General features: G+C 70.8%; 49 protein-coding genes (1 of these 49 only partly in view). 24 read left to right on the top strand and 25 right to left on the bottom strand.

Annotated elements, in window-relative coordinates:
• Positions 1–909, bottom strand: the 5' portion of a protein-coding gene (locus AC07DI_RS00245) for an LLM class flavin-dependent oxidoreductase (protein ID WP_478901215.1). 126 nt of this gene lie to the left of the window's left edge; 909 of the gene's 1,035 nt are visible here — the first part of the coding sequence; its start codon is at positions 907–909; the stop codon falls past the left edge of the window.
• 219 nt (positions 910–1,128) lie between these two features.
• Between AC07DI_RS00245 and AC07DI_RS00240 the strand changes: the two genes are divergently transcribed.
• Entirely contained in the window at positions 1,129–1,461 is a 333-nt protein-coding gene (locus AC07DI_RS00240; RefSeq protein ID WP_478901213.1) for an ATP/GTP-binding protein, read from the top strand.
• 24 nt (positions 1,462–1,485) lie between these two features.
• On the opposite strand, the gene AC07DI_RS00235 is transcribed toward AC07DI_RS00240, so the two are convergent.
• The 8 genes from AC07DI_RS00235 to mce form a co-directional block, all read right to left on the bottom strand.
• Complete coding sequence (locus AC07DI_RS00235; protein ID WP_384249541.1) at positions 1,486–2,340, bottom strand: ABC transporter permease; 855 nt, start codon at positions 2,338–2,340, stop codon at positions 1,486–1,488.
• A gap of 113 nt (positions 2,341–2,453) precedes the next feature.
• Positions 2,454–3,662: an ABC transporter ATP-binding protein gene (locus tag AC07DI_RS00230; protein ID WP_478901212.1), complete on the bottom strand. Its 1,209-nt coding sequence runs from the start codon at positions 3,660–3,662 to the stop codon at positions 2,454–2,456.
• Positions 3,663–3,785: 123 nt separating this feature from the next.
• Positions 3,786–4,607, bottom strand: a complete 822-nt coding sequence (locus AC07DI_RS00225) for a hypothetical protein (RefSeq protein WP_478901210.1) — start codon at positions 4,605–4,607, stop codon at positions 3,786–3,788.
• A gap of 25 nt (positions 4,608–4,632) precedes the next feature.
• Positions 4,633–5,403 (bottom strand): ABC transporter permease, encoded by a 771-nt coding sequence (locus tag AC07DI_RS00220; protein WP_478901208.1) that lies wholly within the window; start codon positions 5,401–5,403, stop codon positions 4,633–4,635.
• A gap of 3 nt (positions 5,404–5,406) precedes the next feature.
• A complete protein-coding gene (locus tag AC07DI_RS00215) occupies positions 5,407–6,417 on the bottom strand; it encodes an ABC transporter ATP-binding protein (protein ID WP_478901206.1) in 1,011 nt (336 codons plus the stop codon).
• A gap of 78 nt (positions 6,418–6,495) precedes the next feature.
• Positions 6,496–7,431 carry a coiled-coil domain-containing protein gene (locus tag AC07DI_RS00210; RefSeq protein ID WP_384248886.1) on the bottom strand — a complete coding sequence of 312 codons (936 nt, stop codon included), beginning with the start codon at positions 7,429–7,431 and terminating at the stop codon, positions 6,496–6,498.
• A gap of 183 nt (positions 7,432–7,614) precedes the next feature.
• Positions 7,615–11,586 (bottom strand): polarized growth protein Scy, encoded by a 3,972-nt coding sequence (gene scy / locus AC07DI_RS00205; RefSeq protein ID WP_478901205.1) that lies wholly within the window; start codon positions 11,584–11,586, stop codon positions 7,615–7,617.
• 209 nt (positions 11,587–11,795) lie between these two features.
• On the bottom strand, positions 11,796–12,236 hold the full coding sequence (gene mce, locus AC07DI_RS00200; protein ID WP_478901204.1) for a methylmalonyl-CoA epimerase: 441 nt from the start codon (positions 12,234–12,236) through the stop codon (positions 11,796–11,798).
• 138 nt (positions 12,237–12,374) lie between these two features.
• Between mce and AC07DI_RS00195 the strand changes: the two genes are divergently transcribed.
• Together AC07DI_RS00195 and meaB are read left to right on the top strand one after the other, a co-directional pair.
• Positions 12,375–13,577 (top strand): acetyl-CoA C-acetyltransferase, encoded by a 1,203-nt coding sequence (locus AC07DI_RS00195; protein ID WP_384248879.1) that lies wholly within the window; start codon positions 12,375–12,377, stop codon positions 13,575–13,577.
• 52 nt (positions 13,578–13,629) lie between these two features.
• Positions 13,630–14,586 (top strand): methylmalonyl Co-A mutase-associated GTPase MeaB, encoded by a 957-nt coding sequence (gene meaB / locus AC07DI_RS00190; protein WP_384248876.1) that lies wholly within the window; start codon positions 13,630–13,632, stop codon positions 14,584–14,586.
• A 60-nt stretch (positions 14,587–14,646) separates the two neighbouring features.
• Here the strand turns inward: meaB and AC07DI_RS00185 are convergent, their stop codons facing one another.
• Positions 14,647–15,291: a PepSY domain-containing protein gene (locus AC07DI_RS00185; RefSeq protein WP_478901202.1), complete on the bottom strand. Its 645-nt coding sequence runs from the start codon at positions 15,289–15,291 to the stop codon at positions 14,647–14,649.
• A gap of 150 nt (positions 15,292–15,441) precedes the next feature.
• Between AC07DI_RS00185 and AC07DI_RS00180 the strand changes: the two genes are divergently transcribed.
• Together AC07DI_RS00180 and AC07DI_RS00175 are read left to right on the top strand one after the other, a co-directional pair.
• Entirely contained in the window at positions 15,442–16,125 is a 684-nt protein-coding gene (locus tag AC07DI_RS00180) for a response regulator transcription factor (protein ID WP_478901200.1), read from the top strand.
• Entirely contained in the window at positions 16,122–17,606 is a 1,485-nt protein-coding gene (locus AC07DI_RS00175) for a sensor histidine kinase (protein ID WP_478901198.1), read from the top strand. Before AC07DI_RS00180 ends, AC07DI_RS00175 begins: the two co-directional genes overlap by 4 nt.
• Positions 17,607–17,637: 31 nt before the next feature.
• Here AC07DI_RS00175 and AC07DI_RS00170 read toward each other — a convergent pair whose 3' ends face one another.
• From AC07DI_RS00170 to AC07DI_RS00155, 4 genes are all read right to left on the bottom strand, one after another.
• Positions 17,638–18,114 (bottom strand): MarR family winged helix-turn-helix transcriptional regulator, encoded by a 477-nt coding sequence (locus AC07DI_RS00170; protein ID WP_384248866.1) that lies wholly within the window; start codon positions 18,112–18,114, stop codon positions 17,638–17,640.
• 118 nt (positions 18,115–18,232) lie between these two features.
• A complete protein-coding gene (locus AC07DI_RS00165) occupies positions 18,233–18,988 on the bottom strand; it encodes an AIM24 family protein (RefSeq protein ID WP_478901704.1) in 756 nt (251 codons plus the stop codon).
• A 47-nt stretch (positions 18,989–19,035) separates the two neighbouring features.
• Positions 19,036–19,686 carry an AIM24 family protein gene (locus AC07DI_RS00160; protein ID WP_478901197.1) on the bottom strand — a complete coding sequence of 217 codons (651 nt, stop codon included), beginning with the start codon at positions 19,684–19,686 and terminating at the stop codon, positions 19,036–19,038.
• Position 19,687: 1 nt separating this feature from the next.
• On the bottom strand, positions 19,688–20,326 hold the full coding sequence (locus AC07DI_RS00155; protein ID WP_478901196.1) for an AIM24 family protein: 639 nt from the start codon (positions 20,324–20,326) through the stop codon (positions 19,688–19,690).
• A 164-nt stretch (positions 20,327–20,490) separates the two neighbouring features.
• Between AC07DI_RS00155 and AC07DI_RS00150 the strand changes: the two genes are divergently transcribed.
• The 7 genes from AC07DI_RS00150 (at position 20,491) to glxA (ending at position 27,640) form a co-directional block, all read left to right on the top strand.
• Complete coding sequence (locus tag AC07DI_RS00150) at positions 20,491–20,841, top strand: DUF3817 domain-containing protein (RefSeq protein ID WP_384248857.1); 351 nt, start codon at positions 20,491–20,493, stop codon at positions 20,839–20,841.
• Complete coding sequence (locus AC07DI_RS00145) at positions 20,838–21,131, top strand: MTH1187 family thiamine-binding protein (RefSeq protein WP_384248854.1); 294 nt, start codon at positions 20,838–20,840, stop codon at positions 21,129–21,131. Before AC07DI_RS00150 ends, AC07DI_RS00145 begins: the two co-directional genes overlap by 4 nt.
• Before the next feature lie 197 nt (positions 21,132–21,328).
• A complete protein-coding gene (locus AC07DI_RS00140; protein WP_478901193.1) occupies positions 21,329–22,069 on the top strand; it encodes a hypothetical protein in 741 nt (246 codons plus the stop codon).
• 29 nt (positions 22,070–22,098) lie between these two features.
• A complete protein-coding gene (locus AC07DI_RS00135; RefSeq protein ID WP_384249537.1) occupies positions 22,099–22,755 on the top strand; it encodes a DUF4166 domain-containing protein in 657 nt (218 codons plus the stop codon).
• On the top strand, positions 22,752–23,405 hold the full coding sequence (locus tag AC07DI_RS00130; RefSeq protein ID WP_384248851.1) for a TetR/AcrR family transcriptional regulator: 654 nt from the start codon (positions 22,752–22,754) through the stop codon (positions 23,403–23,405). Before AC07DI_RS00135 ends, AC07DI_RS00130 begins: the two co-directional genes overlap by 4 nt.
• Before the next feature lie 452 nt (positions 23,406–23,857).
• Entirely contained in the window at positions 23,858–25,669 is a 1,812-nt protein-coding gene (locus AC07DI_RS00125) for a glycosyltransferase family 2 protein (RefSeq protein WP_478901191.1), read from the top strand.
• 3 nt (positions 25,670–25,672) lie between these two features.
• A complete protein-coding gene (glxA, locus tag AC07DI_RS00120) occupies positions 25,673–27,640 on the top strand; it encodes a radical copper oxidase GlxA (RefSeq protein ID WP_478901190.1) in 1,968 nt (655 codons plus the stop codon).
• Positions 27,641–27,837: 197 nt separating this feature from the next.
• On the opposite strand, the gene AC07DI_RS00115 is transcribed toward glxA, so the two are convergent.
• Together AC07DI_RS00115 and AC07DI_RS00110 are read right to left on the bottom strand one after the other, a co-directional pair.
• The gene (locus tag AC07DI_RS00115) at positions 27,838–28,863 is read right to left on the bottom strand and encodes a glycoside hydrolase family 6 protein (RefSeq protein ID WP_478901188.1); all 1,026 of its coding nucleotides are present in this window, start codon (positions 28,861–28,863) and stop codon (positions 27,838–27,840) included.
• 62 nt (positions 28,864–28,925) lie between these two features.
• Positions 28,926–29,927 (bottom strand): ArsR/SmtB family transcription factor, encoded by a 1,002-nt coding sequence (locus AC07DI_RS00110; protein WP_384248840.1) that lies wholly within the window; start codon positions 29,925–29,927, stop codon positions 28,926–28,928.
• Between the two features lie 83 nt (positions 29,928–30,010).
• Here AC07DI_RS00110 and AC07DI_RS00105 point away from each other — a divergent pair, with 83 nt between their 5' ends.
• The 5 genes from AC07DI_RS00105 to AC07DI_RS00085 all read left to right on the top strand — a co-directional run bounded on the left by AC07DI_RS00105 (position 30,011) and on the right by AC07DI_RS00085 (position 35,477).
• Positions 30,011–31,336 (top strand): MFS transporter, encoded by a 1,326-nt coding sequence (locus AC07DI_RS00105; protein ID WP_478901186.1) that lies wholly within the window; start codon positions 30,011–30,013, stop codon positions 31,334–31,336.
• Between the two features lie 10 nt (positions 31,337–31,346).
• Positions 31,347–31,856, top strand: a complete 510-nt coding sequence (locus AC07DI_RS00100; RefSeq protein ID WP_384248835.1) for a MarR family winged helix-turn-helix transcriptional regulator — start codon at positions 31,347–31,349, stop codon at positions 31,854–31,856.
• 68 nt (positions 31,857–31,924) lie between these two features.
• Positions 31,925–32,257 carry a DUF3817 domain-containing protein gene (locus AC07DI_RS00095; protein ID WP_384248833.1) on the top strand — a complete coding sequence of 111 codons (333 nt, stop codon included), beginning with the start codon at positions 31,925–31,927 and terminating at the stop codon, positions 32,255–32,257.
• An 85-nt stretch (positions 32,258–32,342) separates the two neighbouring features.
• Positions 32,343–34,043 carry an acyl-CoA mutase large subunit family protein gene (locus AC07DI_RS00090; RefSeq protein ID WP_478901184.1) on the top strand — a complete coding sequence of 567 codons (1,701 nt, stop codon included), beginning with the start codon at positions 32,343–32,345 and terminating at the stop codon, positions 34,041–34,043.
• A gap of 342 nt (positions 34,044–34,385) precedes the next feature.
• A complete protein-coding gene (locus AC07DI_RS00085) occupies positions 34,386–35,477 on the top strand; it encodes an alpha/beta fold hydrolase (protein ID WP_384248827.1) in 1,092 nt (363 codons plus the stop codon).
• Positions 35,478–35,487: 10 nt separating this feature from the next.
• Here AC07DI_RS00085 and AC07DI_RS00080 read toward each other — a convergent pair whose 3' ends face one another.
• Together AC07DI_RS00080 and AC07DI_RS00075 are read right to left on the bottom strand one after the other, a co-directional pair.
• On the bottom strand, positions 35,488–36,885 hold the full coding sequence (locus tag AC07DI_RS00080; protein ID WP_478901182.1) for a sensor histidine kinase: 1,398 nt from the start codon (positions 36,883–36,885) through the stop codon (positions 35,488–35,490).
• Entirely contained in the window at positions 36,882–37,625 is a 744-nt protein-coding gene (locus AC07DI_RS00075) for a response regulator transcription factor (RefSeq protein ID WP_478901180.1), read from the bottom strand. Before AC07DI_RS00075 ends, AC07DI_RS00080 begins: the two co-directional genes overlap by 4 nt.
• 64 nt (positions 37,626–37,689) lie before the next feature.
• Here AC07DI_RS00075 and AC07DI_RS00070 point away from each other — a divergent pair, with 64 nt between their 5' ends.
• Together AC07DI_RS00070 and AC07DI_RS00065 are read left to right on the top strand one after the other, a co-directional pair.
• On the top strand, positions 37,690–38,871 hold the full coding sequence (locus AC07DI_RS00070; protein WP_384248820.1) for a UDP-N-acetylglucosamine--N-acetylmuramyl-(pentapeptide) pyrophosphoryl-undecaprenol N-acetylglucosamine transferase: 1,182 nt from the start codon (positions 37,690–37,692) through the stop codon (positions 38,869–38,871).
• Positions 38,868–39,884, top strand: coding sequence for a GDP-mannose 4,6-dehydratase (locus AC07DI_RS00065; protein WP_478901178.1), 1,017 nt, complete (start codon positions 38,868–38,870; stop codon positions 39,882–39,884). Before AC07DI_RS00070 ends, AC07DI_RS00065 begins: the two co-directional genes overlap by 4 nt.
• Here AC07DI_RS00065 and AC07DI_RS00060 read toward each other — a convergent pair.
• On the bottom strand, positions 39,875–40,534 hold the full coding sequence (locus tag AC07DI_RS00060; RefSeq protein ID WP_384248814.1) for a TetR/AcrR family transcriptional regulator: 660 nt from the start codon (positions 40,532–40,534) through the stop codon (positions 39,875–39,877). The two genes, AC07DI_RS00065 and AC07DI_RS00060, sit on opposite strands and share 10 nt — an antisense overlap.
• A 326-nt stretch (positions 40,535–40,860) precedes the next feature.
• Here AC07DI_RS00060 and AC07DI_RS00055 point away from each other — a divergent pair, with 326 nt between their 5' ends.
• From AC07DI_RS00055 to AC07DI_RS00040, 4 genes are all read left to right on the top strand, one after another.
• Entirely contained in the window at positions 40,861–41,847 is a 987-nt protein-coding gene (locus tag AC07DI_RS00055) for a tetratricopeptide repeat protein (RefSeq protein WP_384248812.1), read from the top strand.
• A 689-nt stretch (positions 41,848–42,536) separates the two neighbouring features.
• On the top strand, positions 42,537–43,154 hold the full coding sequence (locus tag AC07DI_RS00050; protein ID WP_384248810.1) for a DUF6230 family protein: 618 nt from the start codon (positions 42,537–42,539) through the stop codon (positions 43,152–43,154).
• Between the two features lie 160 nt (positions 43,155–43,314).
• Positions 43,315–43,878: a DUF6114 domain-containing protein gene (locus tag AC07DI_RS00045; RefSeq protein ID WP_384248807.1), complete on the top strand. Its 564-nt coding sequence runs from the start codon at positions 43,315–43,317 to the stop codon at positions 43,876–43,878.
• Positions 43,868–45,334 carry a hypothetical protein gene (locus AC07DI_RS00040; protein WP_478901175.1) on the top strand — a complete coding sequence of 489 codons (1,467 nt, stop codon included), beginning with the start codon at positions 43,868–43,870 and terminating at the stop codon, positions 45,332–45,334. Before AC07DI_RS00045 ends, AC07DI_RS00040 begins: the two co-directional genes overlap by 11 nt.
• 117 nt (positions 45,335–45,451) lie before the next feature.
• Here AC07DI_RS00040 and pyk read toward each other — a convergent pair whose 3' ends face one another.
• The 3 genes from pyk to pta form a co-directional block, all read right to left on the bottom strand.
• Positions 45,452–46,882 carry a pyruvate kinase gene (pyk, locus tag AC07DI_RS00035; protein WP_478901173.1) on the bottom strand — a complete coding sequence of 477 codons (1,431 nt, stop codon included), beginning with the start codon at positions 46,880–46,882 and terminating at the stop codon, positions 45,452–45,454.
• 73 nt (positions 46,883–46,955) lie between these two features.
• A complete protein-coding gene (locus AC07DI_RS00030) occupies positions 46,956–48,194 on the bottom strand; it encodes an acetate kinase (protein ID WP_384248800.1) in 1,239 nt (412 codons plus the stop codon).
• A gap of 24 nt (positions 48,195–48,218) precedes the next feature.
• The gene (gene pta / locus AC07DI_RS00025) at positions 48,219–50,300 is read right to left on the bottom strand and encodes a phosphate acetyltransferase (protein WP_384248798.1); all 2,082 of its coding nucleotides are present in this window, start codon (positions 50,298–50,300) and stop codon (positions 48,219–48,221) included.
• 371 nt (positions 50,301–50,671) lie between these two features.
• On the opposite strand from pta, the gene AC07DI_RS00020 reads away from it, so the two are divergent.
• Positions 50,672–51,697 (top strand): ATP-dependent 6-phosphofructokinase, encoded by a 1,026-nt coding sequence (locus AC07DI_RS00020; RefSeq protein ID WP_478901170.1) that lies wholly within the window; start codon positions 50,672–50,674, stop codon positions 51,695–51,697.
• A gap of 132 nt (positions 51,698–51,829) precedes the next feature.
• On the opposite strand, the gene AC07DI_RS00015 is transcribed toward AC07DI_RS00020, so the two are convergent.
• From AC07DI_RS00015 to AC07DI_RS00005, 3 genes are all read right to left on the bottom strand, one after another.
• Positions 51,830–52,456 (bottom strand): helix-turn-helix domain-containing protein, encoded by a 627-nt coding sequence (locus AC07DI_RS00015; RefSeq protein ID WP_478901703.1) that lies wholly within the window; start codon positions 52,454–52,456, stop codon positions 51,830–51,832.
• A gap of 175 nt (positions 52,457–52,631) precedes the next feature.
• Complete coding sequence (locus tag AC07DI_RS00010; RefSeq protein WP_478901168.1) at positions 52,632–53,051, bottom strand: DUF5959 family protein; 420 nt, start codon at positions 53,049–53,051, stop codon at positions 52,632–52,634.
• Positions 53,052–53,091: 40 nt separating this feature from the next.
• Entirely contained in the window at positions 53,092–56,889 is a 3,798-nt protein-coding gene (locus AC07DI_RS00005) for a DUF6531 domain-containing protein (protein ID WP_478901166.1), read from the bottom strand.
• Positions 56,890–57,003: the final 114 nt, after the last annotated feature.

Here is a 57,003-nt window from a genome sequence, read left to right as displayed (position 1 = left end):
GAGCCGGTCCGCGCACAGCTGCGGGGTGCCCACCGGGTGCAGCCCGCAGAGCAGTTCGGTGTAGGCCAGCGGATCCCGCATGGCGCGGTGCCGACCGTCCACGGTCACATGTGCGTCCAGGCCCTGCCGCAGCCAGCCCGGCATCGCCTTCTGTAAGGTCTCGGCCGCCTCCAGGCGACGGTCCGCGATCTGGGCGACACCGGCGGAGACGTGGGAGGCCGCACCGACCTTCTCGGGGCTGTGCCCCGCCGCACGGGCGTGGCGGCTCCACAAGGCCACCATTTCGGCCTTCTCGTCGTCGCCCACGTGCATGCCGAGCAGCATCGGCAGGCAGCGCTGCGCGGCGAGCCGCACACTGGACGGCGAGGTGCAGGCGACGACCACCTCGGGGCCGCTGTCGCCCACTCCGTTGAGCGCTTCCTGGGGGCGCGGTACGACGGCCACCTCGCGGAAGGCGAACCGCTCGCCGTGGCCCTCCACCCGCGGCTCGTTCAGCCACCTGAGGAGCAGGTCGAGGGAGTCGGGAAACCCCTTCTCGTACGCCTCGAGACCGGCCCCGAAGACCTCCAGGTCCACCCACGGGCCGCCGCGTCCGACACCGAGCGAGAACCGGCCGCCGGACGTCACGTGCAGCAGCGCGGCCTGCTCGCCGAGCGCCACGGGGTGCGCGGTCGGGAGTACGCTCACGGCTGTGCCGACGTGGACCCGCCGCGTCCGCCCGAGGAGCAGCGCCGCGAGGGTCACCGCCGACGGGCACGTGCCGTACGGCACGAAGTGGTGCTCGGCGAGCCAGACGGAGTCGAGCCCCGCCTCCTCGGCCACCTCGGCGGACCGCACCGCTCGGTGCAGCGCCTCCCCCTGCCCCTGACCGGGGAACTGGGCGGCCAGAACAAAACTACCTACACGCATCGAACTCCTGCCTCCTTGGCGCCGACGCAGGCACTCCCCCTACGGCAACAACGCGTGACACGTGCCAAAGGCACGGCCTGGAAGGAAGATTGTTGGATTTTCCGTGCGACGCGGGCGCGACGGAGGGGGCCGGTGGTCGCCGGCGGGGGACGGGTACCCCACGGCGTGGCGCGTAGGCTGGTCACCCTCCTGACCGCCGTACAGCCCGTGAGGTGTTTCGTGTCCCCGCGTCGCAACCGCCCCAAGGGCGCCGGAGAGCCGAGGGCGTCCGCGGACGCGGTGCCGACGGGCCGCTACGGCGGCTTCCAGAACACCGAGAGCTGGCAGGGCGAGGAGTGGAACGTGCGCCATGTCGCGGGCGCGAGCGCGGCGGGCAAGCGGTACCGCTGCCCCGGTTGCGACCAGGAGATCCCCTCGGCCCTCGCGCACGTGGTGGCGTGGCCCGAGCACTCGGGCGTGGACGAGCGCAGGCACTGGCACAAGGCGTGCTGGAACGCGAAGGACCGCCGCACCACGCGGGTGCAGCGGTCCCGTAACGCGCCGAGGTACTGAGTTACCTGCGGCTGCTCGTACCGGTCAGACGTCGCGCTTCTCCAGGAGGGCGAACGCGCCGGCGACGGCAACGAGCGTGACCACCACGAGCAGCGCCAGCTGTGAGCCGCCGCTCGCGCCCGTGTCGTCCGCGCCGAAGATCTTGGCGAGCGCGGTGATGGCGTTGTAGTCGTTCATCTTCTCGCCGAGCGGCTGGGTGCTCTTCCAGATCATCAGGAACCCGCCCAGGATCGCGGGCAGCAGCACCACGCCGAGCATCGCCGTGATGGCGCCCGCGGAGTGCCGCAGAATGGAGCCGACGCAGAGCGCGAGGACACCGAGCAGCGAGACGTACAGACCGCCCTTGAAGACCGAGCCCAGCCACGGCACGTCGCCCGCCTCCGGGCCGCTGTTGGCGGCCGACGCGGCCAGGCCCACCAGCAGGATGGAGCCGGCCGAGACGACGAAGGCGACCACGAAGAAGATCAGGATCTTCGCGGTGAGGACGCGGTGGCGCTGCGGGGACGCGGTGAACGTCGTACGGATCATGCCCGTGCCGTACTCGGACGAGGTGACGAGCACGCCGAGCGTGATCAGGCAGATCTGGCCGAGCATCAGGCCGAAGAAGGCCGGCACGGTGAACGGCATGTCCGCGTAGTCCGCAGGGCCCGTGTTGGCCACGGCGAGCAGGCCGATGCCGATGACCAGGAGCAGGAAGATGCCCAGGGTCCACATCGTGGAGCGGACCGACTTGATCTTCGTCCACTCGGAGGCGAGGGCGTTGCCGAGGTGGGTCTTGGTGACCGGGATCGGTGAGGTGTACGCGTTGGCCATCGCCTGCTGCCAGGCGGAGGGCGGCGCGGGCGCGGCGGGCGCGGGCGCCGCGGGGACACCCTGCATCGGGGCGCCCTGCGCCGGGTCGCCCTGCATCGGGGCGCCCGCCTGTGCGTACGCCTGCTGGGGCTGCGCCTGCGGCTGCGGCTGTGGCTGCTGCTGCGGAGTCGGAGGCGTGGTCATCGCTGGTCCTCGCTGTCGCGCTTGGTCATGTCGGGGGCGGGGGCTGCGGGGGCGGGGGCTGCCGGGGCCTGCTTGGGCGCCGGGGCCTGCTGCGGGGCCGTGGCGTACGGGTTCGGGGTGCCGGGCGCGCCCTGCGGCTGCGGCATCGCGAAGGGCTGCTGCCCGCCCTGCTGGGGCGGCGGCGGGGCGTACCAGCCGGGCTGGCCCTGGCCGGGCACCGGCGGCTGACCCGGGCCCTGCGGCAGCGCGCCGGGCGGCGTCTGCTGCTCGAAGCCCGCGCGCTGGTCGACCGTCGAGCGGTAGTCGACGGCGCCCTGCGTCATCCGCATGTACGCCTCTTCGAGGGAGGCCTGGTGCGGCGAGAGCTCCCACAGGCGGACGTCCGCGCCGTGCGCGAGGTCGCTGATGCGGGGGAGCGGCAGGCCCGTGACGCGCAGCGCGCCGTCCTGCTCGGGCAGCACCTGGCCGCCCGCCTCGGTCAGCGCGGCCGTCAGCTTCTCGCGCTGCTGGGGCTCCGTCTCCGGCGTGCGCACCCGCGCGAAGTCCGCGGAGTTGTGCGAGATGAAGTCCTTGACGCTCATGTCGGCGAGCAGCTGGCCGCGGCCGATCACGATCAGGTGCTCGGCGGTGAGTGCCATCTCGCTCATCAGGTGGGACGACACGAAGACGGTGCGTCCCTCGGCGGCGAGCGACTTCATCAGGTTGCGCACCCAGAGGATGCCCTCGGGGTCGAGGCCGTTGACCGGCTCGTCGAAGAGCAGCACCTGCGGGTCGCCGAGGAGCGCCGCCGCGATGCCCAGGCGCTGGCCCATGCCGAGCGAGAAGCCCTTGGAGCGCTTCTTCGCCACGTCCTGGAGGCCCACGACGCCGAGCACCTCGTCGACCCGGCGGGCCGGGATGCCGGAGAGCTGCGCGAGGCAGAGCAGGTGGTTGCGGGCGTGCCGGCCGCCGTGCACCGCCTTGGCGTCGAGCAGCGCGCCGACCTGGCGCGGGGCGTTCGGGAGCTTGCGGTACGGATAGCCGCCGATCGTCACCTGCCCGGTGGTGGGCGCGTCGAGCCCGAGGATCATGCGCATCGTCGTCGACTTGCCCGAGCCGTTGGGCCCGAGGAAGCCGGTGACGGTTCCCGGCCGCACCTGGAAGGAAAGGTTGTACACGGCTGTCTTGGCGCCGTAGCGCTTCGTCAGGCCGACTGCCTCGATCATTCTCCGCACCCATCGAATGGTTCAGGACGTCGGGGCACACGCCCCCGTAAGGGTTAGGAGGATAACGGGGAGCTGACGGTTCCAGCCAAGAGCGGGTAAAACGGCGGGCTCACCGGGGCGGCCTCACCGATGCGGTGGTGGCGGAAGCTCCGTCCACGGCAGCACCCAGCCCTCCTCGGCGAAGAGGAGGGTGCCCCGCGCGCGCAGCTCCGGGTCGGCGGCAGCCCGCCGCACCCACGTCGCGGCGTCGGGCCCGAGCAGCTCGCGCAGCGGCGGCGACGCGTCGAGCAGGGCGTCGAGCAGCGCCGCCTGGTCGCCGCCGCCGGGCCGCGGAAGACCGGTGACCGGGTCGGCGAGGAGGCCGCGCGCGCTGACGTAGACGTATGCCCCGTCGAGCCGCTCGCCGGACGGCAGCGTCATCCCGTACGAGTCCCCGGGCAGGAGCACCCGCCGGTAGTTGGGGAGTTCCGTGGCGTCGACCGCGGAGAGCTGGGCCGCGTCGAGCCAGGAGACGACGAGCGTGGCGCGTGCCTCGAGGGAGCCGTAGGGGGCGGCCGCCACGTACCCGGCGCGGCCGATGTGGGCGGAGCAGCCGACGCCGATGCCGCGCAGCTTCACGGGGACCATCGGCACGGCGCCGGGGACGCCGAGCCGGGCGAGCTTGTGGGAGAGCTGTCCGGGGGAGGCGTTCGAGCCGACGGCGATCACGGGTATGCGCCCGGCCACGGGTGTCTGGCCGAGCGCGGCGACGACGTCGTCGAGGCGGCGGCCGGTCCCGTCGACGGTCCATCCGCCGAGCCCGCCGGGGAGCGCCCGGAGCGGCAGCAGCTCGGCGCCGGTCAGCAGGGAGGGGGCGGTGACGGGCAGGCCCGGGTAGGTGAGGGGTTGCAGGGCGGGCACGCCGTCGAGGCCGAGCGCCGCGAGTCCGCGGTCCTGCGTCGTCACACGCCCCCCTGGAGTACCGCTACCGCTACGCGTCCCGCTTCTTCAGCAGTACGTACCCACCGAGCAGCGCCGCCACCACCCACACCACCATGATCCCGAGGCCGCCCCACGGCCCGTACGGGGTGTCGTCGTCGAACGGCGACTTGACCTGCATGATCTTGCTGCCGGCCTGGTCGGGCAGGAAGCGACCGATCTTCTTCGTCGCCGATACGTTGCCGAGGATGCTGGAGATCAGGAAGAAGAACGGCATCAGGATGCCGAGGGAGAGCATCGGGCTGCGCAGCATCGCCGCGACGCCCATGGAGAACATCGCGATGAGCGCCATGTAGAGCGCGCCGCCGATCACCGCGCGCAGCACGCCGGGGTCACCGATCTGGGCCCGGTACTGGCCGAGCATCGCCTGCCCCACGAAGAAGGTGAGGAAGCTGGTGGCCAGGCCCACGACGAACGCCAGCAGGGTCGCGACGGCGATCTTGCCGAACAGGAACGTGGCGCGCTGCGGGACCGCCGCGAGCGACGTGCGGATCATGCCGGTGCTGTACTCGTTGGAGACGACGAGGACGCCGAAGACGATCATCGCGAGCTGGCCGAGGGACATCCCGGCGAAGCTGATGTAGGTCGGGTCGAACGTCAGCCTGTCCTTGGCGTCCAGGCTGTCGTAGTCGTTCTTGGACAGGATGCTGATCACCATGCCGAGCGCGACCGTGACGACGAGCGCGAGGCCGAGCGTCCAGACGGTCGACGAGACCGAGCGGATCTTGGTCCACTCCGATCTCAATACCTGCGTCGCGGCCATCGCTCAACGCCCCTTCCGCCGCTGCCAGCCCTCGCCCCAGCCGGTGCTCGCCGGCTGGGTGGTGTCCGCCGGCGGGACGGCGGACGCCGGGGGGCCTGCGCGTTCGTGGTCGGCGTGCGCGTGGTACTCCACGGACTCCGCGGTGAGCTGCATGAAGGCTTCCTCCAACGAGGCCTGCTGGGGGCTCAGTTCATGGAGGACGAGCTGATGGCTCGCGGCCAGCTCGCCGAGCCGTTCGGCGGCGGCCCCGTCCACTTCGAGGGCGCCGTCACCCGCCTCGACGGCGGTGACGCCCGCCTCGTGCAGTACGTCGAGGAGGCGTTCGCGCTGCGGGGAGCGCAGTCTGACGTACGACCGGGAGTTCTGCCGGATGAAGTCGGACATCGACAGATCGGCGAGGAGGCGGCCCTGGCCGATGACCACGAGGTGGTCGGCGGTGAGTGCCATCTCGCTCATCAGGTGCGAGGAGACGAAGACCGTACGGCCCTGCGCGGCAAGGGATTTCATCAGGTTGCGGATCCAGTGGATGCCCTCGGGGTCGAGGCCGTTGACCGGCTCGTCGAACATCAGGATCTCGGGGTCGCCGAGCAGGGCGCCCGCGATGCCCAGGCGCTGGCCCATGCCGAGCGAGAAGCCCTTGGCCTTCTTCTTGGCGACGGCGCTCAGGCCGACCGTGTCGAGGACCTCGGTGACGCGCCCGCGCGGGATGCCGTTGCTCTGCGCGAGGCAGAGCAGGTGGTTGAAGGCGCTGCGGCCGCCGTGCATCGCCTTGGCGTCCAGCAGGGCGCCGATGTACTTGAGCGGGTCCTTCAGCCGGGAGTAGTGCCTGCCGTCGATGCGGACGTCGCCGGCCGAGGGGTTGTCGAGCCCGAGCAGCATGCGCATGGTCGTGGACTTCCCCGCGCCGTTCGGACCGAGGAAGCCGGTGACCATGCCGGGGCGCACGGTGAAGGTGAGGTTGTTGACGGCCACCTTCTCGCCGTACCGCTTGGTCAGCCCCTCGAGCTCGATCATGCGGCAACGCTAAAACGGGACGAAGCCCCCTGCCACTGGAGAGCAGGGGGCTCTGGCGCCGGGTCCGCCAAGATCTCCTCAGCGGGTCTGCTGCGCGGGAACCCCCCGGGAGGCCGGCTCGTCGTCGGCGGGCGTGCCCGCCGCGGCGACCGCCGCGCCCGTGAGCGTCGCCAGCATCTCCCGCACGTTGGTGAGCTGCGCGTTGATGGAGTCGCGCCGGTTCGTCAGGGCGGCGAGCTCACGCTCGGACTCCGAACGGATCCGGTCCGCCTTGGCGTTCGCGTCGGCCACGATGTCCTCGGCCTGGCGCTGAGCGGTCTCGACGGTCTGACGGGCGCGACGCTCGGCGTCGGTCCGCAGCTTCTCCGCCTCGAGACGCAGCTGCTCCGCGCGGTGCTCGATCTCCGCGAGGCGCTTCTCCGCCTTGGCCTGACGCGATGCCAGGTCGCGCTCGGACTGCTCGCGGCGCTTGGCGAGGTTCGTCTCGAAGTCCGCGGCGGCCTGGGCGGCCTTGGCGCGGGTCTCCTCGAAGAGGGCGTCCGCCTCCTCGCGCTTGGACTGCGCGTCCTTCTGGGCCTCGGCACGCAGGGCGTTCGCCTCGCCCTTGGCCTTCTCGACGATCCGGACGCCCTCGTCCTCGGCCTTGGCCTTGCGCTCGGTGGCGAACGACTCGGCGTCGTTGCGCACCTGCTGGGCCGCGGACTCGGCGAGCTCACGGTGCTGCTCGGCCGCGCGCCGGGCCTCCTCGCGCAGGTCCTTCGCCTCCTCCTCGGCGAGGCGGAGGATCTTCTCGACGCGGGCACCGAGACCGGCGTACGACGGCTCGGCGTCGGCGACCTGGGCCTGGGCGTTCTGCGTCTCGAGGTGGAGCTCCTCGATGCGCTTTTCCAGAGCAGTGATACGGGCAAGAGCACTGTCACGGTCGGAGACGAGCTTGGAGATACGTTCGTCCACCTGAGCGCGGTCGTACCCACGCCGCACAAGCTCGAAGCCGTAGGGGGAAGTGTCGCTCATGGGGTTCCTGTCGAATGAGACCGGTGAGGTGATAGAGGGAATCCTAGGGGTCCGAGCGGCGTGTCATCGAGCAGATGCCCGTTTGATCTGGAGAATGACACCCCTTTTGAGTGGCTAACCGCCAGAGCACTTGCCAGCAACAGAGCCAAAGGTCCTTTCAGAGCACGAGAGATGCTCTTTTGACTACCCCTCCGACTGCTTGCCACTCGAACGAGTCGATCCCGCCGCCGCACCGGCCTTGACGCCGCCCGCGCCGGAGCCGCCGCCGGACCCGGTCTTCGCCCCGCTCGACGGGGCCTCGAAAGACTCCAACGCCTCCAGCACGTCCTGGACACGGGAGATCTCCGCATTGATGTCCGCGCGGCGCCGGACCAGGACCTCCAGCTCCCGCTTCCCCTCCTCGACCATCCGCGTGGCCTCCGCCTCCGCATCGGCCTTGATCCGCTCGGCCTCGCTCTTCAGCGCGGCCGTCTTCGTGCCGGTCTCCTTCAGGAGCGCCTCGGCCTTCTTCACGGCGGCGATCCGGACCTTGCCTGCCTCCGAATCGGCGTCCGAGATCAGCTTCTTGGCCTTCGCCTCGGCCTCGGCGAGCTGCTCCTCGGCGGCCTTGACCAGCGCGTCGCACCGCTCGCCCGCCGACTTCATCGCCTCGGCGGACTCGCGCCGGGCGCGCTCGTGCAGCTCCTCGATCTCGGCGGTGACGCGGTCGCGCTGCTCCTCGGAGCGCTCCCTTATGGCGGTCGCGTCGCGGCGGGCGCCGACCAGCAGCTCGTCCGCGTCCGTACGGGACTTCTCCACCAGGGAGTTGCCCTGGACCGTCGCCTCGGCGATCAGGCGCTCGGCCTCCTTGCGGGCCGCGCCCACCATCGTGTCGGCCTGCGCCTCGGCGTCCGTGGTCGCCTTGAGCGCCTTCTCCTGGGCGTCGGCGGTCAGCTTCTCGGCCTCCGCCGCGGCCTCCGTGATGAGCTTGTCGACCTGCTCGGCGGCTTCCTGACGGCGCTTGTTGGCGGCCTGCCGCGCCTCGTCGAGGGTCCGCTCGGCCTCGTCGCGCGCCTCGGACGTGAGCCGCTCGGCCTCCTGGGCCGCGTCCGCCTTGACGCGCTCGGACTCGGTGCGGATCCGCTCGGCGTGCTGCTGCGCGGAGTTGACGGTCTCTGCGGCCTCGGCACGGAGCCGCTCCGCGTCGCCCGAGGCGTCCGAGATGAGCTTCTCGGCCTTCGCCACGGACTCCGCGCGCAGCCGCTCGGCCTCGGCGGTGGTCTCCGCGGTGAGCCGCTCGGCCTCCGCGGTCGACTCGGCGCGCAGCCGCTCGGCCTGCTCGGCGGCCTCCGTGCGGACCCGCTCGGCCTCCGCGACCGTGTCGTTCTGCAGCTTCTCGGCCTCGCTGCGGGCCTCGCCGATCAGCGTGTCGGCCTGGGCCGCCGCGTCGTTGCGGATGCGGTTGGCGTCCTCGCGGGCGTCGGCACGCGTACGGGACGCGTCCTGCTCGGCCTGCGCGATGGTGTCCGACGCCTCCGTACGCACCCGCTGGGCGTGCTCCGAGGCGTCCGAGCGCATCCGTTCGGCCTCCGCGATGGCCTCCGAAACCGTGCGCTCCGCAAGGGACTTCGCGGCCTCGGCGGCCTCCGCCGCCTCCCGCCGGGTGCGGTTGGCGTCCTCGGTGGCGCGCTCCCGCTCGGCGTAGGCGTCCGTGCGGACGCGGTCGGCCTCCTCCTGCGCCTCCGTCCGCGTGCGCTCCGCGGCGTGCTCGGCGGCCGAGCGCAGGCCCGTGACCTCTTCCTGCGCCGCCTCGTGCAGGCCGGCCACGGAGTCGCGTACGGACTGGGCGTGCTGCTCGGCGGCCGATACCAGCTCGGTCGCGCGGCTGTCGGCCTCCTCGACGAGGCGGACCGCCTCTGCCTGCGCCTCCTCGACGCGCTTGCGGGCGGACGCGAGGAGTTCCTCGCTCTGCTCGCGGGCGCGCTCGCGCTCCTGGTCGGCCTCCGCGCGCGCGGAGGTCAGGGTCTCCTCGGCCTCGCGGCGCCGGCGCGCGGCCTCCTCCTGGGCGGCGGCCAGCGCCTCGGCGGCCTCCGCGGCGACCCGCTCGGCGGCGGCGGCGGCCTCCGCGCGGACGCGGTCGGCGGACTCCTGCGCCTCGGTCTTGAGCCGCTCGGCCTCCGCGGCGGCGTCCGAACGCAGGCGTACGGCGATGTTCTCGCCCTCCGCGCGGGCCTGGGACGCGTCGGCGGCGGCCTCGTCGCGCAGCCGCTCCGCCTCGCTCTCGGCCTGCGCCTGCAGCGTGCGGATCCGCTCGGCGGACTCCGTACGCAACCGGTCCGTCTCGTCCGCGGCCTCCTTGCGCATGCGTTCGGCCTCGGCGCGGGCGTCGGTCAGTGCCTGCTCGGCGGTGGCGAGGCGTTCCTCGGCCTCCGTGTGCAGCCGCGTCAGCTCGGCGGCGGCCTCCTCCCGGCGGGCCGCTATGGCCTGCTCGGTCTCCTCGCGCAGCGCCCGCGCGGCCTCCTCGGCCTCGGCCTTCGTGGTCTCGGCCTGCTCGGCGGCCTCCTCGCGGTGCCGCTCGGCCTCCGCGCGGGTGCGCTCCAGGGTCTCCTCGGCCTGCGTACGCAGCGTCGTGGCACGCTCGACGGCCTCGGCGCGGACCCGCTCGCTCTCGCTGGTCGCCGCCGTCCGCAGCTCGTCCGCGTCGGCCTTCGCCTTGGCGAGCAGCTCCTCGGCGGACTTGGCCGCCTCCTCGATCTGCTGGACCGCCTCGCGCCGCGCCTCGCCCCGGATGCGCTCGCCCTCGGCGACCGCATCGGCCCGCAGCTGCTCGGCCTCGCCGCGCAGCCTGCGCGCCTCCTCCTGCAGCTCGACGGTCTTGGCGCGGTACTCCTTGGTGTCGTCCTTCGCCGCGCCCTTGAGCTCCTCGGCGATGTCGTGCGCCTCCGCGCGCAGCCGGTCCGCCTCGGCCTCCGCCTCGGAACGGATCCGCTCGGCCTGCTCGGTGGCGGCCTTCGTGGTCTCCGCGGCGTCCTTGGACGCCTTGTCGAGGACTTCCTCGGCGGTCCGCGCGGCCTTCGCGAGCTGGCCCGCGGTCTCCTCGGCGGTGATCGTACGGGCCTTCTCGGCGGCGTCCGCGATCAGCTTCTCGGCCTCGGCGCGGGCGTCGGCGACCAGCTGCTCGGCCTCGGACCTGGTGGACTCGGCCTCCTTGGTGGCCTCGCCGACCAGCCGGGCGACCTGCTCCTTGGCCGTCCGCGTGCGCTGTTCGTTGGCCGCCTCCGCGGCCGAGAGCTGCTTGGCCGCGGAGTCCTTGGCCTCGGCGAGCACCTTCTCCGCCTCGGCGCGCGCCTCGCGCAGCGCCGCCTCGGCCTCGCTCATGCGCTGCTCGGCGGTCCTGCTCGCCTCGGCGGCCTGCCGGCGTGCCTGCTCGGACTCGGCCGCCGTGGTGGAGCGCAGCTGCTCGGCGTGGTCGGTGGCCTCCTGGGCCTGCGTGGACGCGGCGTTCAGCAGGCGCTCGGCGTCCGTGCGGGCGCGCCGCAGGATCGCCTCTGCCTCGGTGCGGGCGGCCTCCGCGGCGTCGGCAAGGCGCCGGCGGGCCTCCTCGGCGACGCGGGCGGCCTCGGCGCGGGCGGCGGCCAGGGACTGGTCGGCCTCGGCGCGCGACTCGTCCAGGAGACGGCGGGCCTGCTGTTCGGTGCGGGCCCTGAGCTGCTCGGCCCAGGCCACGTTCTCGTTGACGTGCGACTCGACGGTCCTGCGCCGCTCGGCCAGCTCCTGGTCGAGCTGCTGGCGGCGCGAGACGGCCTCGGCGTGCAGCTCGGACTGCAGGCGCGCCTGCTGCTCGGCGTGCTCCTGGAGGATGCGCTGGGTCTGGGCGCGGCTGTCGCGCAGCTCGCGCTCGGCGTCGGCGCGCAGCTGTTCCGCCTGGATCTGGGCGTTGCGGAGCAACTGCTCGGCCTGGTACCCGATGTCCGCGCTGTCGTAGGCAGGCCGGGACGCGAGGTTGCGGCGCGCCTCGTGCAGCTTGGCGCGCAACACCTCGACCTGGTAGCCGAGGTCCTCGGCGTGCTGGACGGCCTTCTCCCGCTCGGTCTTCAGCCGGTCCATCTCGGCCTCGAACCGCGACAGACTGTCGGTCTCAGCCCGCGAGTTCTCTTGGCGTTCGTAGCCCCGCACTGCGCGGTCCCATCCGTCCCCTGGTCGCAAGTCTCTCCAACAGGCCCCGTCCATCCGCCGAACGTGGCCCCCGGGGGAATGGTGTCAGATCAACGGCGGAGCATGAGCTGCTGCCCCGACGCTCGTCCCCCGAAACCCGGACCCCGGCACGTGGCCGCCCGCAACTTCGGACGGCCGCCCCTCACCCTACCGGCCCAGATATACGGAGGTCAGTGCTCCAGTGACTCGGAAGGTGCCGAAGTGACAAGTTCGGTGAGAACGCCGTGGCAGTCCTTCGGGTGCAGGAAGGTGATGCGCGAGCCCATGGAGCCGGTCCGGGGCTCGTCGTAGAGCACGCGTACGCCCTTGCCCCGGATGGCCGCGGCGTCGCCGTCCACGTCCGCCGTGCCGAAGGCGATGTGGTGGACGCCCTCACCGTTCTTGGCCAGCCACTTGCCGACCGCGGAGTCGTCGCGGGTCGGTTCGAGGAGCTGGAGGTAGGAGGCGCCACCGTCGTCGGTCCCGTTGATTTTGAGCATGGCCTCGCGCACGCCCTGCTCGTCGTTGACCTCGGTGTGGAACACCTCGAATCCGTACGTCGCGCGGTAGAACTCGACGGTCTTGTCGAGGTCGAAACAGGCGATCCCGATGTGATCGATTCGCGTCAGCATGGTTCAAGTGCAGCGCTTCATGCAGTGATTACGCAACGTGCGCGCGATCACACCCGCCGCCCGATGACGCCGGGGGTACTGCTCAGTACATTCAGATAAACCCTCGTTAACTCCTCTCCTCCCAAGGGGTCGTCGCAGATGGCAGGAACGACCGGCACCACCTCAGTGATCGTCTCGGGCGCACGGACGCCCATGGGCCGCCTCCTCGGCTCGCTGAAGTCCTTCTCGGGTGCGGACCTGGGGGGCTTCGCGATCAAGGCCGCGCTGGAGCGCGCGGGCATCGGAGGCGACCAGGTCCAGTACGTGATCATGGGCCAGGTGCTCCAGGCCGGGGCAGGGCAGATCCCGGCGCGCCAGGCCGCCGTCAAGGCGGGCATCCCCATGAACGTTCCCGCACTCACCGTGAACAAGGTCTGTCTCTCGGGCCTCGACGCCATCGCACTCGCCGACCAGCTGATCCGCGCGGGCGAGTTCGACATCGTGGTGGCCGGCGGCCAGGAGTCGATGACCAACGCCCCGCACCTGCTCCCCAAGTCGCGCGAGGGCCACAAGTACGGCGCGATCGAGATGCTCGACTCCATGGCGTACGACGGCCTGACCGACTCCTTCGACGGCGTCGCGATGGGCGAGTCCACGGAGAAGCACAACACCCGTCTCGGCATCGGCCGCGCCGAGCAGGACGAGGTGGCCGCCCTCTCCCACCAGCGCGCCGCCGCCGCACAGAAGAACGCCCTGTTCGAGGCCGAGATCACCCCGATCGAGATCCCGCAGCGCAAGGGCGACCCGGTCCTCTTCTCCCAGGACGAGGGCATCCGCCCCGAGACCACCGCGGACTCGCTCGGCAAGCTGCGCCCCGCCTTCACCAAGGACGGCACGATCACCGCGGGCACGTCCTCGCAGATCTCCGACGGCGCGGCCGCGGTCGTGGTCATGTCCAAGGCCAAGGCCCAGGAGCTCGGCCTGGCCTGGATCGCGGAGATCGGGGCCCACGGCAATGTGGCGGGCCCGGACAACTCGCTCCAGTCGCAGCCCTCGAACGCGATCATGCACGCCCTGAAGAAGGAGGGCCTGCAGGTCGCGGACCTCGATCTGATCGAGATCAACGAGGCCTTCGCCGCCGTCGCGGTGCAGTCAATGAAGGACCTCGGGGTGTCCTCGGAAAAGGTGAACGTCAACGGCGGGGCCATCGCCCTGGGTCACCCGATCGGGATGTCCGGCGCGCGTGTCGTGCTCCACCTCGCCCTGGAACTGCGGCGGCGCGGCGGCGGCGTGGGCGCGGCCGCGCTGTGCGGTGGCGGTGGTCAGGGCGACGCCCTGATCGTCAAGGTGGCCAAGGCCTGACCCGTACGTCGGTCCTCTCCCGTACGTCCGTAGGCAAGTGAACGGAGCTGTGATGCAGGACGTCCCCTCCCTGGTGGCGCAGGCCCGCGAGGGCAGGCCGCGGGCCGTGGCCCGGCTGATCTCACTGGTCGAGGGGGCGTCACCGCAACTGCGGGAAGTGATGGCCGCGCTGGCGCCGCTGGCCGGCCACGCGTACGTCGTCGGCCTCACCGGATCGCCAGGTGTCGGCAAATCGACATCGACGTCCGCGCTCGTGAGCGCCTACCGCAAGACCGGCAAGCGGGTCGGCGTGCTCGCCGTCGACCCCTCCTCGCCCTTCTCCGGCGGCGCGCTCCTCGGCGACCGGGTGCGGATGTCGGACCACGCGTCCGACCCCGGCGTCTACATCCGCTCCATGGCCACCCGCGGCCACCTCGGCGGGCTCGCCTGGGCCGCGCCGCAGGCCATCCGGGTGCTCGACGCCGCGGGCTGCGACGTGATCCTCGTCGAGACCGTCGGCGTCGGCCAGTCCGAGGTGGAGATCGCCTCGCAGGCGGACACCTCGGTCGTGCTCCTCGCCCCCGGCATGGGCGACGGCATCCAGGCGGCGAAGGCCGGAATCCTGGAGATCGGTGACGTGTACGTCGTCAACAAGGCGGACCGCGACGGCGCCGACGCGACCGCTCGCGAGCTGAACCACATGCTGGGCCTCGGCGAGTCCCGCGGGCCCGGCGACTGGCGCCCGCCCATCGTCAAGACGGTCGCGGCGCGCGGCGAGGGCGTCGACGAGGTCGTCGAGGCGCTGGAGAAGCACCGGGCGTGGATGGAGGAGCGGGGGGTCCTCGGCGAGCGCCGGGTCGCCCGCGCCTCCCACGAGGTCGAGACGATCGCCGTCACGGCCCTGCGCGAGCGCATCGGCTCGCTCCACGGCGACCTGCGGCTGTCCGCGCTCGCGGAGCGGATCGTGGCGGGGGAGCTGGACCCGTACACGGCCGCGGACGAACTGGTCGAGGGGCTCACAGAGGGCTAGGGCATACGGGAACGGCCCGGACCTGAGGTCCGGGCCGTGGTGCTGCGAGGGTGTTCCGTATCAGTCGTCGGAGCCGTCGTCGTTTTCGTCCTGGTCGTCCGAGTGGTCCGCGGTGACCTTGCCCGTCCTCAGGTGGACGTTGTACTCGGACTCGGCGCCCTTCGCGCCGGTCGTCTCCACGTTCCAGGCGGTCGCCGTGCCGTCGTCGTCCAGGTCCACGGAGGTCACCGTGCCCTTGTCGGCGCCGGCCTTCGCGGCGTCCACGGCGCTGACGGAGGCGCCCTTCAGGGCGGAGTTCAGCCGGGCCGCGTCGGCGGCGTCGTCACCGTCGTCGTCGTTCTCCGTCCAGGAGCCCAGGACCTTGCCGGTGCCCGGGTCGACCTCGACGCTGTGCCACGTCCTGCCGTTCAGAATGTCGACATCCCAGACCAGGCCGCCGTCCTCGTCGTCGAGCTCGGCGGAGACAGCGGTGCCCTTGGTGTCCGCGAGGGCCGCCTTGATGGCGTCGGCGGCGGTCACCTCGGCGGCCTTCGCCTCGGCGCGGTCGTCGTCCCCGTCGCCGCCCTGGCGGTCGCGGTCCTTCAGCTGGACGCTCGACTTGCTCGCGGCGCCGTCGTCGTCACCGCCGAGCGCGAAGGCCGTGGCGGTGCCGCCGCCGATCAGGGCCGCGGCGGCGACGGTGGCGATGACGATGTTGCGCTTCATGAGGGTCCTCCCGAGGAAGTGGGCGGTGCGGGCGGCGGCCCGGAGCCGCCGCCGTTCGCTTTCGACGAGGACCAATCTGGCGGAGCGATCCTGAACGCACGCTGAAGCCGCCTGAAGAACTCTTCAGGTTCGCTCTGCCACCCTGAGCGCATGCGTTTGCTGATCGTCGAGGACGAGAAAAGGCTGGCCCTGTCGCTCGCCAAGGGCCTGACCGCCGAGGGCTACGCCGTCGACGTCGTCCACGACGGTGTCGACGGACTGCACCGGGCGAGCGAGGGCACGTACGACCTGGTGATCCTCGACATCATGCTGCCCGGCATGAACGGCTACCGCGTCTGCTCCACGCTGCGCGCGGCGGGCCACGACGTGCCGATCCTGATGCTCACGGCCAAGGACGGCGAGTACGACGAGGCCGAGGGCCTCGATACCGGCGCGGACGACTACCTCACCAAGCCCTTCTCGTACGTCGTCCTGGTGGCCCGTGTGAAGGCGCTGCTGCGCCGCCGCGGCAACGCGGGCCCCTCCCCGGTCCACATCATCGGCGACCTGAAGATCGACACGGCCGCGCGCCGCGTCTTCCGCGGCGAGGGCGAGGGGGCCGGAGAGAGCGAAGTCGTCCTCACGGCAAAGGAGTTCGCGGTCCTGGAGCAGCTGGTCCTGCGCGCCGGTGAGGTCGTCTCCAAGGGCGACATCCTGGAGCACGTCTGGGACTTCGCGTACGAGGGCGACCCCAACATCGTCGAGGTGTACGTGAGCACGCTGCGGCGCAAGCTCGGCGCGGCCCTCATCAAGACCGTGCGCGGCGCCGGATACCGCCTCGAGGCCCCGCGATGAGGAGGCTCTTCGGATCGGTGCGGGCCAGGGCCACGCTCGGCGCGAGCCTGGTCGTCGCCCTCGCCCTGGTCGCCGCGGGCGCCGCCGTGCTGCTCTCGCTGCGGGCCAACCTCACCGACCAGGCCGAGTCCCGGGCCGACTCCGCCGCCCGCAAGGTCGCCTCCCAGCTCGCCTCGGGCCGTCCTTACGCCGACCTCGACCTGCCGGACGACGAGGAGGAGCCCGTCCAGGTCGTCGACGAGGACAACAGGCTCGTCGCCGCGAGCGACGACTTGGAGAAGATCAGCGGTACCGGCGTGAACGCGGTCGAGCCCGGCCGCGCGGCTCCCGGCGGGGCTGCTGAGGGCGGTGAGAAGGGGGAGACGGGTGACAAGGGGGAGACGGACGAGAGGGACGGGACAGGTGAGGCCGATGACGAGGCGCCCGAGCCCGGCGACATCGAGGATGAGACCAGGTTCACCGACGGCACCGCCACCGTCGACGGCGAGAGCTCCGACTTCCGCTTCGCCGCCGTCGAGGTGAGCACGGAGACCAAGGGCGACCTGACGGTCTACGCGGGCGGCTCCCTGGCCAGCCGCGAGAGCGCGGTCTCCACGGCGCTGACGACCATGCTGATCGGCTTCCCGCTGCTCCTCGCGGTCGTCGCCGGTGTCACCTGGCTGGTGACGCGGCGCGCGCTGCGCCCGGTGGGCGCGATCACCGCCGAGATGTCCGCGATCACCGCCTCGGAGGATCTGGCGCGCCGGGTGCCCGAGCCGGACACGCACGACGAGATCGCCTGGCTCGCCCGCACCACGAACGAGACGCTCACCGCCCTGCAGACCTCGGTGGAGCGCCAGCGCCGCTTCGTGGCGGACGCCTCGCACGAGCTGCGCAGCCCCATCGCCTCGCTGCGCACCCAGCTCGAAGTGGGCGCGGCCCACCCGGAGCTGCTGGACGTGGACGGCGCCGTCGAGGACACCGTGCGGCTCCAGGAGCTCGCCGCGGACCTGCTCCTGCTGGCCAGGCTCGACGCGGGGGAGAAGCCGGGCAGCGCCCCCGTCGACCTGGAGGCCCTCGTCCGCGAAGAGCTCCCGCAGCGCATCCGGGACCGCTTCGACGTGCACATGGATCTGAAGAGCGTCGACGTGGCGGGCTCCCGCGGCCAACTGGCCCGGGTGCTCGGCAATCTCCTGAACAACGCCCAGCGGCACGCCCGCTCCCGCGTCACGGTCACCACCCGGCGCGAGGGTGCCTGGGCGGTCCTCGAGGTGTCCGACGACGGAAGCGGCGTGCCGGAGGGCGAACGCGAGCGGATCTTCGAACGCTTCGTACGTCTCGACGACGCCCGGACCCGCGACGAGGGCGGGGCCGGTCTCGGCCTCGCCATCGCGCGGGATGTCGCGGTGCGCCACGGCGGCACGCTCACGGTGCGGGAGGCACCGTCCGGTGGTGCGCTCTTCGAACTCCGGCTGCCCGGCCCTCAGTCGTCGGCGGAGTGAGGGGCGTCGCGGCCGGCCGCGGTGGAGTGGGTCAGGGCTTGCCGCGCTGGGAGCGCAGATGCTCCGCGATCGGGGCCAGGGCGCTGCGCAGATCGTCGAGGGCCTCGGCGGAGATGAGGTCGACGAAGTGCCGCCGCACGGAGGCGACGTGGTGCGGAGCCACCTTCTGCATGGTCTCCATGCCCTCCTCGGTGAGTACGGTGTAGAGGCCGCGCCGATCGGACTCGCAGTTCTCGCGACGCACCAGGCCCGCGTTCTCCATGCGGGTGATCTGGTGGGAGAGGCGACTCTTGGACTGCAGGGTGGCGGCGGCAAGATCGCTCATACGCATCCGCAGCTCTTCCGATTCGGAGAGATACACGAGAATGTCGTAGTCGTTCATGGTCAGGTTGAACGGCTGAAGGTCCTTTTCGAGCTGATATGTCAGCATCCGGTTGACCTCCACGTGGGTGCGCCAGGCGCACTGTTCCTCGTCGGTCAGCCACTGCGGGGCCGTCTCGGTCTCCATGGAATCGATTCTACCTAAGAAGTTGAAAGGTGAACGAATGGTGGGTTGTGACACACCTCGCAACCCCTGCCTCTCGGAGGGGCACAGGCGTTCGCCGTCACACTCCGCAGACTACCGCTCACAGCCCGAAGCGACGCTGGAGGTCCCCCAGTTGTCCGGGAAGGCGCGGTGCGCCGGACTGGGGGGCCGGTTGTCCCGGAGCGGCCCGTCCGCCCGGCACGCCCGCCTGGTTCGGCACCTCTCCCGCGGCCCGCTCGGGCATCAGCGCCTCCGAGGACTGGAGCAGCACCGTGCCGGCGCCCACGAACTCGAACTGGTGCTCCTCCCCGGAGGTGCCGCCGATGCCGGTCAGTGCTCGCACGCCTCCGATCACGCCCGTGAGGTATCCGTGGTCGTAGTGGTGACATGGTGAAGGGCAGTCGGCCCACCCCACGAGCGCCTGTGGATCGACGCGGACGGGGGGCTCCATGAAGACCACCGGGCCGTTCGAGGCGGCGACGAACTTGCCCGTGCCGATGAGCGTCAGAAAGCCCGGAACGATCGACTGCTTCAACGCGAGAGTTGGCTGAAAAGCGAGGAGGTTGCCGGAGCGAATGGTCAGGTTGCCCTCTTCCAAGTCATACGAATTCACGTCGAAGGCCCGGTCGGCGAGGAGCATCTTGCCCTGGCCGTCCGCCACCACCCAGTCGCTTGCGTGCAGCGGCGAATGGAAACTGGTCCGGACCAGGCGGTCGAGCCGGCCGTGCCCGATGCCGTTGAACTCCATCCGCCCGTAGTAGGCGATCATCTTCCCCTTCTGCAGGAACCACTGGCTCCCCTTGAGCTCCACGCAGAAGGTGTACGGATTGACGTTGTCGTCGCTCGGCAGCGTCATGGGGTCGAAGACGGCGGGGGCTCCCGCGGGGGTCGAGACGTTGGGGTTCACAGCTTGTCCTCCGAAGCCTGGACGTACACCGCGCCGCTCCCCGAAAGCTCCAGCTGGAAGGCCTCTCCTGAGCCGCGGCCCACCATGTCGCGCCAGCCGAGCGCCGTGGAGAGCTCGTTGCGCACGTCGCCGTGGTGCGCGACATACGCCTGCGGGTCGACGTGCACCGGGCGCTGCGGGGTGATCGGCACCTCAATGACGCCGCCGTGCGCCATGACGGCGACCGCGCCGTGACCCTTCAGGGTGGTCGTGAACAGGCCCTGGCCGCTGACCTGGCCGCGCACCATGCCCATGACGCCGCCCTGCGATCCCATGAACATCGTGCCCTGCTGGAGCGTGCCGTCGAAGGCGAGCAGCCGGTCGGCCTCGACGTACAGCGTGTCTCCGGAGAGGCCGATCACCTGGATGTGGTGGCCGCCGTGCCCGAAGAGGACCGTGCCGCTGCCCTCGACGGTCATCAGGGGGGTGGCCTCGCCGGCGACGCGGCGGCCGATCATGGAGGCGAGTCCGCCCTGGCCGCCCTGGATGTTCGGGGTGAAGGAGACGTCGCCCTTGTAGGCGAGCATGGCGCCGCGCTGGCTGAAGATCTTGGCGCCGGGCTGCAGCGTGGCCTCGATCATCTTCGAGTTGATCTCTCGGAACGGCATCTCAGACGCCCCCCGCGATCGTGGTGCGCTCACTGGGCTGGACGTAGACGAGGCCGTCGCCCTCGAAGCGGATCTGGAAGGCCTCGCCGCCGCCCTCGCCCATGAAGGTGCGCAGGGTGGCGCCCGACTGGAAGCTCTGGCGGACGTCCCCCTGGTGCGCGATGTACGCCCCCGGGTCCACCGTCAACGGATACTGCCGGGAGACGCGCAGCACCACCGCGGGTCCGTCGGAGATGATCGCCGCCTGCCCGGTGCCCTCGACGGTCGTCGTGAACAGCCCGTTCCCCTGGGTCGCGCCGCGCAGGCCGGTGAAGGTGGTGCCGGTGCGCAGACCGGCGTCGGTGCAGAGCAGATTGCTCGCCTCGACGTGGAGCTTCTCGCCCTGCAGCCGCACCAGGTTGATCTCCGTCGCGCGGTCGGCGAACCAGCAGGTGCCGTGCCCCTTCACCTCCATCACCGTCATCTGCTCGCCGGTGACGCGGCGGGTCACCATCCCGCGTATCCCCTCGCCGCCGCCGGTCATCTTCTTGAAGGCCATCTGGCCGTCATAGGCGACCATCGAGCCGTTCTTCGCCTTCACGGCGTCGCCGGTCATGTCGACGGCGAGCACCCTGCTGCCCTGGAGCCGGAATGTAGCCACGAATCGACGGTAGCCGTGGCGTACCCGTCCAGAACAGGGTGAAGGGCCCTGAGCGAACCCCGAGAAGACCCCGATGTCACAATGGGGGTCGCTTGTGCGTCCGTTCACAAGATCGGCGCGACCGAGCCCGCCCCTCCCGCCGCCCCACCCACCGAAGGTGACCCGTGGACATCAAGACCGCCTCCGCCCTCCGCCGCCTCCGCCTGGTCTCCGTGCCCGAGGGCATCTCCTGGATCGTGCTGTTGGTCTGCACGATCATCAAGTACACGGTCGCCGAGGGCTTCAACGTCGCCCCGGTGCTCGGGCCGATCCACGGCGTGCTGTTCATCCTGTACGTGATCTTCTGGCTCGACGCCTGGAACCGTACGAAGTGGGACGCGAAGACGGGTGCCCTGTACTTCGCGTTCTCGATCATCCCCGGCGGCGGGTTCATGGCGGAGCGCAAGCTGAAGCGTGCGGCCGAGGCCGCGGTGATCGCCTCGCGCGCCCGCCAGGAAGGGATCGTGAACGCATGATCATCGCCTTCTCCGTGACCCCGCTGGGCGTCGGTGAGGATGTCGGCGAGTACGTCGCCGACGCGGTGCGCGTCGTCCGTGAGTCGGGCCTTCCCAACCGGACCGACGCCATGTTCACGTCCATCGAGGGCGAGTGGGACGAGGTCATGGACGTCGTCAAGCGCGCCGTCGCCGCGGTCGAGGCACGGGCGCCGCGCGTCTCCGTCGTCATGAAGGCGGACATCCGCCCCGGAGTGGCGGACGGCCTCACTTCCAAGGTCGACACGGTGGAGCGCCACCTCTCCGCGTAAGCGACCGTCTCGGCTCCCGAGACGTCCCCGAGACGTCCCCGGAAAGCCCCCACCCTTCGGGCGGGGGCTTTTCTGTGCGCTCACCTCTGCGCTCACCCGCGCGCTCCCTCACCTTGAGCGACCGCTCAAATCCCTGTACCGTCCACTTTGAGCAGTCGCTCAAGACGCTCAAGACATCACTGACGTGGGGGTTCGCCGTGAGTCTGTACATCGAGGCACGGATACGGGCCGATCTCGACGCCCTCTGGGCGCACACTCAGGAGCCCGGCCATCACCAACGCTGGGACCTGCGGTTCACCGAGATCGACTACCTGCCGAGCCGGGACGGGGAGCCCCAGCACTTCCGGTACGCCACGCGCGTGCTGCCCTTCCTGACCGTCGCGGGCACCGGCGTCTCCGCGGGCGAGCGGCGGCGCCCCGACGGCACCAGGACCTCCGCCCTGCGCTTCTCCTCCCCGCACCCGCTCTCCCTCCTGGAGGAGGGCAGCGGCTACTGGCGCTACGTACCTGCGCCGGACGGCGACGGCATCCGCTTCCTCACCGGCTACGACTACCGGCCACGCTGGGGCCGCTTCGGCACAATCGTCGACCGGATGCTCTTCCGCCCCCTGATGGGCTGGGCGACCGCCTGGTCCTTCGACCGCCTGCGGCTCTGGCTGGAGCGCGGCATCACCCCCGAACGCGCCCTGCGCAACGCGCTCGCCGACACCGCCGCCCGCGTCCTCTGCGTCGTGGCCGCGATCCTCCTGGCCCCCCTGACAGCCATCGCCGTGTCCGCCCTGATGCTGTTCCTGCCGCCCCTGCCCACCACCCCGGCGGCCCGCCGCTGCCTGCGCACCCCACCGGCACGCGCGCGTACCCCACGCATCCTCACGACCCTCGCCCCGGCCACCCTCACTCCAGCCACCCTCACCCCGAACGAGGAGCAGCCCTCGTGAAGCAGCACGCGTCGATCTTCCGCACCGCGATGGGCGCCGACTTCGAGCGGCTGCACCCACAGCTCCGGCGCCGCTTCTCCGTCGGCCTCGCTAGCGGCGAGGCCTGCACGGGGCGGGGCGTGATGGACCGCATCTGGCACGGCGGGCGCTTCGTGCGCCCCTTCCTCGCCCTCGGCGGCACCCGCAACATCCTCGTCCCGCGCCAGGGCCGCGACGTCCCCTTCGTCATCGAGAACGTGCCGTACGCCGACACGTACGGCCGTGAGACGGTGACCTTCGTGCGCACCTTCGACCTGCCTGGCGGCCCTCGCCGCTTCGACGCCCAGATGGTCCTCGGCCCCCGGGGCGACCGCGTGCTCGACTACCTCGGCACGCACCAGCACCTCGCCAGCGACCTCCACTTCCGCGCCGAGCCCGACGGCTCGCTGCTCATCCGCTCCGGGGCGCACCGTTTCCGGGAGGGGCCGGTCGACTGCCGGGTGCCCGCACTGATCGGCGGGGACGCGGAGGTGCGCGAGTCCTACGACGACGCGACGGGGCGCTTCCGCATCCGGGTGCGGGTCACCAATCGCCGCTTCGGGCCGCTCTTCGGGTACGAGGGGTCCTTCACGGCGACGTACACCGACGTCCGTACGTGCGGGGTGCGCCCAGGGCTCCGTCCGGTACGCGAGGAGGCCCGCGCGTGAGCGCCGCCAAGGATCAGGACAAGAGTCGGGAGACCCGCACCAAGCTCCTCGACGGCGCGCTGCGGACGCTCACGGAGCAGGGCATCGCCAAGGCGTCGGCGCGGAACATCGCGACGGCCGCGGGGGTCAACCAGGCGCTGGTCTTCTACCACTTCGGCTCCGTCGACGACCTGCTCGCGGCGGCCTGCAGGCACGGTACGGAGCAGCGGGTCTCCCGCTACCGGGAGCGGCTCGCGGAGGTCGGCTCCCTCTCCGAACTGCTCGCCTTCGGCCGCGAGATGCACGTGGAGGAGCGCGAGGCGGGGCATGTCGCGGTCCTCGGCCAGCTCCTCGCCGGCGCGCAGACGCAGCCGAGGCTCGCGGCGGCGACGGCGGCGGGCCTCGCGCTCTGGATCGAGGAGATCGAGAAGGTCCTGATCCGGGTCCTGGCCGCGTCGCCGCTCGGCGAGTTCGTCGACGCGGTGGGACTCGCGCGGGCGGTGGGGGCGTCCTTCGTGGGCATGGAGCTGTACGAGGGCGTCGACCCGGCGGGTACGGAGCGGGCCCTTGACTCCCTGGAGCAGTTGTCCGTCCTGGTGACGGCGGTCGAGGAACTGGGGCCGCTGGCGCAGCGGGCGGTCCGGCACGGGTTGCGCAGGGCGCGGGGCTGAGAGCCTGTGTCATATCCCCGGCCGGGTGGTCGCCGCCTGGCACGCACGCTCGCCGCGTTGCCGAAAAGCCCTAGTAGCTCTTCCCCCAGGCCTGAACGGCCCGGGGGGACCCCCACCGAGGACTTTCCGGCGCCTTGCGATCGCACGCACCAGACGACGCCCACTGATCCGACCGGGGATATGACACAGGCTCTGAGGCCCGTCCGCGTCGCGGGGCGCCGGGGCGAGTCCCGCTCGCCCACCCGTTTGCCCCGCGACGCACAGCGGGCGTAGAGGCATGCCTTCCGCCGCAACCCCGCCAAAACCCCCCAACCTAAAACCCCTCGCACGGGCGAACCCCGTTCGACACGCCGGGGAAACTCCACTTTTGTGAGGGTACGGCCGTATCAGTCGCCTTCGTCGCATCGGCCTGTTCGATTCGTTACCGGATCACCCAGAACCTGGAGGGCGCTGTGCGGCAGCCGGAGGGCTACGACTACGAGACCCACAGCACGCTCGCCGGACCGCTCACGGAGCCGCACGGCGACGACGGAGGGGGCGGGGGGCCTGGACCGTACCGGGTCCGGTACCGCTCGCTCCTGTCCAGCGAACCGCACCGCATACGCGCCGTGCTCCTGATGACCCTGGCGCCCGTGCTCACCGGCATCCTGCTGGTCTACCTCGTCTGGCCCACCCACTGGACCGAACGCGAGGGCGGCGACCGCTGGCTGATCGGCCTGGACGTCACGATGCTCGTGGCGATCGGCCTGATCGAGCTCTTCATGCTGGTCAACGTCGTATCCATCGCCCACGCCACGATGGTCGCGAGGGACCCGATACCCGTGGTCCCCGAGCCCGGCACCCGCGTCGCCTTCCTCACCACGTACGTGCCGGGCAAGGAGCCCCTGTCCATGGTCAGGGCGACCCTGGAGGGCGCCGTCCGGGTCCACCACCCCGGCCCCCTCGACGTATGGCTCCTGGACGAGGGGAACACCCCCGAGGCTAAGGCCCTCTGCGAGGAACTCGGCGTGCGGCACTTCACGCGCTACGGGGTGGCGGAGTGGAACCGCGAGAAGGGGCCGCACAAGGCCCGCACCAAGCACGGCAACTACAACGCCTGGCTGGCGCTCCACCACGCCGAGTACGACTTCTTCGCCTCGGTCGACACCGACCACGTCCCGCTCCCCGACTTCCTGGAGCGGATGATGGGCTACTTCCGCGACCCGGACGTCGCGTTCGTCGTCGGGCCCCAGGTCTACGGGAACTACACGACGCCCGTCACCAAGGCCGCCGAGTCCCAGCAGTTCCTCTTCCACGCGCTCATCCAGCGCGCGGGCAACCGCTACCGCGCCCCCATGTTCGTCGGCACGAACAACGTCGTACGGATCAGCGCGCTCACCCAGGTGGGCGGCCTGCACGACTCGGTCACTGAGGACATGGCGACGGGCTTCGAGCTGCACCGCCACCGCAACCCCGCGACGCGGCGGCACTGGCGCTCGGTCTACACCCCCGACGTGCTGGCCGTCGGCGAGGGCCCGGCCTCCTGGACGGACTTCTTCACCCAGCAGATGCGCTGGTCGCGCGGCACGTACGAGACGCTGTTCAAGCAGTACTGGAAGGCGCCGTTCACCATGCCGCCCGGACGCCTCTTCTCGTACTCGCTGATGCTCGTGTACTACCCCATGACGGCCGTCAACTGGCTGCTCGGCGTGCTCAGCTGTGTGCTGTTCCTGTGGTTCGGGGCCAGCGGCACCCAGGTCGCCGCATCGGTCTGGCTGATGCTGTACAGCGACGCGGCGGCCCTCCAGGTCGGCCTCTACCTCTGGAACCGGCGGCACAACGTCTCCCCGCACGAGCCGGAGGGCTCCGGCGGACTCGCGGGCATGGCGATGTCGGCGCTCTCCGCGCCCATCTACGCCAAGTCGCTCGGCGCCGCGCTGCTGCGCCGCCCCAGCCGCTTCGTGGTCACCCCCAAGGGCGGCGACGCCAGCCCGGACCGGCTGCTCACCTTCCGTATCCACCTCTTCTGGGCGGTGGTGCTGATCAGTTCGCTCGTCGCCTCCTTCGTGCTCGGCCACACCCATGTGGCGATGCGCACCTGGGCGGTCCTCGCGACGGTCATCTCGCTCGCGCCGGTCTCGATCTGGGCCTTCTCGCTGGTCAAGGAGCGCAGGGAGGCCCGGCAGGAGCGGCCCGCCGCCCTGCTCGGCGAAGACGCGGACGTACATGTGGAGGGCGATCCTGAGCCCGCGTTCGCCTCCGGCACGACGACAGGAGGGAACTGACTTATGGCCTACCGCCCCTCGAAGCGCACCAGGAAGACGCTGTTCGGAGTCGGCGCGGGCGCACTCCTGGTGGGACTGAACGCCCCCGCCGCGCTCTCCTTCGCCGAGGAGCAGTACTACGAGTACAAGATCTCCCGGCCCGGCTACAAGGCGAAGTACGGCTCCTGGAAGCAGGTCGACATCCCCGAGGAGTTCCGCACCAACGCCATCCACGCCGCGCTGCTGCACACGGGCAAGGTGCTGATCGTCGCCGGCTCGGGGAACGAGCAGAAGAAATTCGACGCGGGGTCGTTTGACACGATCCTGTGGGACCCGAAGAAGGACACCTTCAAGAAGATCGACACGCCCGAGGACTTCTTCTGCTCCGGGCACGCCCAGCTCCCCGACGGGCGCCTGCTGGTGGCCGGCGGCACCGCGCGCTACGAGCGGCTCGACGGCGAGGTGGAGCGGGCGGGCGGCGGGATGCGGGTGAAGAACGAGAACCCGGACAGACCGGTGGTCCTGAAGAAGGGCACCAAGTTCCGTTCGCCGTCCGGTGTCGAGTACGTCAGCAAGTTCGACGTCGAAGTGCCCAAGGCCAAGCGGAACTTCGAGATCACGTACTCCAAGTCCGGTGTGATGCAGCCCTGGAAGACGAAGATCAAGGCGAGCGAGACGCGCGTCTTCGTGGAGGCGGTCGAGAGCGGCGAGCAGTCGGTCACCGAGAAGTCGGCGCAGTACGAGATCGAGGGTCTCACCGGCGACGAGGCCGACAACACCTACGGCATCGCCGAGAAGATCGACATGGAGAAGCAGGACTTCCAGGGGATCAAGGCGGCGTACGAGTTCGACCCGAAGGCCGAGAAGTACCTGCCCGTCGACCCGATGAAGAAGGCCCGCTGGTACCCGACCCTGGTCGGTCTCGCGGACGGCAAGGTGCTCGCGGTCTCCGGCCTCGACGACGTGGGCGTCATCGACCCGGGCGACAACGAGATCTACGACCCGAGGACGAAGAAGTGGTCGGACGGGCCCAAGCGGTACTTCCCGACGTACCCCGCGCTCTTCCTCACCAAGGGTGGCAAGCTCTTCTACCCGGCGTCGAACGCGGGCTACGGGCCGGCCGAGAAGGGCCGGGAGCCTGGCCTGTGGGACCTGAGGACGAACACGTTCGCGAAGGTCCCGGGCCTTGAGGACCTCGACCAGACCGAGACCTCGGCGTCCGTGCTCCTTCCGCCCGCGCAGGACCAGAAGGTGATGGTCCTGGGCGGCGGGGGAGTGGGCGAGTCGAAGAAGGCGACGAGCCGCACGGCCGTGATCGACCTCAAGGACGAGAACCCGTCCTTCAAGACCGGGCCCGAACTCCCGCAGGGCACGCGGTACCTCAACAGCGTGCTCATGCCGGACGACTCGGTCTTCACGTCCAACGGCTCACGGGACTACCGCGGCCGCAGCGCGAGCAACGTCCTCAAGGCGCAGTTCTACGACCCGAAGACGAACGAGTTCCGCGAGGCCGCGTCTCCCAAGGTGGGCCGCAACTACCACTCCGAGGCGCTGCTGCTGCCCGACGGCCGGGTCGCCACCTTCGGCTCCGACCCGCTCTACGACAACCAGCAGAACACCAAGCTCGGCCACTTCGAGCAGCGCATGGAGATCTTCACGCCGCCCGCGCTGCACAAGGGCGGCGCGAGCCGCCCGGTGCTCGGTGAGGGCCCCGAGCAGTTGGCGGCGGACGGCCGCGCGACGTTCAGGACCGAGCACCCCGGGACCATCGCGTCGGCCCGGCTGATGCGTCCGAGCGCGGTGACGCACACGACGGACGTCGAGCAGCGTTCGATCGCGCTGGGACTCACCAGGGGCAAGGGCTCGGTGACGGTGGCCGTGCCGCAGGGCGACACGGCGCTGGTGCCGCCCGGCTGGTACATGCTCTTCGTGACGGACAAGGACGGCACGTCGTCCGAGGCGAAGTGGATCCATGTCGGCACGGAGGGCTGACCGGCCCGCCCCGTACCGAAGGCCACCGGCTCTCAGAGCCTGTGTCATATCCCCGGCCGGGTGGGCGTCGTCTGGCACGCACGCTCGCCGCGTTGCCGAAAAGCCCTAGTAGCTCCGCTACAAGGACTTCCCGGCGCCTTGCGATCGCACGCACCAGACGACGCCCACTGATCCGACCGGGGATATGACACAAGCTCTCAGGCCTGCTTGGCGTTGCGCGCGAGGCCCAGCGCGTAGTCCGGCCACCACTGCCCGGCGGCCGGGCCGCCCCGGCACGGGCCGTCCGAGTCGCCGGGACGCTTGATCCACAGGACGGCGTCGAGCAGCGGATCGCCCGTGCGGTCGGTCGGCGGGGTGCCGAGGCCCCGGCCTGGCGGGTTGCACCAGGCGTCCTGGCGGTCGCCGGCCAGCGGCCCCCTGCCGTTGCGGCTGGTGTCCATGACGAAGTGCTTGCCGTCGACGGTGGCCGACAGCGTGCGGCCGTACGCCTTGGTCTTCTCGTCGCCCTGGAAGTTGGAGACGTTCAACGAGAAGCCGTCGGCCTGGGCGACGCCCGCCTTCTGGAGCGGCTCGGTGAGCTTGTGGGCGTCGCTGATCCAGCCGGGGTTGCCCGCGTCCAGGTAGACCTTCACCTTCGGCTGCCGCTTGAGCCGCTGGATCGCCTCGGAGAGCAGCTGGTAGCGCTCCGCGTGGTACTCGGCGGGGGTGCAGCCGTCGGCGATGTGCGGGATCGCGTCGGGCTCCAGGACGACCAGGGCGGGCGCCCGGCCGATCGAGTCGGCGAAGGTGTCCACCCAGCTCCGGTACTGGTCCGCGCCGCCCGCGCCGCCCGCGGAGTGCTGACCGCAGTCGCGGTGCGGGATGTTGTACGCGACGAGCACGGCGGTGCGGCCCTCCTTCGCCGCGCCCTTCGTCGCCTCCTCGATGTCGGGCCGGGGATCGTCACCGGCGGGCCAGAGCGCCACGGGCCGCTCGGAGATGCGCCGGAGCGCCGCGGCGTCCTTGGCGCGCCCCTGCCGCTCCCACTGCTCGACCTGGCGTGCGGCGGCGCTGTCGGGGTCGACCCAGAAGGCGCCCGCGGACCGCGGGGCCGAGCCGGTGGCGGCGGCACGTTCGGCGGCCTCGTCCGCGCCGGATCCGGCGGAGTCCGATGAGCAGCCGGCCGGGAGCCCGAGGGCGGCGAGGGCCGCGAGTGCCGTGAACGTGCGGAGCAGCCGGTGCATCCAGCCCCCTTTGGGCGATGTGACGTGACGGGCAGTCAGCCCGGCAATCGTTACATAGAGGACTAATCAAGCTCTTGTGCCACACCGCCCCCGGTGCAGAGCGCGATGCCGAGCGGCGTGCACTCGTAGAACACCCGGTGCCCGTACCGCCGCGACACCAGCAGCCCGGCGCCCCGCAACGCCGACAGATGCGCCGACACCGACGACGGCGCGAGCCCGAGCCGGTGTGCGAGGCCCGACGTGGTGTCCGGTGTGACGAGCGCGGCGAGCACCGCGGCCCGGCCCCGGCCCAGGAGCCGTACGAGCGGCTCGGGCGTACGGTCGTCCGGCTCGGCCCACAGCGCCGCGATGCCCCGCACCGGATAGGCCAGCGCCGGCTGCCACGGCGGCTCGAAACCGCTGACCACGTCCGGCCACGAGAACACGCTCGGGATCAGCACGAGGCCCTGCCCCGAAAGCGCCCGCGCGTGCTCGCCCCGCCACTCCACGGTGAGCGTCCCCTCGTCCCACGACAGGCGCCGGTCGAGCTCCGGAAGCAGCCCGCCGAGCCCCACCTCCGCGAGCCGCCGCGAGTGGTAGGCGACATCCGCCTCGAGGAGCGTGCGCAGCCGCGGCCACTCCGGCTCGACGAGGGTGTGCCAGGCGGCCTCCATGGCGTCCGCCAGCTCCCGCACGGCGCCCACCGGGTCGGCGAGCAGCGCCCGCCCCTTCGGCGTCTCGGCCGCGCCCGGTGTACAGGCGAGCGCCCGCGCCAGGTCGTCCGCGGCGGCCACCGGATCGGCCGCGCGGACCCCCGCGATCTCCTCCTCGAAACGGGCGGCGGGACCGATCGGCGGCGGCCCGAGGAAGTCGGGGAAATGCCCGCGCTGCGGCATCAGGAGCCACAGCGCGGAGAGGTCGAGCCCGCGGCCCGCCGCCCGGATCCGGCGCAGCCACCGCGGGTGGTACGTCTGCCGGTCGGGCCGCTTGAGCGTCCGTACGGCCTCCTGCGTCTCCCACAGCGGCGACACCGCGAACCGGCAGCGCAGCAGATCGTCCCGGCCGAAGTGCAGATGGAACGGCACGCCGACGCCTCCCGCCGAGGCCCGAAGATTCGCCCTGGCCCGAAACTCTAGGGCAGGGCGCCCGCCCGCGTGAGGCTGCCGACATGCCCCGAACCCGGTCCACACCCGCCGGCGCATCGCCCGGCTACGCCCGCGTCTTCGCCGTGCGCGAGTTCCGTGCCGTCTTCGTCGCGCACGCCTTCTCGCTGCTCGGCGTCGTCGTCAGCGAGATCGCCCTGACCGTGCTGGTCTACGGACTCACCGGATCACCGCTGCTCAGCGCGCTCACCTTCGCGCTCGGCATGCTGCCCTACCTCATCGGTGGGACCCTCCTGTCCGGCATCGCCGACCGCTTCCCGCCCCGGCGGGTGCTCGTCCTGTGCGACATGGCGTGCGCCGGGTGCGCCGCACTCATGGCGCTGCCCACGACGCCCGTCGCCGCACTGCTGGCGCTGCGCTGCGCCATCGCCCTCGTCTCGCCGGTCTTCAACGGCACCCGGATGGCGACCCTCACCGACATCCTCGGCGACGGCGACCTCTTCGTCCTCGGCCGCTCCCTGCTGCGCATCGTCTCGCAGAGCTCCGTCCTGGCCGGGTTCGGACTCGGCGGCGTACTCCTCACCTTCGTGACGCCGCGCGCCGCCCTCGCCATCACCGTCTGCACGTTCACGCTCTCGGCGCTGGTGCTGCGGTGCGGGACGCGGCGGCGGCCCGCACGCGAGGGCGAGGGCGATGGCGGGGGCGGGGCGCTCGTGCGGTACTCGCTGAGCGGTGCCCGCCGGGCCCTCGGCGACCGGCGCGTGCGGGCCCTGCTGCTGCTCTTCTGGGTGCCGCCGATGTTCCTGGTCGCCCCCGAGGTGCTCGCCGCCCCGTACGCGGACGAGATCGGGATCGGGGTCGGGGGCGTCGGCCTGCTCATGTGCGCCCCGCCGGTGGGCACGGTCGCGGGCGAGCTGTACGCGGGCTCGGTCCTCTCCGCGTCCGCGCGCGCCCGCATCGTGCTGCCGCTCGCCTCGCTCGTGCTTGTCCCGCTCGTGGTGTACGCGTTCACGCCCGGCCTCGTCCCCGCGCTGGCCACCCTCGCGCTCGCCGGGGCCGGATCGGCGTACACGCTGGGCCTCGACCGCTGGTTCGTCGACGCCGTGCCCGAGGAGCTGCGGGGCCGCGCGATGACGGTGCTCACGGCGGGGCTGATGACGGTCCAGGGCCTCGGCATGGCGCTCGCGGGCCTTGCCGCGGAGTTCTGGGCGGTCAGCACGGTCGTCGCGGGGGCGGGGCTGCTCGGCACCGCCTGCTGCCTGCTCCTGGTGCTTGAGGTGCGGCGCACGCGGGACGCCGGGGCGCGGCAGCGGGAACGTGCGGAGGGCGGCGGCCTGGAACGTACGACCGAATCGCGAGACGGGGCTGACCAGCATGTGACCGACGGGTAAGGTCGATGCCGTGCCGAAGCCGCTCAGCCTCCCCTTCGATCCCATCGCCCGCGCCGACGAGCTCTGGAAGCAGCGCTGGGGGTCGGTCCCGGCGATGGGCGCGATCACCTCGATCATGCGCGCGCACCAGATCCTCCTCGCCGAGGTCGACGCGGTCGTCAAGCCGTACGGACTGACCTTCGCGCGGTACGAGGCGCTCGTCCTGCTCACCTTCTCGCAGGCCGGCGAGTTGCCGATGTCGAAGATCGGCGAGCGGCTGATGGTCCACCCGACGTCGGTCACGAACACGGTGGACCGCCTGGTCAAATCCGGCCTGGTCGACAAGCGCCCGAACCCCAACGACGGCCGCGGCACGCTCGCCTCCATCACGGACAAGGGCCGCGAGGTCGTCGAGGCGGCCACCCGCGAGCTGATGGCGATGGACTTCGGGCTCGGGGTGTACGACGCGGAGGAGTGCGGGGAGATCTTCGCGATGCTGCGGCCGTTGCGGGTGGCGGCGGAGGATTTCGAGGAGAGGTAGGAGTCGGCCGTTCCGGTCGGGGCGGGGGCGCTGAAGATCGCGCCAAAAGGGCCGTTACTCTCGATTGCATGAAGAAGAGCGTGCTGACCCGATACCGGGTGATGGCCTACGTCACCGCAGTCATGTTGCTCGTCCTGTGCACCTGCATGGTGTTCAAGTACGGCTTCGACAAGGGGCAGGATCTGACGCTCGTCGTCTCCCAGATCCACGGCGTGCTCTACATCATCTACCTGATCTTCGCCTTCGACCTGGGCTCCAAGGCGAAGTGGCCGTTCGGCAAGCTGCTGTGGGTACTGATCTCCGGCACCATCCCGACCGCCGCGTTCTTCGTCGAGCGCAAGGTCGTCCGTGAGGTCGAGCCGCTGATCGAGAGCGGCTCCCCGGTCACCGCGAAGGCGTAGGGCCCTTCCGACCCACACCGCCACGGGCAAGCCCGTGGCGGTTGGCCATCGACATTTACTAGGACGTCCAAGTAAATTCGACGGTATGGACGCTGAAGCGATCGAGGAAGGCCGCCGACGCTGGCAGGCCCGTTACGACAAGGCCCGCAAGCGCGACGCGGACTTCACCACGCTCTCCGGGGACGAGGTCGACCCCGTGTACGGACCGCGGCCCGCGGACACCTACGAGGGGTTCGAGCGGATCGGCTGGCCCGGTGAGTACCCCTTCACGCGCGGGCTCCACCCGACCGGGTACCGCGGCCGGACCTGGACCATCCGCCAGTTCGCGGGCTTCGGCAACGCCGAGCAGACGAACGAGCGCTACAAGATGATCCTGGCCAACGGCGGCGGCGGCCTCTCCGTCGCCTTCGACATGCCGACCCTCATGGGTCGCGACTCCGACGACCCCCGCTCGCTCGGCGAGGTCGGGCACTGCGGTGTCGCCATCGACTCCGCCGCCGACATGGAGGTCCTCTTCAAGGACATCCCGCTCGGCGACGTGACGACCTCCATGACGATCAGCGGGCCCGCGGTGCCCGTCTTCTGCATGTACCTGGTCGCCGCCGAGCGCCAGGGCGTCGACCCGGCCGTCCTCAACGGCACGCTCCAGACCGACATCTTCAAGGAGTACATCGCGCAGAAGGAGTGGCTCTTCCAGCCCGAGCCGCACCTGCGCCTCATCGGCGACCTGATGGAGCACTGCGCGCGCGACATCCCCGCGTACAAGCCGCTCTCCGTCTCCGGCTATCACATCCGCGAGGCCGGGGCGACGGCCGCGCAGGAGCTCGCGTACACGCTCGCGGACGGCTTCGGGTACGTGGAGCTCGGCCTCTCGCGCGGCCTTGACGTGGACGTCTTCGCGCCCGGCCTCTCCTTCTTCTTCGACGCGCACGTCGACTTCTTCGAGGAGATCGCCAAGTTCCGCGCGGCGCGCCGCATCTGGGCCCGCTGGCTGCGCGAGGAGTACGGGGCGAAGACCGACAAGGCGCAGTGGCTGCGCTTCCACACGCAGACGGCCGGTGTCTCGCTGACCGCGCAGCAGCCGTACAACAACGTCGTACGTACGGCGGTCGAGGCGCTGGCCGCGGTGCTCGGCGGCACGAACTCCCTGCACACCAACGCGTTGGACGAGACCCTCGCGCTGCCCAGCGAGCAGGCCGCGGAGATCGCGCTCCGTACGCAGCAGGTGCTGATGGAGGAGACGGGGGTCGCGAACGTCGCCGACCCGCTCGGCGGCTCCTGGTACATCGAGCAGCTCACCGACCGCATCGAGGCCGACGCGGAGAAGATCTTCGACCAGATCAGGGAGCGGGGGCGGCGGGCCTGCCCCGACGGGCAGCACCCGATCGGGCCGATCACCTCGGGCATCCTGCGGGGCATCGAGGACGGCTGGTTCACCGGCGAGATCGCCGAGTCGGCCTTCCAGTACCAGCGGTCCGTGGAGAAGGGCGACAAGCGGGTCGTCGGCGTCAACTGCCTCGAAGGCTCGGTCACCGGTGACCTGGAGATCCTGCGGGTCAGCCATGAGGTGGAGCGGGAGCAGGTCCGGGACCTCGCGGGGCGCAAGGGGCGGCGTGACGATGCGCGGGTCCGGGCGTCTCTCGACGCCATGCTGGCGGCCGCGCGCGACGGCTCCAACATGATCGTTCCCATGCTGGAGGCGGTTCGGGCGGAGGCGACGCTCGGGGAGATTTGCGGGGTCCTCCGGGAGGAGTGGGGGGTCTACGTGGAGCCGCCGGGGTTCTAGACCGTTCCCTGCCTGCGGGCCGGTGGGGGCTGTTCGCGCAGTTCCCCGCGCCCCTTGAGGGGTGGCCCTGCGTGGTTGCCTGCGGGTGCTCGTGGGGCTGTGGGGGCTCATGTCTGCGAGGGTGCGCGGGGAACTGCGCGGCGAGCCCCCACGGCCCGCAGGTGAGATGGGACGGGCCGGCCCGAGTTCCAGGGGCGCGGGGAACTGTGCGAGCAACCCCCACCCACCCGCAGGCAGCACACATACCCCCGCCCCGCGACCCCCGCCCAAAGTCACAGGTTTAAGGCCCAGGGGCCAGGGCAGGCGCCACGCCGGCCCCCGCCCCCCGCCCCAGGAGAACCCGTGACCTCGACCGGCCACGCCCGCACCGCCGCCATCGCCATCGGAGCCGCCACCGCCACCATCCTCGGCGCGCTGCTCGTGGGCGGTTCCGGCGAGGTGAGTGCGAGCCCGCCGCCCGAGCCGAAGGTGCAGGACGCCTTCGACTCGCTCGGCCCCGAGGTGCACGCGGCCAAGCTCAGGGACGGGCGGACCGCGCACTACTCGGACACTGGCGACAAGGACGGCAAGCCCGTCCTGTTCATCGGCGGCACCGGCACCAGCGCCCGCGCCTCACACATGACGGACTTCTTCCGCACCACCCGCGAGGACCTGGGCCTGCGCCTCATCTCCGTCGAGCGCAACGGCTTCGGCGACACCGAGTTCGACGAGAGGCTGGGCAAGGCCGACTTCGCCGAGGACGCCCTCCAGGTCCTCGACAAGCTCGGCGTCGACGACGTGTCCGTGGTCGCGATATCCGGCGGCGGCCCCTACGCCGCCGAGCTCGCCGCCCGCGCCCCCGAGCGCGTCTCCCAGCTCCACCTCGCCGCCGCCCTCCCCCCGTACGGCACGAAGCCCGCCTACTGCTCCCTCTCCGACGACGCGCTCACCGCCGCGGTCGAGGACCAGATCAAGGACCCGCGCAAGTGGTGGGCCTTCCCCGACGACAGCCCCGTCAAGTCGATCCCCGGCTTCGCCGACACCGCGTACGAAGAGGGCGCGCGCACCTACAACCAGCGCGGGCAGCAGGCCGACCCGGCGCCCCAGGTCCACGAGCAGAGGCTGTACTGCGGCCGCCCGGGACCCGACCTCTCCGAGCTGGACGCCCCCGTCTACCTCTACGGCGGCAAGAAGGACACCACCGTGCCGCCCGCCACGCTGAAGACGTGGCAGGAGGCGCTGCCGGGCGAGGAGCGGGTGCGTACGTACGCCGACTCCGGACACGACGTGCAGTACCGGCACTGGGACCAGATCCTCGTCGACCTGGCCGGACACGGGGACCGCACGGTCGTCTGCAAGGGCGGCAAAACCCGGGTCCTGATGGCCCGCGAGGCCGACCGGCTCGTCGCCAAGGGCAAGGCGGAGCTGGGCAGCTGCGCCTGGGCGAAGAAATAGCCCGACAGGCCTACGCGGCAGGCAGGACGAGGCGGAACAGCGCGCCCCCGCCCGGCGCACGTTCCGCCGTCAGCTCCGCGCCGTGCGCGTGCGCGATCTGGCGGGCCATCGCGAGACCGAGCCCCGAGCCGGGCAGCGCGCGGGCCTTCTCGGCGCGGTAGAAGCGGTCGAAGACGTACGGCAGGTCCTCCTCCGTGATGCCCGGACCGTGATCGCGCACGGTCAGCGCGTCGGCCGTCAGCACGACCTCGACCGGGGCGCCCGGCGGGCTGAACTTCGCCGCGTTGTCCAGGAGATTGGTGAGCAGCCGCGAGAGCCGCGCCGCCACGCCCGGCACGCTGAGATCGGCCGCTTCCGGTGCCACCCGCAGCGTGAAGGGGACCGCGGGCCAGTGGCCGCGCGCCGCGTCCACCGCGTGGGCGGTCAACGGGGCGAGCCGTACCTCTTCGAGCAGCGGCTGCGGCTCCGACTCCCTGGCCAGTTCGATCAAGTCGTTGACCAGGCCTGTGACTTCGCGCAGCTGGCGGCCGAGCGCACCGGACGCGCGGTCGCGCTGGGCGTCGGTCAACAGCTCTGCCTTGGCGAGCAGTTCGGCGTTGGTGCGCAGCGCGGTGAGCGGGGTGCGCAGCTCGTGGGAGGCGTCGGCGACCAGGCGGCGCCGGGCCGCGACGGACTCCTCAAGCTCGGCGAGCATCGTGTTGAACGTCGCGGCGAGCCGGGTGACTTCGTCCTCGTGGGCCTCGCGCCCCGGCGGTCCTGGCGGCAGCTCGATGCGGTGGCGGGCGTCCCGGGTCGCCGCGATGCGCTCGGCCGTGGCGGTGAGGCGGGTGATCGGCGCCAGACCCGTGCGCGATACCCAGTAGCCGCCGACCGCGGAGAGCAGCACGCCCGCGCCGCCGACCGCCGCGAGGAGTGAGGCGGCCTGACGCACGCCACGCTCCGCGATGTCCGCGCGCAGGGCGACCTGCACGGCCTCACCCTTGCCGAAGGTGGTCGTGTACATCCGCCCCGGCTTGCCGCCGGGGAGCGTGAAGTTCGCGTAGTACGGGGCCTGCCGGCCGCCCGCGACCGCACGCGTCGGCCCCGTCACCGGCAGCAGGTACGGCTTCGCCGGGTCGTCCGCCGGGTCCGCGGGCACCACCTGCGAGCAGGCGGGCGCGCCCAGGAAGCGGCACTCGCCCGTCACGACACCCGGGCCCCCGGTGCGGTGCTGCTGGGCGATGAGCGTCGCCGACTGGGCGAGGTTCTGGTCCAGCTGCTGGTACAGCTTGAAGCGGATCACGAAGAACGCGGCGGCGCACACCCCGATCGCCACCACCGCGACGGCCGCCGCGGCCATCACCGCGAGGCGGGTGCGCAGCGGCCTGCGGCGACGCCAGCGCGCGCCGAGCCTGCGCCGCGCGCTCACGAGGAGCCGAGCCGGTAGCCGACGCCGTGCACCGTGTGGACCAGGCGCGACTCGCCGCCCGACTCCAGCTTCCGGCGCAGGTAACCCACGTACACGGCGAGGGAGTTGGAGTCGGGGCCGAAGTCCTGGCCCCACACCGCCTGCTGGATCAGCTCGCGCGGCAGGACCTGGCCCGCGTTGCGCAGGAGCAGTTCGAGCAGGACGGCCTCCGTGCGGCTGAACTCCACCCGGCGCCCGCCGCGGCGGCCGGTGCGCGTCGCGGGATCGAGGACGAGATCACCGTACGCGAGCTCGTCGCCGTCGTCCGCGGCCCGCTCCGGCGTCGCCCGCCGCAGCAGGGCCCGCACCCGGGCCACCAGCTCGTCCAGGGCGAACGGCTTGACCAGGTAGTCGTCGGCGCCCGCGTCAAGACCGTCGACGCGCTCGCTCACCGAGTCCAGGGCGGTCAGGACGAGGACCGGCGTGCGGTCGCCCGCGGCGCGCAGCCGACGGCAGACCGCGAGGCCGTCCATGACCGGCATCAGGACGTCGAGGACCACCAGGTCCGGCTGCCAGCGGGCGACCGCCGTCAGCGCCCGGTGGCCGTCGGCCGCGCCCCGCACCTGGTGGCCCTCGACCGTCAGGGCGTCCTCGACGGCGGCCCGCACCTCCGGGTCGTCGTCGACGACGAGGATCCGGTGCCGCGCGGCGTCGCCCGCGCCCGGCGGGCCGCCTTTGCTGGTCGCGCTCGTGAAGCTCATGGACCCAAGGTGCCAAACGCGGCTCTTAAAACCCTCTTAGACCCCCGCGTGAAGCTCCATTGCCATGCGAACCACTCACTCCGGCCGCGCCGCCGCCCCGGGCCGTGCCGGTCTCTCCGTCGTGATCGGCGCGGGCGGCACCGGTGGACACATCTATCCCGGTCTCGCCCTCGCCGACGCGCTGCGCCGGGCCGTGCCGGGCGCGGTCATCTCCTTCGTCGGCACCGAACGGGGCCTGGAGACCCGGCTGATACCGGACGCCGGGTACCGCCTGCACACCGTCGACATGATCCCCTTCGATCCGTCGCTCGGCGCCCGCCGCTACCTGCTCCCCGCGGCGCTGGTGAAGTCCGGCGCCCAGTGCAGGACCATCCTGCGTGAGCAGGGCGCGCAGGTCGCCGTCGGCATGGGCGGCTACCCGAGCGCCCCCGTCATCGTCGGTGCCCGCATGGCGGGCCTGCCGAGCCTCATCCACGAGTCCAACGCGGTGCCGGGCCGCGCCAACCGGTTCGCCGCCCGGCTCACCCCGAACATCGCGGTCGCCTTCGACCGCAGCCGCGCCCACCTGCCGGGCGGCGAGCGCGCGCACACCACCGGGATGCCGATCGCCGCGCCGCTCGCCGCGCTCGACCGGGCCGCGCTGCGCGGCGAGGCACGGCGCCACCTCGGCGTACCTGCCGGGGCCCGGCTCGTCCTCTTCAACGGCGGCAGCCTGGGGGCGGCCAGGCTGACCGGGGCGGCGGTCGGCCTCGCGGCGCGCTGGCGGCACCGCGCGGACGTACACCTCCTCATCAAGACGGGGCCCGCGGCCCTGGACGAGACCCGCGCCCGGCTCGTCTCCGAGGGCGGCGACGCCGTCGCCCGCGCCGTCCCCTACCTCGACCGCATGGACCTCTCCTACGCCGCCGCCGACCTCGTCGTCTGCCGCGCGGGATCCGCGACGGTCGCCGAACTGGCCGCCACCGGCGTCCCCGCCGTCCTCGTGCCCTACCCGCACGCCCCCGGCGACCACCAGACCCACAACGCCCGCGTCCTCTCCGACGCCGGCGCGGGCCTGCTGCTGCCCGACGCCGAGACCACGGCCGACCGCCTCGCCGGCCTGCTCGGGCCGCTGCTCGCCGACCCGGTGCGGCTCGCCGCGATGAGCGGCGCCGCGGACCCCGGGCCGCACGCCCGCGCCGCCGACCTGCTCGCCGAGCGGGTCCTCCGACTCGCCCACGTCACCCCTCACCTGGAGTACGCATGACCACGTCTTCCCCCGACCTCACCGGCTTCTCCTGGCAGGACCGCACGGTCCTGGTCACCGGCGCCGAGGGCTTCATCGGCTCGACACTCGTCGACCTGCTGCTCGACGCGGGCGCGAAGGTCCGCGCCTTCGTCCACTACAAGCCGTACGCGGAGAAGGGCCACCTCGCGCACCTCATCGGCGACCCGCGGGTCGAGATGATCGCGGGGGACGTACGGGACGCGGGGCGCGTGATGGACGCGGTCGACGGCTGCGACACGGTCTTCCACCTGGCCGCGCTGATCGGCATCCCGTACTCGTACGACTCTCCCGGCGCGTACGTCCAGACGAACGTCGTCGGCACGGAGAACGTCGCGGAGGCCTGCCGAAGGCACTCCGTGCGGCGGCTCGTCCACACCTCCACGAGCGAGGTGTACGGGACCGCGCTGACGGCGCCGATCAGCGAGTCCCACCCGCTTCAGCCGCAGTCGCCCTACTCCGCCTCGAAGATCGGCGCCGACATGATGGCGCTCTCCCACTGGCACGCCTTCGAGCTGCCGGTGACGGTGGTGCGGCCCTTCAACACGTACGGTCCGCGCCAGTCGGCCCGCGCCGTCATCCCCACGATCCTCGCCCAACTGCACGCGGGCGCGCGGGAGATCAAGCTGGGGTCGCTGACGCCCACGCGGGACTTCACGTACGTCACGGACACGGCGCGCGGCTTCATGGCGCTGGCGGTCGCCGACCGGGCGCTCGGCCACGCGGTCAACCTCGGTGTGGGCCGGGAGATCTCCATCGGTGACCTCGCGGAGGCGCTGATCGCGGCGTCGGGGCGAAAGGCGTCCGTGGTCGTCGACCCGGCGCGGCTCCGCCCTTCGGGGAGCGAGGTGGAGCGGCTCCTTTCGGACAACTCCCGGGCGCGGGAGTGGGCGGGGTGGATTCCTGAGGTCTCCCTCGCGGAGGGGCTCAAGCACACGTCGGCCTGGGTCGCCGAGAACCTGCGTCTGTTCGCGCCCGAGCGGTATCAGGTCTGAGTTTCAGCCGCGGGCCGTGGGGACTGTGCGGCTGCCGCCGCCAAGCCTCCCAGCAGCAGCAAGGTGAACCGCTGGGCCCACTCCTCGTCGACCGGCTCCGCGCTGACCAGCGCGCGGTGGACCACTGCCCCGGCGATCACGTCGAAGATGAGGTCGGCGGTGCGGCCCGCCGCGACCGCGTCGGGCTCCGGCGGGAGTTCGCCCCGCTCCTGCGCCCGCTTGCGCCCCGCGAGGACGAGCCGCTTCTGGCGGTCGACGATGGACGCCCGGATGCGGTCCCGCAGCGGCTCGTCCGTCGTCGACTCCGCCACCACCGCCATCAGCGCCGTCTTCGTCTCGGGGCGCCCGAGCAGCACAGCGAACTGCAGGACGACGCCCTCGATGTCGGCCGCGAGGCTGCCCCGGTCAGGCAGTTCCAGCTCGTCGAAGAGCTCGGCCACCGCGTCCACGACCAGCTCGCTCTTGCCCGCCCAGCGCCGGTAGAGGGTCGTCTTGGCGACGCCTGCGCGCGTCGCGACGGCGCCGAGCGTCAGCTTGGACCAGCCGAGCTCGACGAGGACCTGCCGGGTCGCCTCCAGGATCGCGGCGTCGGCGGTCGCGCTGCGGGGGCGGCCTCCGGTGCGGTTCGGAGGAGTGGTGCGGCTCTGCATGCCCGCGACCATACCGGCCAGTACGGAGCGGGCCGGGGTGCGGAGTGAGCGAGATCACCGGAGGGGGCGTACCGCGTCCCGGACGGGACAGTTACGCTACGACCCGTAGCGAAAGCTGATGAGCGCGGCGGACGGCACCACCCGACGCCCATGAGCGAGAGCCACGAGAGACAACCACGCAGCACGACCACGGCCCGGGGTGGGGACCCCGCGCCAACCGACGGTCCTCCTCGGGACCTTGGACCGTGCCCCCCCTGTGACCCCGCAATCCGGCGGGGGGTCACGGACGGGCGCGGTTCCCGCACGGGTTGGGGGAGGATGTACTCATGCAGCCACGGAACATGTCCATGAGCGGAGTCGTCGACCTCGCCGCGGTGAAGGCGGCCCAGGAGGCCAAGGCGAAGGCGGAGCAGGCGCGCGCCGAAGCGGCCAGGCAGGGCGGGGGTGCGGCGGGCGCCGCGATCTCCCCGGCCTCCCTCGTCATCGATGTCGACGAGGCCGGCTTCGAGCGCGAGGTCCTGCAGCGCTCCACCGAGGTCCCGGTCGTCATCGACTTCTGGGCCGAGTGGTGCGAGCCGTGCAAGCAGCTGAGCCCCGTCCTGGAGCGGCTCGCGCAGGAGTACAACGGCCGTTTCCTCCTCGCCAAGATCGATGTCGAAGCGAACCAGATGCTGATGCAGCAGTTCGGGGTCCAGGGGATCCCGGCTGTCTTCGCGGTGGTGGCCGGACAGGCCCTGCCCCTCTTCCAGGGCGCCGCCCCCGAGGCGCAGATCCGCCAGACCCTGGACCAGCTCATCCAGGTCGGCGAGGAGCGCTTCGGCCTGACCGGCCTCGCGGTCGACGCCGACGCGGGGGAGGGGCAGCAGGTGTCCGCCCCGGCCGAGGCGCCGCCCGGCCCTTACGACGCCCTGCTCGAAGCGGCCGTACGGGCCCTTGACGCGGGCGACCTGGCCGGTGCCGTACAGGCGTACAAGAACGTACTCAGTGACGATCCGGCCAATACGGAGGCGAAGCTCGGCCTCGCCCAGGCCGAACTGCTCCAGCGCGTGCAGGGACTTGACGCGCAGGCGGTCCGCAAGGACGCCGCCGACCGGCCCGCGGACGTGCGGGCGCAGATCGCCGCCGCCGACCTGGATCTGGTGGGCGGTCATGTCGAGGACGCCTTCGGGCGGCTCATCGACACGGTGCAGCGCTCGGCGGGTGACGACCGGGACGCCGCGCGCGTGCGGCTGCTGGAACTCTTCGAGGTGGTGGGCGCGGACGACCCGCGGGTGACGGCGGCGCGCACGGCGCTCGCACGGGTGCTCTTCTGACGTTCTCCTGACCGTACGCCGGCCTTCCGCCCGGCGTACGCCGGGCGTTTACCGGCCCTTCGGCTGACCAGTCCCTAAACGCAGGGGTCTGTGATGCCGGAGTGAAAAGTCTGTCCCCAGGACGCAACAGCGGCCGCACTTTGCCAAAACTTGGTAAAAGCGGCCGCTGTTACTGGGAGTAAGAGAACCGCTTCCTTCTGGGCGCATTCGCCCGACCCTGCCCCGTTCTGCTCCGACCCGCCCGGCCACCGTCCGTGGCCGACCGATACCGCGCGGTCGCGCTTCGGTTATCCGGCCGTTACTAGCCAGTAACGAACCCCCTTGTGCGGGGGCCGAGAATGCACCACGATCGGCGACGCTCGGTCCGATGACCCGCCAACCCGACAGCCAATCGGGAGCGGGCTTTCTGGGTCCCCACCGAGTAGGCCGGTGACGCCGTCGCCGGTCTGGACAGGGGGGTCTCTGCCGGTCCCGGCAGGGCCTGTCCGCGAGGTTGTGCGTGATGCGTCAGGCGCGACCAGTGGTTGTCGCTCGGGGGTGATCGCCGGTGCTGAGTGGTGCGGTTGCGCGCCTCCGATGCGGGCGCTCTCCTTCCCGAGGACGTAGCACTTCTCCCATCCCTGCCCGGCTGAGCCGCCCGAACGGGAGCAGTCAGGGCCGGAGATGTACGTCCGAGAAGGAGGAAAGTCATGGAATCCGTGGCTCGTGGCGGAACCAGATGGAAGCGGTTCGCCGTGGTCATGGTGCCGAGCGTCGCGGCTACTGCCGCGATAGGCGTCGCCCTGTCCCAGGGCGCGCTCGCGGCATCGTTCAGTGTGTCAGGGCAGCAGTTCAAGGTGACTGCCAAGGAGCTCAACGGTACGGGATTCGTCCAGTACGGAGCCCTGGACAGCGGTAAGTCGGGTCACCACCCGGTCGCCGTCGTCGGTCTCGAAGAGGCCACGATCACCAACCTCTGCCAGTCCGTGGTCGTGCCGGTCCCGGTCTTCGGCGATGTGTCGATGACCCTCAAGGCCGGTGGCGGGGGTGGCCCCAAGGTCAAGGCCAAGAAGCTCTACATCGACGCCGACGACCTGAAGGCCAATGCGACCTTCCACAAGGTCGACATCGGTGTCTCGGTCGACCAGACCACCAAGGGTCCCGGCCCGGCGAAGGGCGACAAGTACGCCCCGGACTCGTTCGCGCAGCAGGCGGAATCGGTGAAGTTCACCGATGTGAAGCAGCGTGCGTGGGCGACCACCGCCGGCACCTTCAAGCTCTCTGGCCTCGGTATGTCGGTCAAGAAGGGCAAGCACGAGTGCTACTAGGGCAGTTGATGCCCTAGCGGGTCGCATCGGGCGGCCCGGCGCGCACTCCGTGCGATGAGAACGGCCGGGCGCGGGGGCGCGACGGCACATACGGAGCCGTCCCCGTGCCCGACACCGCACGACACACAGAACCAACGCCATTCCCGAGGAGCTGTACGACATGAGCGCCGAAGCGCAAGTGGGACTGGGCGACAGGCTCGGCCGGATGCGCCGATCGTTCCGAGGGTGGCGCGGTCAGCGCCCGTTCTGGGGTGGTCTGCTGACACTTCTCGGCGGCATCCCGATCATGTACTTCCCGTACGCGAACCTCACGCTCGGCACGATGACGATCCGGATGGCGACCACCGCCGGTGCCGGCTCACTGATCATCGGCGTGCTGTTGGTCGTGCTCGGCCTGACCATGTGGTTCCAGCCGCACTCCCGGGTCTTCGCGGGTGTCGCGGCGATTCTGCTCGCCCTGGTCTCCCTGGTGGTCTCCAACTTCGGCGGCTTCGTCATCGGCTTCCTGCTCGCCCTGATCGGTGGCGCCCTCGGCGTCTCCTGGGCCGCCGCGAAGCCTGCCGGTGAGCCTGCCGAAGGACGTACGGCCAAGGACCCCGGCGGCTCCGACGGGGTCCCCGGGCCCACCGCCGCGGCCGGCGCGGGTGGGGTGAGCGGCGTACAGGACGATCTGTCAGGAACGAGCCCGACGAACGGGACGAACGGGAGGCACCGTGCCGGCTGACGAGGTGCACCACGAGGGCTTCGCGGGGGAGCCCCGTGCGAGAACCGGGCCGCGCCACGCGGCACCCAGGAAGCCGCTGCTCACCCGGTTGCAGGTGCCCGCGGGCAAGGCGATCGCCATCGCCGCCATGCCCACCGCCGTGCTCATGGGCATGGGGCTGACCCCGACGCTCGCGCAGGCCAAGCCGGGTGTCCCCGACAACCCCTTCCAGGACGGCCCGTGTGTCACGGCGCCGGACAAGGACGCCGAGCACGACGCGGAGAAGGACGCCGCGGACAAGGCGAAGGAAAAGGCGGCCGAGAAGGCCGCCAAGGACGCCAAGGATGCCAAGGACGCGGAGAAGGCCGAGGGATCGTCCGACAAGGACGAGACCAAGGGCGGGGCCGGGGACGCGGCGAAGGGCGGGACCGAGAAGGGCGACGCCAAGGAGCGGACTCCCTCTGCCCCGCCCTCCTCGGGCGCGAAGGCGGACCCGGACGACAAGGCCGGTACCACCGCCCCGTCCACCGGCGAGAGGGACGGCAAGGAGTCCGAGAAGTCCGGGACGTCCGCCGAGCCCACCGAGACCAGGAACCCCTGGGACCCGCTGGGTGTCGGCGATGCCCTCAAGGATGTCTTCACGCCCGACAAGGACAAGGCCGAGGACGAGGCCGACGCCGGGGACAAGTCCGGGGCCGAGGACGAGGACAAGTCCGGGGGCGAGGGCGCGAAGACGTCCGGTAGCCCGCAGCCGGACCCCTCCACCTCGAAGGAGAGCGGGTCCTCCAAGTCCTCCGGCTCGTCCAAGGACGCCGAGGACCCGGTCAAGGACGCGAAGGACAAGCTCACCGAGCCGGTCGAAGACACCGTCGACAAGCTCAAGGACAAGACCGGTAAGGCGGCCGACAAGGCGGCCGGGGACGCGGCGAAGGACAAGGCCGAAGGCAAGACCGGTGACGAGGCCGACGACCCGCCGGCACCGGACGAGAACGGCAAGAAGCCGTTCCCGTGCGTCGTCGAGAAGAAGGTCGACGGAAAGGCCGAGCAGCCGCCCGCGCCGATCCCGAACCAGCCGTGGAACCTGGAAGCCAGCTCGCTCACGCTCAAGGGCGCCGACTACCAGGGCGTCGTGAACCTGACGATGCCGAACGGCCGGAGCAAGCAGGCCCTGAAGTACGTCGTCCAGAACACCGACATCGGTGACCTGCACCAGATCGTCGAGGGCCCGGCCGGCAAGAAGTACCACGTCGAGGCGGCCAAGGGCTCCACGTCCACGATCCGGGGCGGGGAGACGACGATGTACACGGAGTCGATCTCGGGCAAGCTGTTCGGTCTGATCCCGATCACCTTCGACCCCGAGCACCCGCCGCCGCTGAACATCCCGCTGATCTACTTCACGGATGTGAAGGTGCAGCAGGCGGGCCAGTTCGGCGGGAACCTCACCATCCCCGGACTGCATCAGTCGATCACGGACTGAGCCGCACGCACGCACGCACGCGAGCTCGCACGCACGACAGACGCCGAGGGCGCCCCCTTCCAAAAGGGGGCGCCCTCAGTGCGTACGCCGGACGGGAACGGAACCCGGCCGCGACCGTCAGTCGCGGCCGCCGTTGCCCAGGTGGTGGACCCGCACCATGTTGGTGGTGCCGGGGACGCCGGGGGGCGAGCCCGCCGTGATGACGACCGTGTCGCCGTCGTTGAAGCGGTTCAGCTTGATCAGCTCGGCGTCGACGAGCTCGACCATCGCGTCGGTGTTGTCGACGTGCGGCACGACGTAGGTGTCCACGCCCCAGCTCAGCGTGAGCTGGTTGCGGGTCGCCTCGTCCGTGGTGAAGGCGAGGATCGGCTGGGCCGCGCGGTAGCGGGAGAGCCTGCGGGCCGTGTCGCCGGACTGGGTGAAGGCGACCAGTGCCTTGCCGCCGAGGAAGTCCGCGATCTCGGCGGCGGCACGGGCCACCGAACCGCCCTGCGTACGCGGCTTCTTGCCGGGCACGAGCGGCTGCAGGCCCTTGGAGAGCAGCTCCTCCTCGGCCGCGGTGACGATCTTCGACATCGTCTTGACGGTCTCGATCGGGTACGCGCCGACGCTGGACTCGGCCGACAGCATGACCGCGTCCGCACCGTCCAGGATCGCGTTGGCGACGTCGGACGCCTCGGCGCGCGTGGGGCGCGAGTTGGTGATCATCGACTCCATCATCTGGGTCGCGACGATCACCGGCTTGGCGTTGCGGCGGCACATCTCCACGAGGCGCTTCTGCACCATCGGGACCTTCTCGAGCGGGTACTCGACGGCCAGGTCGCCACGGGCCACCATCACGGCGTCGAACGCCGCGACGACGCCCTCCATGTTGGCGACGGCCTGCGGCTTCTCCACCTTGGCGATGACGGGGACCCGGCGGCCCTCCTCGTCCATCACCTTGTGGACGTCCTTGACGTCGCTCGCGTCGCGCACGAAGGAGAGGGCGACCATGTCGCAGCCCATCTTCAGGGCGAAGCGCAGGTCGTCGACGTCCTTCTCGGAGAGCGCGGGCACGTTCACGGCCGCGCCGGGCAGGTTGATGCCCTTGTGGTCGGAGATGACACCGCCCTCGACGACGATCGTCTTGACGCGCGGCCCGTCCACCTCGACGACGCGCAGTTCGACGTTGCCGTCGTTGATCAGGACCTGGTCACCCTTGGAGACGTCGCCCGGCAGGCCCTTGTAGGTCGTGCCGCAGATCGACTTGTCGCCGGGGACGTCCTCGGTGGTGATGGTGAACTCGTCACCGCGCACCAGCTCGACGGGGCCCTCGGCGAAGGTCTCCAGACGGATCTTCGGACCCTGCAGGTCGGCGAGGACGCCGATGGCACGGCCGGTCTTCGCGGCAGCCGCACGGACGCGGTCGTACCGCCCCTGGTGCTCGGCGTGCGTGCCGTGGCTGAAGTTGAATCGGGCCACGTTCATGCCGGCCTCGATCAGCGAGACGAGCTGCTCTTCGGAGTCGACGGCGGGGCCCAGCGTACAGACGATTTTGGAACGGCGCATGGGGCGATCCTATCGGTTTGTTTCGCTACGGAATATTCCGTCTGGCGGAATCTACAAATGGGCGGAAGTCCGCTCAGGCGTTGCGTTCTTCATCTCCGGCGTCGCGGTCATCGACCAACGCATACGTCTGAGCGGCGATCTCCAATTCTTCGTCGGTCGGCACCACGGCGACGGCGACGCGCGCGTACTCCGGCGAAATGAGCCGGGCTTCGTCGGAACGTACGGAATTGAGCGCCCCGTCGACCGCGAGGCCCAGCTCCTCCAGGCCCGCCACCGCCGCCTCGCGCACCGGCGCCGCGTTCTCGCCGACGCCCGCCGTGAAAACGACGGCGTCGACCCGGCCGAGTACCGCGTAATAGGCGCCGATGTACTTCTTCAGGCGATGGATGTAAATGTCGAAGGCGAGCGCCGCCTCCTCATCGCCCTCGTCGATCCGGCGCCGTATTTCCCGCATGTCGTTGTCGCCGCAGAGGCCGATCAGACCGCTCTTCTTGTTGAGCAGCTCATCGATGTCGTCGATCGACATTCCACCGACCCGGGCCAGATGGAAGATGACCGCCGGGTCCATATCACCGGAACGGGTACCCATCACGAGCCCCTCCAGTGGCGTGAGCCCCATCGAGGTGTCGACGCACTTCCCGCCCCGCACCGCGCTCGCCGAGGCGCCGTTGCCCAGGTGCAGCACGATGACGTTGACGTCCTCGGGGGCCTTGCCGAGCAGCTTCGCCGTGCGCCGCGAGACGTACGCGTGGGACGTGCCGTGGAAGCCGTAGCGCCGCACGCGGTGCTCGTCGGCGGTCTTCACGTCGATCGCGTAGCGCGCCGCGGACTCCGGCATCGTCGTGTGGAAGGCGGTGTCGAAGACGGCGACCTGCGGCAGGTCCGGGCGCATCGCCTGGGCGGTGCGGATGCCGGTGATGTTGGCCGGGTTGTGCAGGGGGGCCACCGGCACCAGGCGCTCGATCTCCGCGAGCACCTCGTCCGTGATGACCGTCGGCGCGGTGAACTTCAGGCCGCCGTGCACCACCCGGTGGCCGATCGCGGCCAGCTCGGGGGAGTCGAGGCCGAGCCCGTCGGCGGACAGCTCGCGGGCGACGGCCTTCAGCGCCGCCTCGTGGTCGGCGATGGGCTCCTCGCGCTCACGGCTCTCGGCGCCGCCGCCGGCCAGCGGGGTGTGCTTGAGCCGTGAGGTCTCCTCGCCGATCCGCTCGACCAGGCCGACGGCGAGGCGTGAGCTGTCGCGCATGTCGAGCAGCTGGTACTTCACCGACGACGAGCCGGAGTTGAGGACGAGTACGCGCGTGGCGGTCACTGGATGAGGCGCTTTCTGTGGGGGTTACGGGGTGGGCGTCTGGGCCTGGGCCTGGATGGCCGTGATGGCGACGGTGTTGACGATGTCCTGGACGAGCGCGCCCCGGGACAGGTCGTTGACCGGCTTGCGCAGGCCCTGCAGGACCGGCCCGACGGCGATCGCGCCGGCCGAGCGCTGCACGGCCTTGTAGGTGTTGTTGCCGGTGTTCAGGTCCGGGAAGATCAGCACGCTGGCCTGGCCCGCGACCTCGGAACCGGGCAGCTTGGTGGCCGCGACGGAGGGCTCCACGGCGGCGTCGTACTGGATCGGCCCCTCGATCTTGAGGTCGTCGCGGTGTTCCCGTACCAGCTCGGTCGCCTCGCGCACCTTGTCGACGTCGGCGCCCGAACCGGACGTGCCCGTCGAGTACGAGAGCATCGCGATCCGCGGCTCGACCCCGAACTGCCTGGCGGTGGCGGCCGCCTGGACGGCGATGTCCGCGAGCTGCTCGGCGTTCGGGTCGGGGTTGACCGCGCAGTCGCCGTACACGAGCACCTTGTCGGCGAGGCACATGAAGAAGACGGAGCTGACGATCGAGGCGTCCGGCTTCGTCTTGATGATCTCGAAGGCGGGCCGGATGGTCGCGGCCGTCGAGTGCACGGAGCCCGACACCATGCCGTCGGCGAGGCCCTCCTGGACCATCAGCGTGCCGAAGTAGTTCACGTCGGCCACCACGTCGTACGCGAGCTCGACGGTGACGCCCTTGTGGGCGCGCAGCTCCGCGTACTTGGCGGCGAAACGATCCCGCAGTTCGGAGGTCTGCGGGTCGATGAGCTCGGAGTCGGCGAGGTCGACGCTGAGGTCGGCGGCCTTCTTGCGGATCTGCTCGACCGGGCCGAGCAGTGTCAGGTCGCAGACGTCGCGGCGCAGGAGTACGTCGGCGGCGCGCAGCACCCGCTCCTCGGTGCCCTCGGGCAGCACGACGCGGCGCCGGTCGGCGCGGGCCCGCTCCAGGAGCTTGTGCTCGAACATCATCGGCGTGACGCGGTCGCTGCTCGGCGCCGAGACGCGCCTGCTGAGGTCCGCGGTGTCGACGTACCGCTCGAAGAGGCCGAGGGCGGTCTCCGCCTTGCGGGGCGTGGCCGCGTTCAGCTTCCCTTCGAGCGCGAAGAGCTCGGCCGCCGTGGGGAAGGACCCGCCGGAGACCGCGATCACCGGCGTGCCGGGCGCGAGGCGGTCGGCGAGGGTGAGGATCTCCGGGCCCGGCTGCTCGTTCAGGGTCAGCAGGACGCCCGCTATGGGCGGCGTACCGGCGCTGTGCGCGGCGAGCGAGCCCACCACGAGGTCGGCGCGGTCGCCGGGGGTGACCACGAGACAGCCCGGCGTCAGGGCGTTCAGGAAGTTCGGCAGCATGGCGCCGCCGAAGACGAAGTCCAGGGCGTCGCGCGCGAGCCCCGAGTCGTCGCCGAGCAGCACCCGGCCGCCGAGGGCGTGCGTGATCTGCGCGACGGTGGGCGCGGAGAGCGCGGCCTCGTCCGGCAGCACGTGGCACGGCACGGGCAGGCCGGCCTTCAGCCGCTCGTGGATCTCGTCGCGGTCGGCCGGGGCGACCCGGTTGGTGATCATCGCGAGGACGTCGCAGCCGAGCGACTCGTACGCCCGGTACGCGTTGCGCGTCTCGGCGCGCACCGACTCGGCGGTCTGGTTCTTGCCGCCGACCACGGGGAGCACGGAGGCGCCGAACTCGTTGGCGAGGCGGGCGTTGAGCGAGAGCTCGTCGGGCAGCTGGGTGGCGGCGAAGTCCGTGCCGAGCACGAGAACGACTTCATAGTCCCTCGCGACCCGGTGGAACCGGTCGACGAGCCGCGAGACCAGTTCGTCGGTGCCCTGCTCGGCCTGGAGCGCCGACGCCTCGTGGTAGTCCATGCCGTACACGGTCGAGGCGTCCTGCGAGAGGCGGTAGCGGGCCCGCAGCAGGTCGAAGAGGCGGTCCGGGCCGTCGTGGACGAGCGGCCTGAAGACGCCGACCCGGTCGACCTGGCGGGTGAGGAGCTCCATGACTCCCAGTTCGACGACCTGGCGACCGTCGCCCCGGTCGATCCCGGTCACGTACACGCTGCGCGTCACGCGTGGTCTCCCCTTCTTTGCATTCCTGGCCTTCTTCGCATTCCTGGCTGTCGGCGCTGTCGGCGCTGTCGGCGCAGTCGGCGCTGTCGGCGCTGTCCGTCCGCGGCCCCGGCGTGGGCGCCGGGCGAGCTGGACAAAGTACCCGATATCGCGGCTGTGTCCTCTTGACAATACCTCTGCGGCTGGCTAAGCCGCCCCCGGACGAAAGGCCCCGCGAGGCCGGTACGAAGGTCCCGTCAAGGTCCCTGCCCAGTCCCTGCCCCCGCATCGCACAGACATCCGTCGCACATCCGTGAGCGGCAGCCCCCTGGTGGCCGTGGAACAATCGGACCGGCTCACAAGTACCAGCAGCGAGCAGGAGACACAGCGCGATGCGTATCGGAATTCTCACCGCGGGCGGCGACTGCCCCGGCCTCAACGCAGTGATCCGGTCGGTCGTGCACCGTGCCGTGACGCACTACGGCGACGAGGTCATCGGCTTCGAGGACGGCTACGCGGGCCTGCTCGACGGGCGCTACCGCGCGCTCGACCTCAACGCCGTCAGCGGCATCCTGGCCCGCGGCGGAACGATCCTCGGCTCCTCCCGCCTCGAACGCGCCCGCTTCCGCGCGGCCTGCGACAACGCCAAGGAGCTGATCGAGCGCAGCGGCTTCGACGCGCTCATCCCGATCGGCGGCGAGGGCACGCTGACGGCGGCCCGCATGCTGTCGGACGCGGGCGTACCGGTGGTCGGCGTCCCCAAGACCATCGACAACGACATCTCCTCCACGGACCGCACCTTCGGCTTCGACACGGCCGTCGGCGTTGCCACGGAGGCGATGGACCGCCTCAAGACCACCGCCGAGTCGCACCAGCGCGTGATGGTGGTCGAGGTCATGGGCCGCCACGCCGGGTGGATCGCCCTGGAGTCGGGCATGGCGGGCGGCGCGCACGGCATCTGCCTGCCGGAACGCCCCTTCGACCCTGCCGACCTGGTCGCCCTCGTCGAGGAGCGCTTCTCGCGCGGCAAGAAGTTCGCGGTGATCTGCGTCGCCGAGGGCGCGCACCCGCAGGACGGCACGATGAACTACGGCAAGGGCGCGATCGACCAGTTCGGCCACGAGCGCTTCCAGGGCATCGGCACGGCCCTCGCGTACGAGCTGGAGGCCCGCCTCGGCAAGGAGGCCAAGCCGGTCATCCTCGGCCACGTCCAGCGCGGCGGCACCCCCACCGCGTACGACCGCGTGCTCGCGACCCGCTTCGGCTGGCACGCGGTGGAGGCGGTGCACCGCGGCGAGTACGGCAGGATGACGGCGCTGCGCGGCACGGACATCACGATGGTGCCGCTCGCGGAGGCGGTGACGGCGCTGAAGACGGTCCCGAAGGACCGGATGGACGAGGCGGAGTCGGTCTTCTAGCGGACTCGGCCTTCTAGCGAACTCGGACGTCTGGCGGACTCGGACGTCTAGCGAACTCGGACGTCTGGCGGACTCGGCCTTCTTGTGGAATCGGTCGTCCAGTGGACTTGGTCGTCTAGTGCTATCGGTCCTCTAGTGGCCGGGGCGGACGACCGACCAGAAATGTTCGAGGATCCGTTCGAGGAAGTCCCGCCCGGCCTCCCCGGACGCGTCGGAACCGGCCCCGCCGCCCCAGCTCAGCGTGCGCGTCATCCGTGACTGGTAGTCGTCGTGCATCTGCCGCAGCACGCCCTCGACCTGCCGCTTCTCCAGGGGCAGCAGCTTGCTCACGGGCCGCACGTACCCCTGCCACCGGGTGGTGACGGCGCTGCGCAGCAGCTCGGCGAGGGCGTCGGCGCGCCCGGTGACGGTGACGAAGTCGGGCGGGGCCAGCTCGAGGACCCGGGCGAGGGCGGCGGACTGCCGTTCGTTGCCGCGCCAGGTGCCGGTCTCCTCCATGCGCAGATACGCCTGGATCTCGACGCCGGCTTCCCGCGCGACATCCTCCGGCGCGAGCCCGCGCGCGACCCGGTGCTCGCGCAGGGTCCGAGCGGCGCCCATGAGCTCCCCCGGCGAGCACCACAGGGTCGCCGCCAGCGCGGCGAGCTCGGCGGAACTGGGCGAGGCGAGCCCACGCTCCCAGGCGGCGACGGTGTCGGCGGTGACGTACGTGAGTCCATAACTGGCCCGCAGCCCGTAGGCGACGTGCCCGTGGGCCATCCCCAGCGCCTCCCGCAGGCGCCGGGCGGCGGGGAAATTGAAAGGCGGCGTGGGCCGGTGCGGCGGCTGACTGGCTTGGCTCGATTGCACGGGCACACCGTAGGCGCCGGTGGGGGTGGTGACTACGGTGTGTTTCTACGAGGTTGCGGATTGGTGGGAAGGTACGGGGCGCCGATTACTCCAGTGACCACGAGCCGAGTACCTGGCGGAGGCGTGTCCGGTGGTGGGAGACCCATTCGTCCGGTAGGTCGACGGGCACGCGGACGGTCACCATGGAGATCGTGGTGTCCTTGATCAGCACCTCGGGGCAGTCGTGCTCGCCTGCCAGCTGCAGAGAGAGCGTGGGCCCGCTCTCCGCCGTCATCCACCCGGCATCCTCCCCGGCTTCGAGCCGGTCCAGGACTTGGCTCCACTGACTGAGCCTCGCGGACCAAAGGGCGAGGTCGAGACGGCCGCGGACAAAGGGCGTTTCGACGGAGATCTCCGCTGTGAGCATGTCCGACTGCCCCGGATATCTCCCCAGAACCGTGACGCGCACGCTGTTGCCCTCCTCGTCGGCGAGCAGGATGAGGTCGGCGGGGTTGTTGTCGGTCATGGCCCTCCTTGGCCGATGGTTCTGTGGAAATTATGCGGAACTACATATTGGGAATTCTGTCCCTGAAGGACCAGCCGAAATCGTCCACGGCTTCGATGAGGACGTGACTCGGAATGTCTCCTCCGTTGGCGTACTCCGGTGTCACGCTCATGATGACTTTGTTCCCGCTTGCTCTCACATGGTCGGCGATTTGCCCTTCGGCCTTGCTGATGACGTCGTTGTTCTGCACCTTGTCCTGGGTGACGATGTTCCTCATGTCTCTGCCGTCACCGCCGAACTGCTTGCCAATCAGGTGTCCGCGCGAGTGGTTGGAATTGGCGACGAACCCCGGTGGCGCGTACCGGCGCCCACGTCCGGGCTCGCTGCCGATGAGGTTGTTGGCTGCGTCGTCCAGGGTCTGCGGCGTCACTTCCGCGTAGGCAGGGCCTCTTTGACCGTTGGCTGCGATCTCGCTGTAGTACGGCGAGAGGCCCAGCGGATCGATCCCGGTATGCGGGTTGTGGACATAGGTGGCCGGGTTGGGCGCCGGGGCGAGCCCGAGAGGGTCCTGCGTGAGGTAGCGGCCCGTCTCGGGATCGTAATGCCGGAAGTAATTGTAGTGCAGCCCGGTTTCTGGATCGAAGTACTGCCCCGGGAAGCGGATCGGGGTATAGGCAGTTGCGTCGGAATTCCAAGCGGTGGAGCCCCACAGGGTGGCGCGCGTGCGCCATGCCATGTCGCCGTGCTCGTCGACCAGCTCGGTAGGGGTGCCGACGAGATCGGTGACGATGCAGAAGAAGCGCGAGTCGATCTCGTCCTGCGGTTGTTTCGTGGCAGTGATGCGTTCAGTTTGCGTGATCGGGTGGAATCCGTCGTGGTCCCAGGTGAGCGTCACATCATGAGAAAGCGACCGTGCTCGTGTCGTCTGCTCGCAGAGCGTCACACCGTCCCAGGTGAAAAGGACCTCCTCATCGACGGTTTGACCATCGGCAGCCAGGCGCTCTTTCGCGATGCGGCGGCCGAGGGGGTCGTACCGATAGCGCCAGACCGTTCCGTCCGGTGTCGTGACAGAGGACAGTCGGTCTTCCGGATCCCATATGTAGCGCCAGGTGTCCGGCTTGCGTGACATCCGTGCTTTCTGGCGCAGCACTGTTCGGCCCAGAGCGTCGTGCTCATAGCGCGTACGGCCTGCACGAACGATGTGAGTGCCCGAGTAGACGCGGGTCCCGTCGGCGTCGTCGCCGGGGTGGCCGTCAGGCCAGGAAGCAAAGGTTTGATTGCCCACCTCGTCATAGGCGTATTGCTCGTTCCAGTTGTCGGCGCACACGGCGGTGACCCGGCCTGCCGTATCGAGGTCGAACCTGCGGCTACCGCGCAGTTGGTCATCGACACCAAGGAGATTGCCGGCCTCGCCATAGGAGAAGGCGCGATGTTGCACGCGGCGGTCGGCTGCCTCCAGCGACTGGGCGCTCAGGCGGCCTACCTCGTCGAAGACATGCGTCAGCGTGACGTCGTCGCCGAAGCGCCGGACAGCTTCCCGCCCGGACCAGTCGTGCTCGAATCGGAGCGTCCGACCTGACGCGTTGAGCTCTGTCCGGTTGCCCGCAGCGTCATAGGTCCACCTGGTCACTGCTCCGGAGGGAGTGGTGCGTCGGACGAGGCGCCCCAGAACATCGTGCTGATACAGCACATGGCGGCCGTTGACAGTCTCACGTGTGAGCGATCCGGTGCTGTCACGGTGCAGGGAGAGCGTGGCATCCGGCCCGGTAGCACCGGTCAGCCGCTGGTTGAGGTCGTACGTGAAGTGCGTGACGCTACTGCCCGTCGTCTTGCGGGTGAGGTTGCCGACCGCGTCATGCTCGTAACGCGTGGTGTGTCCAAGGGCGTCGGTCCGCGAGGCGAGGCGGCCCACGGCATCGTGGGCGTACGTCACATTGCGGCCGTCGAAGTCCGTCTCGGAGACGAGGCGGCCTGCCGCGTCATGCCGGTAGGTCCAGGCCAGCCCTTGGGGATTGGTGACCTGGACAAGCCGCAGCCCCGGGTCGTGGCTGAATTCGTACCGCACACCGTCCGGGCCGATTCGAGCGGACTGGAGGTCGAAGTGGGTGTACTCGAAGCGGGTCACGGCGCCCGTGGGTGTCGTGTGGCTTGTGCAGTTGCCCTCACCGTCGTACGTCCACCTTTCGGTGGCTCCGTCGGGCGTGATGCGCGAGAGGAGTCGGCCCTCGACCGTCCAGGCCAGGCGTGTGGTGTTCCCCAGAGGATCGGTGTAAGCGACGATACGGCCGAAGGTGTCACGTTCCCAGGAAGTGACTGCACCGAGCGGATCGGTCATGGAAACGGGGAGCCCCGCCGCGTTGCAGCGCACCGACCGGGCATTCCCCAGAGCGTCCGTCACCCTGGTGACATGGCCGGCGGCGTCGTAAGTGAATCGAGTGGTGGCTCCCGCGGGGTTGGTCATGGAGATGCAGTTGCCGCGGTTGTCGTACTCCCGGTGCCAACTGCCGCCGTCCGGCCCGCTGAGAATTACAGGTGCGCCTTCGGCGCTATAGACGAAGCGGAGGACGGCGCCGTCAGGCCGCCGGATCTCCGTGGGATGGCCGTTCCCGTCATGGGCGAAGTGCGTCGTGTGCCCCGCCTGGTCCGTTATTGCGACGATGTGATGGTGTGCGTCGTATGCGGTGCGAGTGACGCCGCCCAACGCGTCGATCTCCGCCACGACTTGGCTTCTGTCATTGATGACGAAGCGTGACACCGCGCCTTCGGCAGTGGTCAGTGTGGTGACGCGGCAGTCGGGCCAGGCAGGGTCCGTACCGTCGTATTCCAGGGCGATGGTGATGTGACCGGCTTCCCCTCCTTCAGCGATGCACCGGTGATGCCGGTCGTATGTGTAGTCGTAACGGCGGGCGTTCGTGTCCGTCCACGACGTGACTCGCAGGTGCTCGTCATAGGTGAACCGAAGCGGCTGACCGGAGGAGTTGATCACCTCGGTCAGGTTGCCGTCCGTGTACCGGAACGACTTGATGGGGACGTCCGAGCCGTCCTCGGCCCCGCCTGCGAGGCTCAAGGCCGTCACGCGTTCCTCGTTCACGGTGAGGACGAGGCGATAACCGCCGGAGTGACGAATGGCGTGAGGAGCGCCGTCGGGAGCGTATTCGACCTCGATGGTGTTGCCGTTGCGGTCTGCGATGCGTTGCAGCAGGGCCAGCCCGTCAACGGGGGCACCGAAGTGGCGGATGTGTCCGGTCGCGGGATCGCCGATCTCGTAGCCACCATCGACGAGGCATGTCAGTGGCCAGCGGGGGCCGGAATCCGGCAGGACGGGTTCGCTCGGCGCTTCAGGGAAGGGGTAAGGGAGAAGCAGGCCGTCCTCGGTGACGAAGACGATGCCTTGTTCGTCGATTTCAAGACGCTGGTCGATAGTGGATGCCCACGTGGGGCCGAACCACCATCCTGAACGATATTGCGAGGCCAGCCGTCGCGTGAAGTGCAGCGGCAGATCGCCCGGCAGAGTGATGTCGGTCTGTGGCAGGAACATCTCTCCAGTGGCCATGTCCACCGGATCGCTCCCCTTGGACCGCACGACGCTCTTGACCCGGTTGTAGGCACCCTTCGCCCCGTCCTTGAGCGCGGTGCGGGCCGACTTGAATCCCTTGAGCCCGCCCTTGAGTCCCTTCAACCCCTTGCCGAGTTTCGCGGCGGTGGTAAGGCCCTTCATGCCCGGTACGCAGTCCAGTGCCGCGAAAGCGACATCCATCAGGCCTGCTTGGCCTTTTGCGTACTTACTGAGGGTATCGGCCAGTACGATGGCGCCGGCGACGATGACGATGGCAGCCAGGATTGGCCCGCCGATGATCATCGCGATGACGCCGACGACCGCGACGACGACCTTGCAGACGGCGACGATGGTGTCCCAGTTGTCGGAGACCCAGTCGCCGATCTCCTCCCACCAGTGCCGGTTCCGGATACCGGC

Source organism: Streptomyces sp. NPDC044106, assembly GCF_056433985.1.
The sequence above is the reverse complement of the archived record's forward strand: the minus strand, read 5'-3'. Positions and strand labels throughout refer to the sequence as shown.

Bases quoted from the DNA above. Each gene is read 5' to 3' on its own strand.
- AC07DI_RS00235 (WP_384249541.1), bottom strand. From the start codon at position 2,340: ATGCAGGGTGTCCCCGCGGCGCCCGCGCCCGCCGCGCCCGCGCCGCCC.
- AC07DI_RS00230 (WP_478901212.1), bottom strand. From the start codon at position 3,662: ATGATCGAGGCAGTCGGCCTGACGAAGCGCTACGGCGCCAAGACAGCC.
- AC07DI_RS00220 (WP_478901208.1), bottom strand. From the start codon at position 5,403: ATGGCCGCGACGCAGGTATTGAGATCGGAGTGGACCAAGATCCGCTCG.
- AC07DI_RS00215 (WP_478901206.1), bottom strand. From the start codon at position 6,417: ATGATCGAGCTCGAGGGGCTGACCAAGCGGTACGGCGAGAAGGTGGCC.
- AC07DI_RS00210 (WP_384248886.1), bottom strand. From the start codon at position 7,431: ATGAGCGACACTTCCCCCTACGGCTTCGAGCTTGTGCGGCGTGGGTAC.
- mce (WP_478901204.1), bottom strand. From the start codon at position 12,236: ATGCTGACGCGAATCGATCACATCGGGATCGCCTGTTTCGACCTCGAC.
- AC07DI_RS00195 (WP_384248879.1), top strand. From the start codon at position 12,375: ATGGCAGGAACGACCGGCACCACCTCAGTGATCGTCTCGGGCGCACGG.
- meaB (WP_384248876.1), top strand. From the start codon at position 13,630: ATGCAGGACGTCCCCTCCCTGGTGGCGCAGGCCCGCGAGGGCAGGCCG.
- AC07DI_RS00185 (WP_478901202.1), bottom strand. From the start codon at position 15,291: ATGAAGCGCAACATCGTCATCGCCACCGTCGCCGCCGCGGCCCTGATC.
- AC07DI_RS00180 (WP_478901200.1), top strand. From the start codon at position 15,442: ATGCGTTTGCTGATCGTCGAGGACGAGAAAAGGCTGGCCCTGTCGCTC.
- AC07DI_RS00175 (WP_478901198.1), top strand. From the start codon at position 16,122: ATGAGGAGGCTCTTCGGATCGGTGCGGGCCAGGGCCACGCTCGGCGCG.
- AC07DI_RS00170 (WP_384248866.1), bottom strand. From the start codon at position 18,114: ATGGAGACCGAGACGGCCCCGCAGTGGCTGACCGACGAGGAACAGTGC.
- AC07DI_RS00165 (WP_478901704.1), bottom strand. From the start codon at position 18,988: ATGACGCTGCCGAGCGACGACAACGTCAATCCGTACACCTTCTGCGTG.
- AC07DI_RS00160 (WP_478901197.1), bottom strand. From the start codon at position 19,686: ATGCCGTTCCGAGAGATCAACTCGAAGATGATCGAGGCCACGCTGCAG.
- AC07DI_RS00145 (WP_384248854.1), top strand. From the start codon at position 20,838: ATGATCATCGCCTTCTCCGTGACCCCGCTGGGCGTCGGTGAGGATGTC.
- AC07DI_RS00135 (WP_384249537.1), top strand. From the start codon at position 22,099: ATGGGCGCCGACTTCGAGCGGCTGCACCCACAGCTCCGGCGCCGCTTC.
- glxA (WP_478901190.1), top strand. From the start codon at position 25,673: ATGGCCTACCGCCCCTCGAAGCGCACCAGGAAGACGCTGTTCGGAGTC.
- AC07DI_RS00115 (WP_478901188.1), bottom strand. From the start codon at position 28,863: ATGCACCGGCTGCTCCGCACGTTCACGGCACTCGCGGCCCTCGCCGCC.
- AC07DI_RS00105 (WP_478901186.1), top strand. From the start codon at position 30,011: ATGCCCCGAACCCGGTCCACACCCGCCGGCGCATCGCCCGGCTACGCC.
- AC07DI_RS00095 (WP_384248833.1), top strand. From the start codon at position 31,925: ATGAAGAAGAGCGTGCTGACCCGATACCGGGTGATGGCCTACGTCACC.
- AC07DI_RS00090 (WP_478901184.1), top strand. From the start codon at position 32,343: ATGGACGCTGAAGCGATCGAGGAAGGCCGCCGACGCTGGCAGGCCCGT.
- AC07DI_RS00075 (WP_478901180.1), bottom strand. From the start codon at position 37,625: ATGAGCTTCACGAGCGCGACCAGCAAAGGCGGCCCGCCGGGCGCGGGC.
- AC07DI_RS00070 (WP_384248820.1), top strand. From the start codon at position 37,690: ATGCGAACCACTCACTCCGGCCGCGCCGCCGCCCCGGGCCGTGCCGGT.
- AC07DI_RS00065 (WP_478901178.1), top strand. From the start codon at position 38,868: ATGACCACGTCTTCCCCCGACCTCACCGGCTTCTCCTGGCAGGACCGC.
- AC07DI_RS00060 (WP_384248814.1), bottom strand. From the start codon at position 40,534: ATGCAGAGCCGCACCACTCCTCCGAACCGCACCGGAGGCCGCCCCCGC.
- AC07DI_RS00055 (WP_384248812.1), top strand. From the start codon at position 40,861: ATGCAGCCACGGAACATGTCCATGAGCGGAGTCGTCGACCTCGCCGCG.
- AC07DI_RS00050 (WP_384248810.1), top strand. From the start codon at position 42,537: ATGGAATCCGTGGCTCGTGGCGGAACCAGATGGAAGCGGTTCGCCGTG.
- AC07DI_RS00045 (WP_384248807.1), top strand. From the start codon at position 43,315: ATGAGCGCCGAAGCGCAAGTGGGACTGGGCGACAGGCTCGGCCGGATG.
- pyk (WP_478901173.1), bottom strand. From the start codon at position 46,882: ATGCGCCGTTCCAAAATCGTCTGTACGCTGGGCCCCGCCGTCGACTCC.
- AC07DI_RS00020 (WP_478901170.1), top strand. From the start codon at position 50,672: ATGCGTATCGGAATTCTCACCGCGGGCGGCGACTGCCCCGGCCTCAAC.
- AC07DI_RS00015 (WP_478901703.1), bottom strand. From the start codon at position 52,456: ATGGCCCACGGGCACGTCGCCTACGGGCTGCGGGCCAGTTATGGACTC.
- AC07DI_RS00010 (WP_478901168.1), bottom strand. From the start codon at position 53,051: ATGACCGACAACAACCCCGCCGACCTCATCCTGCTCGCCGACGAGGAG.
- AC07DI_RS00005 (WP_478901166.1), bottom strand. From the start codon at position 56,889: ATGATCATCGGCGGGCCAATCCTGGCTGCCATCGTCATCGTCGCCGGC.